Source organism: Priestia sp. YIM B13552, from assembly GCF_042787775.1.
In the GTDB taxonomy this organism is placed as follows: Bacteria; Bacillota; Bacilli; order Bacillales; family Bacillaceae_H; genus Priestia; species Priestia megaterium_E.
Genome location: NZ_JBHZOU010000001.1, coordinates 1,095,487 through 1,153,157, shown reverse-complemented (window position 1 = coordinate 1,153,157; position 57,671 = coordinate 1,095,487). Strand labels below are relative to the sequence as shown.

Genomic DNA, 57,671 nt, shown 5'->3' with positions numbered 1-57,671 from the left:
TGGCTATTAAAGAAGTATTTGGTGACCACGCTCAAAAAGTAGCAATTAGTTCAACAAAGTCAATGACTGGCCACTTGTTAGGAGCTGCTGGCGGAGTAGAAGCTATTTTTAGTGTGAAGGCAATTCAAGACGGTATTCTTCCTCCAACAATTAACTATCAAACACCTGATGAAGAGTGCGATTTAGACTACATTCCAAACAAAGCGCGTAAGCAAGAAGTAAAAGCGGTGCTAAGCAACTCACTTGGATTTGGCGGTCACAATGCAACAATCATCTTTAAAAAATACGAAGCATAATGAAAAATTCTAGGCTGATGCCTAGAATTTTTTTTATTTTTAATAACCAAAAGAGCAGCTGTGAACATATCATGAAACAAAAGGATGAAGAAAGTGAGGGGAAAACATGCCGATTGTTTCAACTTCTACTTGGACGGAGCCGAAAGAAATAAGCCGTTATCTTGCGCGCTATTTTAAGAAATTAAAAGAAAAAGAATATATGGAATTACTTTTTAACTATGGAATGTGTCCGCCTTCTTTAATGTTTATAAAAGAATTAGAAGAAATGAAGAAAAGACAGGTTTGGAAGAAAGTTAAAGCACATTATGAGAAGCTTAAAAAAGCATGGAATGGGCCCGATGTAGCAGTACTAGTGCTTCCAAGCAATCCTAGAAATCGAAAAATGCAGCGTGAATTTAATGGAAGAGCAGGTGTCGCTTTTACCGATAAATTATTTGTGTTTATGACAAGTCATACATCTGATGAAGAAATGTTAGCGGTACTTACCCATGAATACCATCACGTTTGCAGGCTAAAAGCCATTAATAAATCTGATGAAACGATTACTTTGTTAGACGCTATGATGATGGAAGGGTTAGCTGAAAGAGCTGTAGAGGAGTATTGCGGTAAAAAATATTTAGCTCCGTGGACAAATTATTATACCATTGAAGAAGCTAAAAAAATGTGGGAAAAGCATGTTAAACCTTATTACAATCTGCGCGCTGATGAAAAGAAATATGATCAACTGTTATTCGGCCAAAATTGGTATCCAGAAATGATGGGCTACAATATTGGTTATCATCTTGTTACTTCATGTATGAAGCCTCACACTTTAACTACTACACAGCTGCTTCCTCTTAGCACCAATACTATCTTAAAAAAATCTGCGTTCCAACTGTAAAAAAACAAGTTCTATATACCTAAAATTAAAAATAGTAAATTTTATCCTATTTCCAACAAAAAATTAGGAGGTTTATGCGTTAAAGTGCCGAAGGGATATTCAGAAATCATTATTTTAAAAATAAAAAATATAATTAATTTTCAAAATATATTGATTTTGTAATGAAATTGTAATAATATCTTATTCAAATATAACAATTTTCAGAAAAATGAGGTGTGCACTATAAATGGATAAAAAGCCCGTCGAATCAACACCTTTACTAGAAGTGAAAAATTTACAAACTGCTTTTTCCATTAATGATTCCTGGCATAATGCTGTGGACGACGTGTCGTTTCAAGTCGGACGAAAGCGAATTATAGGGGTTGTAGGAGAATCTGGCTGTGGAAAAAGCGTATTGTCTTTATCCGTTATTGGGCTATTACCTAAAGTAAATAGTCAAATTAGAAGCGGAAGCGTTTTATTTAACGGAAAGAATCTTACGCACTTATCAGAAGATGAGATGAATGATGTTCGGGGGAAAGACATCTCAATGATTTTCCAAGAACCGATGACATCCCTTAATCCTGTGTTAACCATTGGGTATCAGCTGCAGGAAGTATTGTTTAACCATATGAATATATCGAAAGCGGAAGCGCGTGAAAAAAGCATTGCGCTTTTAAAAAGCGTTGGTATTTCGAGATCCGAAAAGCTCATCGATGAATATCCGCATCAGCTGTCAGGAGGAATGAGGCAGCGTGTCATGATTGCCATGGCGGTAGCTTGTCAGCCTAAACTTTTAATTGCTGATGAGCCGACAACGGCACTAGATGTTACGGTTCAAGCTCAAATTTTAGAATTGCTAAAAGAAATTCAAGAAAGCAATGATATGTCTATTATTATGATTACACATGATTTGGGAGTAGTTGCTGAGATGTGTGATGAAGTGATTGTCATGTATGGCGGAAAAATTGTGGAGCATACAGATGTTGATACGTTATTTTATGCCCCAAAACATCCGTACACGAAAGCGCTTCTTCACTCAATTCCACGCATGGAAGATGATGTAGAAGTATTAAATACGATCAAAGGAATTGTGCCTTCTCTTGTAAACATGCCGCGGACAGGCTGTCGTTTCGTTAACCGATGTCCTCATGCAATGGAAGACTGCAGTTCCGTTACGCCTGTTCTTCGCCAGGATTCACAGGGGCATGATGTCGCATGTCTGCTGTATAAAAATAGCTATCCGTCAAAAGGAGTGAAGACAAGCTAATGACTAAAGCGGTGAAAGATGTATTGCTAGAAGTTCAGCATTTAAAAACCTACTATCCTATTCACGGCGGATTTTTCCGAAAGAAAATTGGTGATGTAAAAGCAGTTGACGGTATTTCTTTTGCTATTCGAAAAGGAGAAACGCTCGGTCTAGTAGGAGAATCTGGCTGTGGAAAATCCACGGCAGGAAGAACGATTTTAAGACTGTTGGAACCAACTAGCGGAAAAATTATTTTCGATGGTAAAGATATCACAGAAGCAAAAGGAACTTCTCTCCGTAAAATTAGACAAGATTTTCAAATGGTTTTTCAAGATCCCTATGCTTCCCTCAATCCAATGCAAATGGTTGGAGATGTGATTTCTGAACCAATTCGGAATTTTACAGGAAAATCAACCAATCAATTAAAATCAGAAGTTATGAATCTACTTACAAAAGTAGGGTTACCGGAAGATGCATACTATAAATATCCTCACGAATTTTCCGGTGGACAGCGTCAGCGGATTGGAATTGCACGTGCACTTGCACTTCGTCCAAAACTTATTATTGCTGATGAACCGGTATCGGCACTCGACGTTTCTGTCCAATCACAAGTTTTAAACCTTCTAAAAGAACTTCAACAAGAATTCGACCTAACCTTTTTATTTATTGCCCATGATTTGAGTGTTGTTAAACATATGAGTGACCGTATCGGTGTTATGTACCTAGGTGGTTTAGTGGAAATTGCTGATAAGAAAAGTCTGTACGCAGAGCCATTGCACCCTTATACGCAAGCGCTTGTATCGGCTATACCTGAACCAGATCCGCGAAAGAAAAAACAGCGTATTATTTTACAGGGAGATGTGCCAAGTCCAATTGATCCGCCAAAAGGCTGTGCGTTTCATCCTCGCTGTATACATGCAATGGCGGAGTGCAGCCAAACGAAACCTGCCTTAAAGGAGGTGAGACCTGGCCATCAAGTAGCTTGCCATTTATATAACTCGTAAAAGCTACATACGAACAGATTATTAGTTAAATAGGGGGAACGTCATGATGAAAAAGAAATCGTTTTTATCACTTGTTTCCATTTTGCTTGTGCTGTCGCTTTTTCTAGCGGCATGCAGCGGTGGAAGCAGTTCTTCATCTTCTAGTAATAAAGAAGGCGGAGAAACAAAAACTGAAAGTGCAAAAACAGACAAGCCAAAAGATGGCGGGACGATTACGTATGGGATTGACGGAGCGCCGGAAGGAGTATTCGATTTTAGTTTCTATCAAGGTGAATACGACGCTAACGTTCTGCAGTTTATTAATGAAGGTCTTTATGATTACGATAAAGAGATAAAAATTCAGCCCAACTTAGCTACTTGGAAAATTAGTGATGATAAATTAACATATACCTTCAAATTAAAAGAAGGTGTTAAATGGCACAATGGCGATGAGCTAACAGCTGATGACTTTAAGTATACGTATGAGACAATAGCAAATAAAGATTACACAGGACCGCGTTATGCCAATGTAGAAATTATTAAAGGTGCTCAAGAATACCACGATGGCAAAGCAGACTCTATTTCTGGAGTAGAAGTTGTTGATCCTCATACGTTTAAAGTAACGTTTAAAGATGTTCGAGTGAATAACCTAGACACGTTATGGGCATATCCAATGCCGAAGAAATATTATGAAGGTATTGCTGTGAAGGATCTTCAAGAATCGAAAAAAGTTCGTCAGGAGCCAATTGGTGTAGGTCCTTTTAAAGTAAAGAAAGTAGTATCAGGAGAGTACGTGGAATTAGAGCGTAATGATGACTATTGGCAAGGGAAGCCTCACTTGGATAAAGTTGTCGTAAAGGTTATTGATCCATCTGTTGCGGCCGGAGCTTTAAAGAAAAATGAAATCGATGTATTAAGTGTACGCCCAGCAGATTTAGGACAAATCAATAAATTGGACAACATTGAACTTCTCGAAGGAAAAGCATCTATCTATTCTTATATAGGCCTTCGTTTTGGTCATAGAGATAAGGACAAAGGTATCAGTGTAGACGATTATGATAAGTTTAAAGATAAAAAAGTGCGTCAAGCGCTAATGTATGCATTAAATCGACCAGCTATGATTAAAGCGTTCATGAATGATAAAGCAACGGTTTCAAATACGGTTATTCCGTCTGTTTTCTGGTTAGCAGCAGATCCAAAAGATTTAAACCAGTATAAATATAACCCAGAAAAAGCTAAAAAATTATTAGCAGAAGCAGGTTATAAAGATGTAAATGGCGATGGATTTGTTGAAGATCCAGACGGTAAGCCATATAAGATCTCGTTTGGACATTACGCTGGCCCAGCAAACTTTGAGGGGCGTGCAAAAGCCATTATTCAAGCATGGAACGATATTGGTGTGAAAACTGAATTAGCATCGGGTTCATTAATTGAATTTAACTTATACAATGAAATGAAAGAAAACGATGATAAATCGTTAGATGCATTTTTTGGCTCATGGGGAACAGGATATGACCCAGACCCAAGTATTACGTGGGGATCAAATGCAGAGTGGAACCATGGTCGTTGGATTAATAAAGAATCTGATCAGCTGATTAAAGATTCGTTAAGTGAAAAAGCATTTGATGATAAATATCGTAAAGATGTTTCTGTGAAGTGGCAGAAGTTATTCAACGAAGAGCTTCCAGCCCTTCCTTTATGGGAAAATGTTAACATCTATGCAGTTAATAAACGTCTTAAAAATGTAACGATGGATCCAGATACAATCATCCTAGATTCACATAAGTGGTCAGTGACAGAATAATTAAAAGAAGGAGAATCAACGATGCTACAATACTCATTAAGACGTATTTTAGGAATGATTCCTATGTTGATTCTAATCTCCTTTGTCGTTTTTTCCCTGGCAAAAATGATGCCAGGGGACCCTTTTGGGGGCATGATTGACCCAAGTAAGACAGATCCAAAATATATCGAAGAGATGCGTGATAAGCTTGGATATAATGATCCTATCTATGTACAGTATTGGACTTGGATTAAAGGGGTGCTTCAAGGAGATCTTGGAAAATCAACAACACATAAGTTGCCGACACTTGAAATTATAAAAGAACGTATGCCTAATACTATATTTTTAGCGCTGACTTCATTATTTATTACTTATGTATTTGCTTTTATACTGGGGATGTATGCAGGTAAAAAACCGTATACTTTAGGAGATAATCTAATTGCAGGGTATAACTATTTTGCATTAGCGGTTCCATCGTTCATTGCTGGAATTGTAGGAATTTATTTCTTTTCTTTTCAGCTAGATTGGTTTCCATTTAGCGGTTCAGTAGAAGTTGGATTAGAAAAAGGAACGTGGGCATATATACAAAGTAGAATACATCATGTTATTCTCCCAGCTTTAATATTAGGACTGATGTCAACTGCTCAATATACGCAGTTTTTACGTAATGATATTATTGAAAACAGTCGCAAAGATTTTGTGCGCACAGCCAGAGCAAAAGGGACAAAAGAATCTAAAATTTATAATGTTCATATCTTACGCAATTCAATGATTCCTCTTATCACCTTCTTAGGTTTTGACCTTGTAACAGTAATTGGAGGAGCTATTATTACAGAAACAATTTTTACATACCCAGGTATTGGAATGTTATTTGTAGAATCTGTGTCGACCCGGGATTATTCTGTAATGATGTCACTAACGATGCTATTTTCAGTACTTACACTACTTGGAAATTTACTTGCAGATGTGTTATACGGCGTAGCAGATCCGCGTATTCGTTTGGATTAGGAGGAGAAAGTATGGAAATTGTAACGAAAAAAGATGTACAGCCAGAAGTGAATATGAAAGCTCCTAAAAACCTTTCTCCATGGGCGATTGCGCGAAAGAAGTTTGTTAAAAATAAACTGGCCATGATAAGTTTAGCTTTTATGATTGTGATTACGCTTCTTGCCATTTTTGCACCGCTGCTTACAAAAGCAGATATTACACGTATCGACTATATGGCGATGAATGCAGCGCCTTCTAGTGAGCATTGGTTTGGAACGGATACAAATGGGCGAGACGTATTTGCACGTACATTGTATGGAGGAAGAACTTCGTTACTGATTGGAGTTGCTTGTACAACGCTCGTTATTTTAATCGGAACTTTTATTGGTTCGATTGCGGGTTATTACGGGGGCAAGGTGGATCAATTCTTAATGCGTTTTACAGACTTTGTATTAAACTTTCCGCTAATTGTTTTCGTTGTAGTGTTAAATACAATCCTAATTGGAAAGATCTCAGGCGTTTGGACGCTCATCCTAGTTGTTAGTTTCCTAAGCTGGGGAAGTACGGCCCGGCTGGTTCGAAGCAAAGTCTTGGCTGAAAAAGAAAATGAATATGTGCTTTCAGCTGTTTCCATTGGGTGCAGCCCGTTTAAAATCATCTTTAAACATTTGCTGCCAAATGTGTTTTCAACGATTGTGGTTCAAGCCAGTTTGCAGATGGCGATCCTTATTGTGTTTGAGTCAGCGATTAGCTTTATCGGTTTTGGCGTGCCGGCTGATACGCCAAGCTGGGGGAATATGCTGACAGAAGCAAGGGAATCAGATGTGCTGCAGAATAAGCCTTGGATGTGGGTTCCGCCAGGTTTAGCTATTACATTTACGATCCTAGCTATCAACTTCATTGGTGAAGGATTAAAAGATGCTTTGAATCCCAAATCTCTTCGTTAAAAATCTATCACAAAAGTGTGATAGATTTTTTTAGGTTTGTCAGACCTCCTGACAAACCTATTACTATAGAAGAAACTCGGATTTTTTTCTGCTTATAGGGGTCGATATAGCTCATAAAGCCTTTAGCAATCATTAGCACTGGCGTTATATCTGTGCTTCGAAATAAGTGCATTTGAACAATAGCCAACAACGAAGGTATTTTACAATTAATTTTTAGAAAAATAACATCATTTGGAATAAAAATTCCTTTATCTGCCTATACTGATGGATAACAAACAGATAGTAAGTGAGGGGTAAATTATGCTATATCTTCATGATGTATGGGTTAATTGGTTTGAAGGCGAAGAAAACGGTTATAATGTGTGTCATTTCCATGAGTGGAGAAAAGACGATTGTGTAGAACTGCTCGATCAAGCACCGTTATTAAAAGTAAATCCGCTTTTATTTCATTACATTGAAAATGATCTTTCCGAGCTACCTCAACAACTACTACAAGATGTCTATCAGAAAGCATACATTCGGAAAAATCATGAACGCACGCAGGTTGAATATTGTTTTATCGTTACAGATGGAACGAATATTTTAGCAATTGATACGATGGGATATCATATTCCAATTCGAAAAAGCCGCTTAATTCCAAGACAAGAACAGTTAGTCTATGAGATGATTGCGGATCAAGAAGAGCTAGAATATAAGTTCAGTGAAGACGAGCTGAATAAAAAAGAGCATCATATTCTTTCACCGTCTCCTGAAACGATGAGAGGACTAACACGTAAAGAACGTCAGCTAAAACAGCTGTTATTTATGGCACTTGATCAGCTACATACAACAAAAAATACAGCTCAAATCCGCTACTGGTACACGGAGTGGAATCCAACGAAGTACGAAGACATTCAAGAGATGCCGTTTCAAGACGTGTGGAATCAGCTATACGATGAAACGAAGTCAGGGTGGTCACCGAAGCATAAATTATTATGCGAGCGCTTAGTAAAAGGACAACCTTTCTTTGAAAAACTTTGGGAAATTGAACAAGAGCCAAAAGTTAATTAAAAAAAACGACTGCATAGCAGTCGTTTTTTTAACGTTTACGGCCAATTCCCATTGCGTTTCGCATTTTGCGAAGCATTTTATTAGCCGTTGCATTTGCTTTATCGGCACCTTGATCTAAAATATCATCTAGCTCGCTAGAATCAACTAATTCATAATATCTTTTTTGAATTGGAGCAAGTGCTTCAGCTACCACTTTGGCTGTGTCAGCTTTAAAGTCACCATAACCTTTGCCTTCGTACATCGCTTCAATGTCTTCGATCGATTTATTGGCTAGGATTGAATAAATACTTAATAAGTTTGAAATACCTGGCTTATTTTCTTTATCGTAGCGAACAATACCTTCTGAATCCGTTACGGCACTTTTGATTTTCTTTTCAATTGTTTTAGCGTCATCCAAGAGCGTAATGAAAGCTTTTTGGTTTGGATCGGACTTGCTCATTTTTTTCGTAGGATCTTGAAGAGACATGACGCGTGCGCCCACTTTTGGAATACGTACTTCAGGGATAGTGAAGATATCATTGTATTTTTTGTTAAAGCGCTCAGCTAAGTCACGCGTTAATTCTAAATGCTGCTTTTGATCTTCACCAACTGGAACCAAATCGGTGTTGTATAAAAGAATATCCGCTGCCATTAATGGAGGGTAAGTTAGTAATCCTGCTGATACTGCTTCTTTTCCAGCGGACTTATCTTTAAACTGAGTCATACGTTCAAGTTCACCGATATACGCTACGCACTGTAACATCCATCCCGCTTCTGTGTGGGCAGGCACTTCCGATTGAATAAATAAAGTCGATTTTGCTGGATCAATTCCTACCGCTACATACAGAGCAGCAAGGCTGCGAATGTTTTTACGAAGTGCTAAACGATCTTGAGGCGTTGTAATTGCATGCTGATCTACAATACAAAAATGACAGTTATAGTCATGTTGAAGTTCAACAAATTGCTTCATCGCTCCAATGTAGTTACCTAAAGTGATTGTACCGCTTGGTTGAATACCTGAAAAAATTGTTTTCATCAAATCTTCCTTTCATCTGCACATATATGATGCTAATTTACGGATACAACATAAAAAGGCCCATCCACTCCTAGCATAAGCTAGGGGCGAATGGACCGCGTTGCCACCCTAATTAGCACACATAATTGTGAACTATCTTTATTCATGTAACGTTGAGGTCAACGTTCAAGCTTTGCACTTGAAAGCTCCAAAGTCCATTCTGCAGGTTTCAATGTTTGTTCTCACCAGCCACAAACTCTCTAAAAATGAAAATTCTGCATACTACTCTTTTTCACAGCTTTAATTATATAGTTATTCGTTATTATAACGCGAAAAAGCAGGAATTTAAACATCTTATCGCTAAAAAGTTTTATAAGACAATTTACTGGAATTTTTCAGCGGCAAAAAAAGACAAGAACCTTTTAATTAAAGCATTTCTTGATGAAAATTTGGTGGAGGATTTGGTAAAAATCTTTTATTTAGTATTTCTAATAACTTTGTAATACTCTTGTAATACCTATACTACAAAAAAGATTTTAGAAGTCTGACAAGTAGGCACAATCCTTATAAGATAAGGTTTTTTCCCTCATGACAAAAAAATACCATTAAATAATAGTATTGCAATAAATTTTTAAAATATTTATAATAGGCGTAACAAACATATTTTTTACAAAGGTATTACAATTTCTTAATTTTTCAGAAAACACAAAATAGACAATGTTTTGTTTCAATTAGCGAATTTTGTAATGAATGAGTCTTCTACATATTAAGCGCATACATTGGATTTACAGCATGTAAACAATTGATGACAGTTTCATAGAGTAGAAGAATAATTTTGCAGTGAGGTCTTTAATGCTCTACTACGTGAAAAAATAACTGATTATTTTGTATTGAAAGAGGATTAAGAAATTAGTGCATATCAAAAAAATATGGTTGCCACACAAACAAAATTTAATAGGGGGTAACACGCAATGAAGAAAAGGTTGTCGATTCTTTTCAGTTTGCTGCTTGTAATGAGCTTGTTTTTAGCTGCATGTGGATTTAACAAAGAATCTGGTGGCAGTGAAAATGCTAGCAGTGATGGCGGCGACAAGAAAAAAGAGCAAGAGCTTCGCGTAAACATTAAAACTGAGCCTTTTTCACTAAACCCAGGCTTAGCTAATGATTCAACGTCATCAAACGTATTATTACAAACATTTGAAGGTTTAACTCGTATCGGTAAAGATGGAAAACCTGAAAATGCAATGGCGAAAGATGTGAAGGTCAGCGATGATCAAACTAAATATACGTTTACGATTCGCGACGATGCAAAATGGTCAAATGGTGACCCTGTAACAGCAAAAGATTTCGAATATGCATGGAAATGGGCGTTAGATCCTAAAAACGAATCTCAATATGCATATCAATTATACTATGTTAAAAATGCACAAGCTGCTAATGAAGGAAAAGGTTCATTAGATGATGTTGCGGTTAAAGCAACAGATGATAAAACGCTTGAAGTAACATTAGAAAATCCAACGCCATATTTCTTAGAATTAACAGCTTTCTATACGTACTTCCCAGTGAATACGAAAATTGCTGAATCAAATGAAAAATGGTACACAAATGCAGGCGAAAACTATACGTCAAACGGTCCTTTCAAGCTTAAAACTTGGAAACATAATGACAAAATCGAGTTAGTTCCTAATGAAAACTATTGGGATAAAGATGCTGTAAAACTTAAAAAAGTTGAAATGTACATGATCAATGATAACAACACTGAACTTTCAATGTTCAAAAACGGTGAATTAGACTGGGCGGGTATGCCTACTGGTCAATTACCAGCTGATGCACTTCCTGAATTAAAGAAAGACGGTTCATTAAACATTCAAGAGATTGCAGGTACTTACTGGTACAAGTTTAATACAGAACAAAAACCTTTAGATAACGTGAACATTCGTAAAGCATTAGCTTATGCAATTGATCGTAAAGGTATTACAGAACAAATTACAAAAGACGGTTCAGTTCCAGCGATGGCGGCTGTACCACCAACAATGTTTGAAGACAACAAAAAAGGTTACTTCAAAGACAATGATGTGAAAAAAGCAAAAGAATATTTAGAAAAAGGCTTGAAAGAAATGGGCCTTAAAGACGCTTCAGAACTACCAGCAATTAAGGTTTCATACAACACGGATGAAAAACATGCAAAAATTGCACAAGCTGTTCAAGATATGTGGAAGAAAAACCTTGGTATTAAAGTACAGTTAGACAACTCTGAGTGGGCTGTTTACATTGAAAAATTACACCAAGGAGATTATCAAGTTGGACGTATGGGCTGGTTAGGAGATTTTAACGATCCAATCAACTTCTTAGAATTGTTCCGTGATAAAAAAGGCGGAAACAATGATACAAACTGGGAAAACCCAGAATATAAAAAGTTATTAATTGACTCTCAAAAAGAAACAGATCCTAAAAAACGTCTGGAAATGTTGAAAAAAGCAGAAGGTATCTTCATGGATGAAATGCCAGTGGCACCAATCTACTTCTATACAAACGCTTGGGTACAAGATAAGCAGCTGAAAGATGTTGTGATGTCTGGACTTGGAGACATTCAGATTAAATGGGCTCATTTTGAGTAAGTAACATCAATTATGACAAAGGGTATATGGGGCCTGGTGCTCCATATACTTTTCTTTCTTGTGCGCGAATTTTGTAAAAATATGGAGGTGTGTCAGGGTGTTCAAATATATAGGAAAACGACTTATTTATATGTTTCTATCATTATGGCTGATCGTAACAGCGACCTTTTTCTTAATGCGTGCTGTTCCAGGAGGTCCATTCACATCAGAAAAGCAGCTTCCCCCTGAAATTCAAAAAAATCTAAATCAGTATTACGGTCTAGACCAGCCTTGGTACCATCAGTACTTTGATTATTTAACATCAATTTTAAAGTGGGATTTTGGTCCATCTTTCAAATATAAAGGCCAAACGGTAAATGATTTGATTAACGGCGGATTCCCTGTTTCATTCATGCTAGGGATGGAAGCTATTTTAATAGCGATTGCTATTGGTGTAGTACTTGGTGTTATTGCTGCTTTAAAACATAATAAGTGGCAAGATTACACGGCGATGGTTATTGCAGTTCTAGGAATCTCAGTTCCGAGTTTTATCATGGCAGCGGTATTACAATACGTTTTGGCTATGAAACTACAAATTTTTCCGGTTGCACGCTGGGAATCTTGGGCACACACGGTGTTACCAGCTCTTGCACTTGCTTCAACCCCTATGGCGTTTATCGCACGATTAACTCGTTCGAGTATGCTTGAAGTATTAAGCAATGATTATATTCGTACAGCGAAAGCAAAAGGTTTAAGCAGAGGCGTTATTACAGTTAAACACGCCATGAGAAATGCGATGCTTCCAGTTGTATCCTATATGGGACCTTTAGTAGCAGGGATTTTAACGGGTAGCTTTGTTATTGAAAAGATATTTGGTATCCCGGGATTAGGTTCACACTTTGTACTCAGTATCTCAAACCGAGATTATACAACGATTATGGGCGTAACGGTATTCTACAGTATTTTACTACTTTTTTGTATCTTGCTTGTAGATATTGCATACGGCTTCATTGATCCTCGAATTAAACTTACAGGTGCTAAGAAAGGAGAGTAACTATGCAGCAACTTCCGAAAATTCCTAAAGAAATGTTTGAAACAGCAGGGATTGACCGCGCTCAGGCAGAAAAGATTGAAAAACCGAGTCTTTCATTCTGGCAAGATGTTTTTATTCGTTTTCGCAAAAATAAGCTTGCTATGTTTGGTGTAGTACTAATGGTTCTCCTTGTTTTTATGGCTATATTTGGTCCATTGATGGTGAAATATGATTATGCAACCAATGATTTACTGAATGCTAATCAGGCTCCATCTTCTGAGCACTGGTTCGGTACAGATGAATTAGGGCGTGATGTTTTTGCTCGTACGTGGGAAGGCGCTCGTATTTCATTATTTATCGGATTAGCAGCAGCTTTAATTGATTTATTCATCGGCGTAGTTTGGGGGAGCATCTCTGGATACCGCGGCGGCCGTACGGATGAAACAATGATGCGTGTTGCGGATATCTTATATGGTGTTCCTTACCTTTTACTGGTTATTATTTTAATGGTTATGCTTGGCCAAGGGTTAGGCACGATGATTTTGGCGATGACCATTACCGGCTGGATAAACATGGCCCGTATTGTACGTGGACAAGTATTGCAGTTGAAAAATCAAGAGTACGTAATGGCTTCACAAACATTAGGAGCAACAACAAAACGTATTTTATTTAAACATCTTATTCCTAACGCAACAGGTCCAATTTTAGTAACAATGACACTAACGATTCCTTCAGCAATCTTTACAGAAGCATTTTTAAGCTACTTGGGACTAGGCGTTCCGGCACCGCTTGCAAGCTGGGGAACAATGGCTTCAGAAGGCTTACCTGCTTTGGAATACTATCCTTGGCGCTTATTTTTCCCAGGTTTGTTTATCTGTTTAACAATCTTAGCGTTCAACGTAATTGGTGATGGATTACGAGATGCGTTAGATCCAAAACTACGTAAGTAAGGAAGTGGACTCATATGTCACGTTTATTAGAAGTAAAAAATTTAGCTGTATCATTTAAAACATATGGCGGAGAAGTTCAAGCTGTTCGCGGCGTTAACTTCCACTTAAATAAAGGTGAAACTTTAGCAATTGTTGGTGAGTCAGGATCTGGTAAAAGTGTAACTTCACAAACGATCATGCGCCTTATTCCGATGCCTCCTGGCCGAATCAAAAGCGGTGAAATGCTGTTTGACGGTATTGATTTAGCTAAGAAAACGGATAAAGAAATGGAAGCTATTCGCGGTAAAGATATCGGTATGATCTTCCAAGATCCGATGACTTCCTTGAATCCAACGATGAAAGTTGGGGCTCAAATTGGTGAAGTCGTAATCAAGCATTCCAAAGTATCTAAAGCAGAAGCAAAAAAACGGGCAGTCGAGTTATTAACGCTTGTAGGAATTCCTTTTCCAGAACAGCGTGTGAATCAATATCCGCATGAATTCAGCGGCGGGATGAGACAGCGTGTTGTTATTGCAATGGCTCTTGCTTCTAATCCGAAACTCTTGATCGCTGATGAACCAACAACAGCGCTTGATGTAACAATTCAAGCTCAAATTTTAGAGTTGATGAAAGACATTCAGAAAAAAACGGATACATCTATTATCTTTATTACCCATGATCTTGGTGTAGTAGCAAATGTAGCAGATCGAGTAGCCGTTATGTACGCTGGTCAAATTGTTGAAACCGGCACAGTGGATGAAGTGTTTTACGATCCAAAACATCCGTATACGTGGGGACTGCTAGCTTCTATGCCAAGCTTAGATAACGAGGCAGAAGAAGAGCTTGCTGCTATTCCTGGAACGCCGCCAGATTTAACGAATCCTCCAAAGGGAGATGCATTTGCAGCGCGAAATCCATACGCAATGAAAATTGACTTTGAGCAAGAACCTCCAATGTTCAAAATATCTGATACGCACTATGCGAAAACATGGCTGTTGCATCCCGATGCACCAAAAGTAGAGCCGCCTGCTTCAGTTCAGCGCCGCATGCGTAAAGTTGATAATGTATACAGCACCCCTGTACTCGTAGCGAAGGATGGTGAATAATATGACAGATAAATTATTAGAGATTAAAGGCTTAAAGCAACATTTTTTCACAAGTAAAGGAACAATTAAAGCAGTTGATGGTCTGACGTTTGACATCTTCCGCGGAGAAACATTAGGGCTTGTAGGTGAATCCGGTTGCGGAAAGTCAACGACAGGCAGAACGATTATTCGTTTATACGACGCTACTAGCGGTGAGGTGCTATTTAATGGCGAAAATGTACATGGTCGCAAATCCCGCTCAGAGCTTAAAAAATTCAATCGTAAAATGCAAATGATTTTCCAAGATCCATATGCGTCGCTTAACCCTCGTATGACCGTAGCAGATATCATAGCAGAAGGCATTGACATTCACGGTTTAGCTAAGACTAAAAAAGAGCGTATGGCAAAGGTTCACGAGCTTCTTGAAACAGTCGGGCTTAACAAAGAACATGCGAATCGCTATCCACATGAGTTTAGTGGCGGTCAGCGTCAGCGTATCGGTATCGCAAGAGCACTGGCAGTAGAACCAGATTTTATCATCGCAGATGAACCAATCTCAGCTTTGGACGTATCTATACAAGCTCAAGTTGTTAACTTAATGAAGAAGTTACAGCGTGAACGTGGACTAACATATTTATTTATCGCCCATGATTTGTCAATGGTAAAATACATCAGTGACCGCATCGGCGTTATGTACAGAGGTAAGATTGTAGAGCTTGCACCAAGTGATGAACTTTATCGAAACCCTGTTCATCCATATACAAAAGCGTTGCTTTCAGCTATTCCGCTTCCCGATCCTGACAGTGAAAAAACACGTCAGCGCAAAATTTATGATCCAAGTATCCATGACTATAACGGTGAAGAACCGGAGCTTAGAGAAGTATCTCCAGGTCACTACGTGTCTTGTTCTCAAGCAGAGTTTGCCACATATACAACATAACAAAAACGATCTCACAACGAGGTCGTTTTTTATTTAGTTATCAAAGAACACTAAGCTTCAAGTTGCAAAAAACATGTAAGAACAAGTAACATTAGCGCTTTACAGGTATTATACAGTAAAGGATTGAGAAATACTATTAAAAATTTTCAGAATTTTATATTTAAGACAAAATATCTATGTATAAACCTTATAACTAAAGGAATATAAGTGGTTAATAATGTTCTGTGTTGAATAATAATTCAAAAAATATAAAAAGAAGGTAGACATGCGTCTACCTTCTTTTTATAAATCTGCTAAGATATCGCCGTCTTTACGATTCTTATCAATTTTTAGCACTTGATCTGCTGGCTGATAGGACGCACCGTATATTTCTTTGTCTTTGTACGTATGAATTAACTCGTACGTTTTTTTCATTTTATTTAAAATGCTTTCCTCTGTTTCAGAGGTAGGAGACCAATATAGAATTTCCATTTGGTTAATTTCATTTGTAGCTAATGACCGACGATTATAGCCAATTGTTTGAGCATGCTTAAAGTCTGCACGTTTATAAAAGTGCAGTCGTTTTGCTGAGTCTGAATCTTTATAGTCTACAGGCTCTACTTCTAAGATAATTGGTTTGTTGTGCTGTTTTAACTCATCAATTAATTTACCGCCAAGCCCTTGACCTCGAGCGTCTTTTGAAACAAAGAGGTAATCGATAAAGATAAATTGGTTTGTTTCCACGTACATTAATACGTGATGAGGTCCTTCATTTTTATGATAAATATCGCTGCGTTCTTGTAAAAGCGTTTCGATATGCTTCTTTGATTTCATTTCTTCAATGGGAAAATATTGACTTAATTTTTCATACCAATTCATAGCACCCTCCTACTGATCTTTTCACGATGATGTTCATAATAGTGTTTAAACAGTTATCTTATCTTTACCCTTTTTAGGGAAAAGTAAGCATCTATAATTGAAAATATAGAAGAATAATCGATTGATTATTCTTAATAGTTAGATAATTATAGTGGAATAAGAACATATAATGTAAAAAATGGTTTTTATTATATTTCTATCGTAAGTTTATTTGTGAAAATCACAAAAAACTATCGCATTTTTTGTGATTTTTGATAAAATGAACAAAGTGAAGTTTTTTTAATATTGTATTTTATAGATGTGATAGCGATAAAAGTGCAGGTGTGAAACTTGTAATATTAGATTTTTAATACATACACCGTCTGAAATTATTTAGCTGAAAAATAAGTTAATACTATACACGTAGCCGCTATCGCTATTAAATGAAATGGATATGTTAGGAGAGAGAATTATGCAAGGGAACACGCAAGAAAAAGAATTAAGCCGTGGACTTGAGGAAAGACATATTAGCTTAATGTCTTTAGGTGCAGCTATCGGAGTTGGATTGTTTTTAGGTTCTGCATCCGCTATTCGGTTAGCGGGTCCTGGTATTCTTATCATGTATGGAATCAGTGGTCTTGTTATGTTTTTTATTATGAGAGCGCTAGGTGAAATGGCAGTGCAAAATCCAGTAGCCGGTTCTTTTAGTAAGTATGCTAACGATTATTTAGGGCCACTTGCTGGTTATTTAACAGGCTGGAACTACTGGTTTATGTGGATTATTACATGTATGGCTGAAATTACAGCTGTTGGAGTATATATGGAGTTTTGGTTCCCGGGTGTACCTCAGTGGATATGGGCACTTGCAGCACTCATTATCATGACAGGGGTTAACTTTTTAGCTGTAAAAGCATATGGCGAACTAGAGTTTTGGTTTTCTCTTATTAAAGTAGTAACGATTATCCTTATGATTGTGCTGGGACTAGGCATGATTATCTTTGGAATTGGAAATGGCGGCATTGCAACAGGAATCAGTAATTTATGGAGTCACGGGGGCTTTTTCCCGAATGGTATGAAAGGTGTTCTTTTATCACTTCAAATGGTTATGTTTGCTTACCTTGGTATTGAAATGATTGGGGTAACAGCAGGAGAAGTGAAAAATCCGGAAAAGACATTAACAAAAGCAATTGATAATGTACTGTGGAGAATTTTGATTTTTTACATCGGAGCTTTGTTTGTTATTATGTCTATTTATCCTTGGCCAGAGATCGGAACGCAAGGGAGTCCATTTGTTTTAACATTTGATAAAGCTGGAATTCCCGCTGCAGCAGGGATTATAAACTTTGTAGTGTTAACAGCGGCTTTATCTTCTTGTAACAGTGGAATTTTTAGTACAGGCCGTATGTTATTTAATTTAGCTCAGCATGGGGAAGCTCCAAAACGCTATGCCAACTTAACAAAAGGCGGCGTGCCTGGTGCAGCAGTTATTGCTTCAGCTGTTGTACTGCTAATCGGAGTTGGCTTAAACTATGTTGTTCCTGATAAGGTGTTCACCTGGGTGACGAGTATTGCCACTATTGGAGCAATTTGGACATGGGGAATTATTTTACTTTCTCAAATTCGCTTCCGCAAGGGATTAAGCGATCACCAAGTAAGTGATTTAAAATATAAGCTTCCGTTTTTCCCGTATACGTCATATCTCTCTCTTGCTTTCTTAGCGGGAGTAGTAGTGGTGATGGGTTTTTCCTCTGATACAAGAATAGCCCTTATTGTAGGTCCGGTATGGTTTGTTTTATTGATTGTTGTCTACTATTCAAAAGGTTTTCATAAAAGATAAAAAATAAAGCGCGGACAAAAGTAATTTCGTTGAAGTAAGATCCGAACGAGTTGAATTCTTGATTAAGAATCCAACTCGTTCGGATTTTTTTATGGTGATGGTGAACGTAGGTTTACTGTATGTAGGGCTTCAATCTGTTAATTGGAGGGCAAGGTGAAGACTCCTCCCGGGAAAAGCGAGACCCTGCAGGAGCGGAAGCAACGATGAGGCTCGCCGGCCGCTCGCGGAAAGCAAAGTCTTGTACGGAAATCCACAGCGGTGTAACAAGCGTGATTCATACGAACTCATATACCCCATTTGTTCATCTTTAGATTGATGTAGTTGTGTTCCAGCCGCATTTTTTTCCAAAAGAAAATGAAGGATTTATTATTTCACTTTTTGCTTTAGTGTGCTAATATATTATATTGTTAAACAAATGAAGAGATGAATGAAGAAACAAATAATTATTACGTGTTAATAGATGAGCATCGAGCTTTCTATCTCAAAAGTTTAAGCGTTTAGAAAGCAAAAGGAGACACAGCAAATGAAAGATAAAAAATGGGGACTTTGGTTTTTAACAGCCTTTGTAGTTGGTAATATGGTAGGCGGCGGAGTATTTATGCTTCCTTCTAATTTAGCAAACGTATCAAGTCCAGTCGGTTCAACACTTGCTTGGATTGCAACAGGTCTTGGCGTATTCATGATTGCTCTTGTATTCGGGAACTTAGTCATGAGAAAGCCCGAATTAAAAGGAGGGCCTCAAAGTTATGCAGCGAATCTTTTTTCGTCGCCTAAAGCAGGTAAAGTAGCAGGGTATAGCATGGCTTGGGGCTACTGGGCAGCCAACTGGGCTGCAACAGCATCTGTCATCATATCGTTTGCGGGATATTTAACAACGTTCTTTCCAGTAATGGAGAGTAAGGATATTTTATTTTCAGTTGGAGATTTTCAATTAGAAGCTGGAAAATTCATTACGTTTTTAGTATGTTCTATTGTCCTATGGGGAATTCAAGCTATTTTGCAGCGAGATATCAATAGCGCCGGTAATATTAACTTTATCACAACGGCAGCTAAAATTATTGGATTCGGTTTATTTATTGTCGTGGCGCTATCGCTATTTAGCGCATCCAACCTGGTCAGTACAGAATTTGTTAATTCAAAGGGTATAAATGTAGGATTGGGAAGTCAGGTCAATGGGGCAGCCATTGCTACGCTGTGGGCGTTTATCGGAATTGAATCGGCTGTACTGTTATCTAACCGTGCAAAATCACAAAAAGTAGTGAAGAAAGCAACACTGCTTGGATTATTGATCTCAATGGTTATCTATGTGGGGATTACGCTTCTAGCTATGGGGATTCTTTCAACAGCTCAGCTTCAGCAGTCTCAAAAACCTTTGGTAGATACGTTAGAAATGGTGATTGGACATAAAGGTGCTTACGTAATGGCCATTTTAGCACTTATTTCTTTATTAGGTTCTACGGTTGGATGGATTGTTGTTAGTGCAGAAGTTCCTTATCAAGCAGCAAAATCAGGGTTGTTTCCACAGTGGTTTGCTAAAACAAATCAGAACAATAGTCCAGCCCGCTCACTAACATTAACAAATGGCTTAACACAGTTGTTTTTGTTTGCGACTATTTCAGGTACAGTTTCGCAAGCCTATAATTTCGCTATTGTTGTAGCTACTCTCGCTTATTTAGTTCCTTATTTCGTGACGACAGTTTATCAATTAAAGCTTATTGTGACGGGTGAGACGTACGACACGATTAAAGGATCGCGAGTAAAAGACGGAATCATTGCCTCGTTAGCACTTATTTATTCACTTTGGGTGATTAAGACAGGTACAGCTGATTTAAAAACATTTTTCTTAGGTATTGGCTTATTTGTAATCGGGCTGTTACTGTATCCTATCTTAATGAGACGAGGAAAAAGAAGCACATCAGCTATTAAATAAATAAGAGGTTATCTCAAAAGCTTTGCAGAAAAGTCAGTTCTTCTGCAAGGCTTTTTTAGTGACTGAAAAATTTGAGGAATTTGTAAAAGAAAAAAATAATAAAAAAATGAAACTAATCTACAGGTTTATTCGTAATAGTAGTGTGGTAAATAAATAATGAAGAAAATCGGCAATGAAAATAATGACAGTGAAGGAACGAACTAATGCACTAGTCCACTTCAAAAAGTATATCATTCCGATGAAGTTTATAGTATAATGCAAATAGATATTATTTTTTAAAAGTAATTATAAAGTAGTATCGATTTTCATTATCAGTCATTAAATATTTACACTCGTTGAAGTTTGTATAAAACAACATGATTTACAGTTCATGTTTTAAATGTTATGACCGATTATGATAGAAGGAGTGAAGGAGTAAATGGTTACATTATATACATCACCAAGTTGTACATCTTGTCGTAAAGCGAAAGCTTGGTTAGAGGAAAATGATATTGGATATACAGAGCGTAATATCTTTTCAGAGCCGTTATCAATCGACGAGATTAAAGAAATTTTACGTATGACAGAAGATGGAACAGATGAAATCATTTCAACACGTTCGAAAACTTTCCAAAAACTAGACGTTCAGGTAGACGCTATGCCTTTGCAAGATTTGTATGAATTAATTCAGCAAAATCCTGGCTTATTGCGCCGTCCGATTATCATTGATGAAAAACGTCTACAAGTTGGTTACAATGAAGACGAGATCCGTCGTTTCTTACCACGTAAAGTGCGTACTTTCCAACTTCGCGAAGCTCAAAGACTTGTGAATGGTTAATTTTTATATTTGTCTGTTTAAGATTTAAATAAGAAACCAACCAAGTAACGTTTGCTTGAAGTTGGTATATAAAAAAATAAGCAGCAGGGAGCCACTGGCTCCCTGCTGCTTATTTTTTGTCGAAATAGCAGGGAAAATGAAGTATGTATGTAATTAATAAAGAAAGAGAGTAACTAAACACATAAAAGTGGTGGTGAACGGATTGGAGCTTTTACAGCTAAAATATTTCCAAGTAGTTGCTAGACTAGAACATATCAGTAAAGCGGCCGAAGAGCTATACGTATCTCAGCCTGCGCTCAGCAAAACGATTTCACAGTTAGAAAAAGAGCTAGGCATTCGTTTGTTTGATCGAAACGGTAAATACATTAAATTAAATCGGTATGGTAAAGCATTCTGTGCCAAAGTAGAACTTGCTTTAAAAACATTAGAAGACGCAAAGCACGAGCTAAAGGATATGTCGAACGATCCATGTGAAGAAATTCGCCTTGTTGTATTAGCTAGTTCACATTTACTTCCAGAGCTATTAAGCAGATTTCGTGAGCAATATCCTCAGGTGCGTTTTCGACTGATGCAGCATTTGACTAATTCTAATTCACAGCCTGATTTTGATTTATGTATTTCAGCTTTTCCATTAACAACCCGTCAGATCGAACATACTCCTTTGCTCCGTGAATCGATTTTGCTTGCAGTGCCTCTTGATCATCCTTTAGCCAAGCAATCACGCGTAAAGTTAAAGGAACTTAAAAATGAGAAATTCATTGTGCTAAAGAAAGGAAAAGAGCTAAGGAAAATAACGGATGTAATTTGTAAGGAACAGAATTTTGTACCTCAAATTACGTTTGAAAGCGATGACCCAGCAACAGTGAGAGGTTTGATTAGAGCGAAGCAAGGAATAGGTTTTATTCCTGAAGTAACTTGGGGAGGTTCTACAGGGAAAGATGTAAAACTGCTGAATATTGAAGAGGAAATATTTGAACGTACAATCTTTTTAGCTTGGAACAACGGAGGCTACGTGACGGATTTACAACAAATCTTTAGGCAGTTTGTGATTGATTATTTTAAACATTTACCCTCCGGTATACCTCATGAATACATATAAGAATCATGACTAAATGTCATGATTTTTATTTCTTTTTCGAATAAATTTAAAGTGAACAGTAGAGAAAAACTGTATTATGTCATTTTTGATATAAGTATATAACTAAAAATGCATAGGTTATTCAACTTTTTTCCTTTACACTATTTTTAAACCATAAAGTAAACGCTTTCAATAATGGGTTGGGGAGGAAGTAATATGATAATCTTCGGTGTAGCGCTGCTGTCTATTTGCATGTTGATAGGGGTAATTGTAGGGGACGCATTAGGAGGGCTGATAGGAGTAGAAGCCAACGTTGGAGGAGTAGGGGTATCCATGCTTCTTCTTGTACTAGCGGTGGATTATTTAAAGAAGAAAAATAAGCTCCAAGTAAAATCCGAAGAAGGCATTGCTTTTTGGGGAGGTATTTATATTCCTATCGTGGTAGCAATGTCTGCACAGCAAAATGTTGTAGCTGCTCTTGATGGAGGAGGCATGGCGCTTCTTGCAGGGGTGGTAGTAGTCGTAGTAGGCTTTTTATCCATACCATTTATCAGCAGAATAGGAGAGAAAGCGAAGGTGAAAGAACAAGAAATAGAGCTTTCTATTTTACCTAAGGAGCAGGTCAAATGATGAATATGATCAAAGAAGGATTAGAAAATAACGGGCTGATTACGGCATTTGCTATTATTGGGATTGTCATGTATATTGCTTATTTTTTATCAGATAAATTAACAAAAGGAAGAGTTCACGGATCTGCTATTGCTATTATGTTTGGATTGATCCTTGCTTATATTGGTGGAGTGAATACAGGAGGAGAGAAAGGGATTTCTGATATACAGTTATTTTCAGGAATTGGTTTAATGGGCGGAGGAATGCTGCGAGATTTTGCCATTATTGCTACTGCATTCGGCGCCAATTTTAGCGAAGTCAAAAAAACGGGAATCAGCGGGATTACGGCCTTGTTTTTTGGGGTTTTCTATTCCTTTGTAATAGGTGTAATTATTGCTCTTTGTTTTGGATATAGAGATCCCGTTGCCTTGACCACAATCGGAGGAGGGGCCGTGACCTATATTGTGGGGCCGGTTTCTGGAACTGCGATTGGAGCCTCTTCTGATATTATCGCGTTAAGTATAGCTGTAGGATTAATTAAATCCATTTCAGTTATGATTTTAACACCGGTATTTGCTAAGAAAATCAAATTAAACAACCCTCGTACAGCAATGATCTATGGAGGAGTTATGGGGACGACGAGCGGTGTAGCAGCTGGTTTAGCCGCGACAGATGTAAAACTTGTACCTTACGGAGCCATGACAGCTACATTTTATACAGGTCTTGGTTGCTTACTCGTACCATCTATTCTTTTTTTACTGACAGAGATTATTTTTTAAGTGTACAAAGTGTTTTATGAATAAAAGACTGCTGTGCTCATTAAACTAAAGAAAAGGCCATACTAAATAAAAATGTTTAGTATGGCCTTTTCTTTATCATTTAGTTGAACGAAAGCTATTAACAACCATGCCGCTTATCAGCACGACAGCAATTGTTATAAACGGAATAAATGTTCCTAGAGATGTATGGTCTGCAAAGAATGAATGTAAGTTCTTTTCATGCCCAATCATATTTCCAGCAGTATAAGCTAAAATAGCTGCCCCACCATAAACGAGCAGGGGAAATCGCTCCATCAAATACAAAATGAGCTTGCTTCCCCAAACAATAATGGGGACGGATACGAGTAATCCGGTAACAACCAACATAATATTTCCATGAGCTGCGCCTGCTACAGCTATTACATTATCTAGTCCCATTACAATATCAGCAAATACAATCGTTCTTACAGCGGCGCCTAATGTCACACCTGCACGGATTGAAGATGCATCATCACCTTCTGATACAAGAAGCTTAAAGGCAATAATCACTAATAAAAAACCGCCGATGAGCTGCAAGTAAGGAATAGTTAGTAAATAAACAGCTAAAATAGTAAGTACAATGCGAACGATCACAGCTAAGCCAGTCCCTAAAAAAATAGCTTTATTTCGCTGATATTCAGGTAAGTTGCGGCTTGCTAAGGCAATAACAATAGCGTTGTCTCCACCTAATACAATATCGATACCGATAATAAGAAGAATGGAGGTTATTAATTCTAAATCCAATAGTCTTCCCTCCCAATATGTAAGGATAAGTAGCTCATATTGCTTTATCTGTGTTCATTTTTAACAAAAAGCGTTCATAGGGTAAAGAGATTATGTATATAACAAAGTAAGGTGTAAGGTGGCTATGAGTTGTCAGAGTATTTTTTATTTCCTTTCTTTCGCGTTTTGTCATAAAATAGATATACAAGGTTCACTCAAATAGTGTATGCTTGTATATCCCAAGTTAGAATGCTTTACAAAGTGAGAAAGTACATGTAATATTGCTTTAACACGGGGGTAAAATAGTCCCTTCATCGTTTAGGGGTAATGTTCGAAATGGCCGGATTACCTTCACTGATTTTTCCGAAGGGAGAGATGATAATGGAAATCGAACGCATTAATGAAAACACAGTAAAATTCTTTGTCACTTACGTAGATATTGAAGAACGTGGATTTGATCGCAATGAAATTTGGTTTAGCCGAGAGCGCAGTGAAGAGCTATTCTGGGAGATGATGGACGAAATTCATCAAGAAGAAGAGTTTGTAGCAGAAGGTCCTCTTTGGATTCAAGTACATGCGCTTGAGAAGGGGCTAGAGGTTATTGTAACAAGAGCACAAGTTTCAAAAGACGGTCAAAAGTTCGAAGTACCTGTTGGTGAAAATGATAAAATCGATATCCCTGTAGATGGAAAAATTGAAGCGTTGCTTGATCATCAAGCGAATCAAAATAAAAAAGCTGATTTTGAAGAAGAAATTATAGAAGACGAAGGGCTACAGTTCGTCGCACGCTTTCAAGACTTAGAACATTTAATTTCCTTAAGTCACCATTTAGAGTTAGATGATATCATCAACAGCATGTACGTGTTTGAAGGGAAATATTATTTATACGTTGAGTTTACAGATGATGAAGATTTTGTAGCTGAAATTGATAACATTTTAAGTATCATTTTAGAATATGCAAATGAATCAAATGTAACAGTTCATCGTTTAATGGAATATGGAAAAGAATTAATCAGTGAAAATGCACTTGAACAAGTAAAACAGTATTTTCCTTTACGATAATAGCAGCCGATTTCATGTATATGAAATCGGTCTTTGTTTTGTCTTGATTTTGGGAAAAGCTCTCTGCTTGTATGAAACGAACATAAGTGGAGAAAGAAGGAAACTCGTTTCTGAACGAGAAAAGTGTAGGGTTAAAATCCCTAGTTTGAGGATAATAACGGTACATGGATCCGGTGTTAATGACGAAAGATTGGTTTTAGGATAGGTGAAAACAAGTTGAAAAATAGATTACAGCTTTTAATTTTTGTTATTGGTATTATTGCTTTGCTTTATTTTACAAAAGGGTATTGGGACGGTAAATTTATTGGCGTGCTAAGTATCTTAATTACGATTAGTGTTGTTTTCATCGGTCTTGTTATTTCATTAGAAAACCGTCATCCAACTCAAACGCTAACGTGGCTCGTAGTATTAGGCGGTTTCCCGGTAATAGGGTTCTTTTTTTATTTGTTATTTGGACGCAATACGCGAAAACGGCGTTTATTTGCTAAAAAAGCAAAGCTGGATGAACAGGTGCTTTTAAAGATGGAAAGAGATTCCGATATATTAGAAAATCACTTTGAACAGTTGGGCACCAGTAGAAAGCAAATGCTGAAGCTAGCCGTCAGGCTTGGCAAGAGTCCAATTTCTTTTTCATCAGATACACGCGCATTGACGAATGGAAAAGAGACGTTTCACGAAATTATGGAATCATTAAAGCATGCAAGGCATCATATCCACTTAGAGTATTACATCGTACGACATGATCACTTAGGAGAACAAATTAAAGATATTTTAATTCAGAAAGTACAAGAAGGAGTTTATGTACGTTTCTTGTATGATGCCGTGGGCAGTTTTCAGCTTTCACCGCATTATATTCACGAGTTAAGAAGCGCTGGCGTAGAAATGATTCCATTTTTGCCGGTGAGACTTCCATTTCTCAATAATAAAATCAACTTCCGTAATCATCGTAAAATTGTAGTCATTGATGGAACAATTGGATTTGTAGGAGGTTTGAACATTGGTGATGAATATCTCGGGAAAAGTCGGCATTTTGGCTTTTGGAGAGATACCCATTTGATGGTGAGGGGTGAGGCAGTCCGTTCATTGCAGCTTATTTTCTTGCAAGATTGGTATTATATGACAGGTCAGACGATGCTTACTCAAACGTATCTATCGCCGGATTTAATTGACATTGATATGGAAAAGTGCGGCGGTGTTCAAATGATTGCCGGCGGACCAGACCGTGAGTGGGAAATTATTAAACACTTATTTTTTTCGATGATTACGTCTGCGAAAGAGTCCATTTGGATTGCTTCTCCTTACTTCATACCTGATGAAGATATTTTTACTTCTCTCAAAGTAGCTGCTCTAAGCGGTATAGATGTAAGGCTTCTTGTACCTCAGAGGCCCGATAAAAAAATTGTTTTTCATGCATCACGCTCTTATTTTCCTGAGCTGCTAGAAGCAGGTGTGAAAATTTACGAGTATAAAAAAGGATTTATGCACAGCAAAATTGTGATTGTTGATAGAGAAATTGCCTCTATTGGAACAGCTAACATGGATATGAGAAGCTTTCATTTGAATTTTGAAGTAAATGCTTTTTTATATCGCACAGCTAGTACCCAAAAACTCGTATATGAATATATGCAAGATTTAGAAGAAACGAGTGAGCTTCACTTTAAAGACTTTGAAAAGCGGCCATTTATACAGCGGCTATTTGAATCAACGGCTCGTTTGCTTTCACCGCTATTATAATCGCTGTAAACCACATTGCGTATGTTGCAATGTGGTTTTTTTCTGAAAGAAAAGGGTTTAGTAGAAAGGTGTCGAATACAAGGATATAGCTCGCTGCTATAGGAAGGAGAAATGTACGATTGTTAGTTGCCCAAACAGAAGAAGGTCTCATTTCACTAGCTCAGCGCTTTTCGCTTGAACAGCTTAAGCTGTGGAAAAAAGAAAAGCAGTTCTACTGTCCCTCTTGTCAATCCCCTGTACAGTTAAAGGTAGGTACAAAAAAAATCCCTCATTTTGCTCACCTGAAAAAAACGTGCGTCGCTCAGCATGAAGGTGAAACAGATTATCATCTCGATGGAAAACGAAAGCTGTTTCACTGGTTTAGTTCTCATGTTGAAGTCGAGTTAGAAAGTTATCTTCCTGACATTATGCAGCGTCCAGATCTTCTTGTAAATACGCCCTCGCAAAAATATGCAATCGAATTTCAATGTGCTTCCTTATCTTCCTCAGTGCTAACCAAACGTTCTATTCATTATGAGAAAGGAAATTATATGCCCCTTTGGATTATGGGAGCAAAAAGAATGAAGCGCTTATCCACTTACATGTATCAACTTTCTTTTCAAGAGTGGCAGTTTCTTACTCTTTCCGATTATACGCCCACACTTCTTTATTTTTCACCTTCTACTAATCAACTGTTGAAACTTGAACATCTTATTCCTTTTTCATCTCAGATTTGTTATGCACAGCTTGTCGTGCTTTCTCCTCACGAGCATACCTTTCATGATCTTTTTTCTACACATACACAACCTCAATTTTTCTCTTCATGGATAAAGAAAAAGAAGGCATGGAGAACGCATTATATCCTCTATCCTAATCAGAAGCTTCAGCCTTTTTTACACGCTCTTTATGAAAAAAATATTCCTCCCTCCCATATTCCAGCAGAAGCAGGCATGCCGCTGCCTTCTTTATACATGGTTGAAACGTCTGCTACTATATGGCAAACGTGGCTGCTTCTTGATTTAATGCAGCAGAAGCAAGTAGGGGATTTAGTTACAGAACAAGAGTTATGCCGGCTATGGCTCTACAGAATTCATAAGAGGTATATTATATTTCGGTCTTTAACCATGGCTCCTGTTGCTATGGAACAGCCCCTGTTTGAGTATATAGAGGTATTATGCCGGCTAGGAATGCTAAAGTATATAACTTCTGGAGTATACAAAATCAGAAGGACCTACACGATTCCAAAGCAAACATCTGATGCTTTTTTAGAAGATGGACAAATGATGAAAAGGTGGTTAAATCAAGCAAAAGAAGTGACATAATCACTGAAAATCAGTACGCTTAAGAAAGAATCCTTTTTTCAAAAGCGTACTGACTTTTGATTAATTCTTTTAAAACAACATACAATAACGAGAGAAATAAAAAGGATTCGCCTTAGAAAAAGCGAACAGTTATAGACAGGTAGAAAAAGATGGAGGGATGACCATGAGTGAACAATCAAAAGTAAAAAAGTTACCAAGTAGAAGCGAGATAAAAGTAGAAGATACGTGGAAACTAGAGGATATTTTTGCTTCAGATGACGCATGGGAAAAAGAATTTGAAGAAGTAAAAGCTCTTATTCCGCAAATGGAAAAATTCAAAGGAAAACTTGGAGAGTCCGCTCAAACTTTATATGACGCTCTTCAAGAGCAAGACGAGCTCACAATGCGCGTTAGTAAACTTTATACATATGCTCATATGCGCTACGATCAAGATACCACTAACTCTTTTTATCAAGGGTTAAATGATCGCATCAAAACACTTTATACCCAAATTGCAAGTGCACTATCGTATGTAACACCAGAAATTTTGTCTATTGAAGAATCAAAAATTAAACAATACATGGCGGAACATAAAGAGCTAAAGTTATATGCTCATGCATTAGATGAAATTACTCGCGAGCGTCCGCATATTTTATCAGAAAGCGAAGAAGCGCTTCTTGCTCAGGCTTCTGAAGTGCTAGGATCTTCAAGCAACACGTTTGGAATGCTAAACAACGCAGATTTAGAATTTCCTTCCATTAAAGACGAAAATGGAGAAGAAGTAGAAATTACGCACGGACGCTATATTCGTTTTCTAGAAAGCAGCGATCGCCGCGTACGAGAAGAAGCGTTTAAAGCAGTGTACGAAACGTACGGTAAATTTAAAAATACGTTTGCAAGTACATTAAGCGGCACGGTGAAGAAAGATAATTTTAGCGCCCGCGTTCGTCACTATAATTCAGCTCGTCACTCAGCTCTTAGCACAAATAACATTCCAGAAGAAGTATACGATAACTTAGTTAAAACAGTGAACGATAATTTGCATTTATTGCATCGATATATTGATTTACGTAAGAAAGTATTGGGAATTGAAGAGCTTCATATGTATGATCTCTATACGCCTTTAGTAAAAGACGTAAAAATGGAAGTAACCTATGAAGAAGCAAAAGACTATATTTTAAAAGGTCTGAAACCACTAGGTGAAGACTACCTTAATGTGTTAAAAGAAGGATTTGAAAATCGTTGGGTAGACGTCCATGAGAACAAAGGCAAGCGAAGCGGTGCGTATTCTTCAGGAACGTACGGCACCAATCCTTATATCTTAATGAACTGGCAGGATAATGTAAATAACTTGTTTACACTAGCTCATGAATTTGGCCATTCTGTACACAGTTATTACACAAGAAAGACGCAGCCATATCCTTACGGAGATTATTCAATCTTCGTGGCAGAAGTAGCTTCAACGTGTAATGAAGCGCTTCTAAATGATTATTTACTAAAAACAATTGATGATGAAAAGCAGCGCTTGTACTTACTTAACCATTATTTAGAAGGGTTCCGCGGTACGGTATTCCGTCAAACGATGTTTGCTGAATTTGAGCACGATGTGCATGTACGTGCTCAAAACGGAGAGCCGCTTACACCTGAATTGTTAACAAAATTGTATTATGACTTAAATAAAAAGTATTTTGGAGACAACTTAGTAATTGACGAAGAGATTGGATTAGAATGGGCTCGTATCCCTCATTTTTATTACAATTACTACGTTTATCAATATGCTACAGGATTCAGTGCAGCAGCAGCATTAAGCAAGCAAATCCTTGAAGAAGGAGATGCAGCTGTTGAGCGCTATGTAGGTTTCTTAAAGTCAGGAAGCTCTGATTATCCAATTGAAGTGTTGAAAAAGGCAGGAGTGGACATGACAACATCTCAGCCAATTGAAGAAGCGCTAGCCGTATTTGAAGAGAAATTAACGGAAATGGAACGTTTATTAAATCAATAAAATTAAAATGAAGCAGGAGCTGTATCCTGCTTCATTTTTTAAATCCTCGAAACTTGTTGTGATTGTTAAGCAATGTAAAAATAATAAGAATAGCTAAAAATAAGAGAGGGCCTGCGATAAGGAGAGGAACAAGCTGCATAAGAGATAAAATATAGAATAAAAAAGAAAACAAAAGAATAACAACCCCTAGAGTAATTCCAGCAATTTTCATAGTTAACACCTCTATTAAAAGCATAATTGGTTGTACTATATGAGTGAATCTGGCTGTTTATGAAGTTTTTTTATAAAAAAGTGAATAAAATTGAAAAAAGGGGTTGCCAAAAGTCGACATAATTTGCTATAGTATTAATCGTGAAGTTTATCACAAAACAAACATATACCCCTTTGTTTGACCGTGAAAAATTTCTCCCATCCCCTTGTTGTCTTAAGACAAACGAAAAGACTTGGCGAAAGCCAAGTCTTTTTTGTTTAGTTGATGCTTAGGATAAGCATCAACATGTAATGATTAACAGCTCTTTTCAGTACTTCTCCAAAAGGTTCCGTATTTAACAGGAACTCTCTCAACAACTTGCTGAAGCTGAAGTTTTTTCAATTCTTTTTCAGCCTCTTCTAATGATAAACCATACACAACTGCAACTTCTTTTGAAGCAACAAATTGAAAGTAGCTTAAAAATGAACGAAGAGGCGGAAGACAAGCTGGATCTGGGTCAATTTCTAACATCTCTTTGATGATGTGTACATATGTTTCGTACGAATAGTATCCTGATATCTTAATGCCTTCTTCTTCAACTTTTTCGTTGAAGAACACAAGAGTTGGAATCTCATCGACATCCATTTCCGACGTGATTTTTAAATCACATTGAAAGGCTTTCGCAGCGTAATCTGAATGCAAATCTTTTACAAATTCATTAACATCTAGCCCCACATGTTTTGCACATTGTATTAAGACAGATTCTTCTGTAACATTTTGTTTTTCTAAAAATACTACTTCTTGAAGTCTTCTCAAAAAGCGAATGCCCTGTTTCTTTCCTTGCAGACCGGCTGCTTTAATCGCAATTGATGCAGCGTAAGGAGTATCGATTGGGTTTTCAAGCCACAGATTGCCGTCACATGACATACCGGAACGGCTTCCAGTTTTCTCCCACGATTTTGCAATATGTTCAAATTTCTGCTGTGCTCCAATATTTAATTGCTGTAAGTTTCCTCCAAGCACATGCTTGAGGGATAACAGCTGACCATATTCTATTTGTAACTTCTTTAGAATAGGCTCGAGTGCCCAGCATTCCGGGCAAAGAGGGTCAACAAATACATAGATTTCAAGCGGTTTTTTATTTGAACCTTGACAAAGCTGATGCAAGGATGGGTATTGGCTATTTAGATTACTCAATGTGAAAATCCTTTCTCATCTGTCTGTTCCGGTAAATTAATCATGTGTTGGGCAGTTAAAATAAGACGATGATAAAGTTCATCTCTCTCAGGGCCTTCTAAATTAATTTCGTCCATTGCTTCATGCATACACGTCAGCCAAGCTTTGGCTCTTGACGGTGTAATTTCAAAAGGAAGATGCCTAGCTCTCAGCATAGGGTGACCGTGCTCTTCAGTGTATAACGAAGGCCCTCCTAAATATTGTGTCAGAAATTGCTTTTGCTTTCGTGCTGTTTCTGTTAAATCATCAGGAAAAATTGGCGCGAGCTCAGGATGTTGTCCAACGCGTGTATAAAAAGCATCAACAAGTTTTGAAATCGTATGTTCACCGCCTAATAATTCGTAAGGGGAGTGGATTTTTTCTCTCATGTTGATAACTCCTTTGTTATAAGAAATATACGTCTTAACTCTTTGGTGTTTTTTACTTTCCTTAATTTTAGCAGTGTCATTTGGTTAACTCAAACTATCCGCTTACTTCTTCTACTGGAAAAGAGATAAAGTGGAATTTTACATAAGAAAAGTCTATGATGCTGTGGCGAATCACTAATTATGAGAAACAAAGGAATACTTTCACAAACGTTTCCTTCTATTTATATAGTGTAACCTCGGCAAACTATAGCCATTCCATGTTCAAGTGGCGAATGATTTGGCTCTTTTACACAAGATAAGAAGACATAATTTTATTTACATATTTTTGCGTTTCTTGAAAAGGAGGTACTCCGCCGTATTTATCGACATTACCTGGTCCAGCATTATAGGCCGCCAATGCTAATTTCACGTTTCCATTGTATTTATCTAACATTTGTCGAAGATATTTGGCTCCTCCAAATACATTTTGCTTGGAGTCGTACGGATCTTCTACACCAAGAGCTTTAGCGGTTGCTGGCATTAGCTGCATAAGCCCAGCCGCTCCTACAGAACTTTTGGCAGATGGATTAAAGTTTGATTCTTGTTTAATAACAGAACGAATAAGTTTAGGATCCAGCTGGTAGCGTGCAGCTGCTTCTGTAATGATCGTTTGTACATCCTGAGAACTGGCCTTTGCCGCTTCGTTTTTTTGTGCAGGTAAGGCAGCATTTGAAGCCGCTGCCTTACTTGAAGAAAAAACAGATGGCTCGGACTGCATTTGAACTGGCGTAGATGGAAACAACTGCGCTGCTTTCAAGTAAAGATTGGTACTCATTTGAGGCTCTTGATTGACGTAGTCTTGAAAAAGCTGAGCAAATACAGAGAGTAAAGTTGTACCAAGCATCACGTTAGCTGTTGGCAGCTGGTTGTTAACTGAAAATGGCTGCGTCCCAGGAAATTGAACGGAAGACATGTAATTGTTAATATTCATGCTCATAAACTTATTCTCCATCCATTAACGTATACTTTCGCTTGTAAAACCGTCGAATTTTGTTTTCCGTTGGTTTCTTTTTAATATCAAGCTCCGTAAGCAATTGCTCAAAATGTTTTGCTCCTTCATTGGCATCGGTTACTTCGTATTCAAGTTCATAATCCTCAGCACCTAGATAAAAGCTATGATCGAGTACAAGTAACCCATTTTTATATGGAATTTCTGCTCGACTTGTACGCAAAGTGCCAAAATAAGTTAGCGCATGGCTATCAACTTGTAAATCAGTAATAAGCTGTTGAATTGTTGACGGAATCTTGGCACTGCCATCTAGCAATTCTTTAGCTTGTTCATTTGTTAATGCTTCATGTGTTTCTAAAAGACCCTCTTGATGAGGCTGTTTGAGCGTGAGAACGAACTTACCTTTTTTGCTTCGAATTCGTAGGGCAGCCCCGCAGTCTTTTAATGAGAAAGCAGGTGTATCAAAATAGTGGTTTTCTTGAGAAACAAACTGATTTTCAGTTAATTGAAAGTGTGAGCGGAGACGATCAAACTCTTCTTTCGTTACTATATTTTTAAATTCAATTTCAATTTCTTGTTTCAATGAAATCATCCTTTTAATTTAGGTCTTTTAGTAAGGCACTTTACATCTTAATTTATCACACTTTTTGAGACAGTAAAACTACATTTCCTAACAGGAATATCCAGATGGGGAACTTGGAAAATGAAGAAATACGGATTGTTTAGGTTTTACCTTTATTAAACGTTCCTGGAATGTGTTAAAATAGTAACGAATTGTATAGTTGGAAGGAGTTTATTTATGCACAATCGAATTGACATCACTACCTGTGTGATGAAATCAAATGAATTACATTTAAAAGCAGACCCTATTGAGACGAAAATTGAACAATTGGAAGATACAAAACAAATGCTTGTTGACTCAGATAACATGTCATTTGTATATGTTGTAGATATTAATGATCAATTTATGTATGTTGGCCTTAGTGACAATATTTGGGCGAATTTAAAGCACGTCTTACATAAAGATATGAAAGTATTTTTAGAAATTAACAAGGAAGTAATTGAGCTATCAGCCGTTAAAGAAGAGCTATCTTATCTCATCAGTAACATCGAAGGAAATGTGAATTATGGAGACGAGATGGTAGCAAGAGTAGAGGAAGTTTTTTTAGATAAAGAAAATAAGTAATAGAGAGAAAAGAGGGGGGTGTTATTAATGATCAGGCATTGGGATTTATTTTTAGCACCGTATAAACAAGCCGTTGAAGAACTTAAGGTGAAGTTGAAAGGAATTCGTTCACAGTATGATATGAAGTCTACGCATTCACCTATTGAGTTCGTGACGGGACGAGTAAAGCCTGTCGCCAGTATTTTGGATAAAGCGACTCGAAAAGGAATTTCTCTCGATCGCTTAGAGGAAGAGATGCAGGACATTGCGGGACTCCGTATGATGTGTCAATTTACGGACGATATTAAAGCGGTCGTAGAGCTCCTGCGTCAGCGAACAGACTTTGAATTGATTGAAGAAAGAGATTATATTCTTCATAAAAAAGAAAGCGGCTATCGTTCATATCATGTGGTCGTATGTTATCCTGTTCAAACAATTAAAGGTGAAAAGAAAATTTTAGTGGAAATTCAAATTCGTACACTGGCTATGAATTTTTGGGCTACAATTGAGCATTCTTTAAATTATAAGTACAGCGGGAAATTTCCTGAGAATATCAAAAAGCGACTTCAGCGTGCTTCTGAAGCGGCTACTCAGCTCGATGAAGAAATGTCTCAAATACGAGGTGAGATTCAAGAAGCTCAGGCTATTTTCTCACGAAAAAAAGAATCGGCGGAAGAATCTTAGTTATGACTCAGCAACAGCTTTGTACATTGGATGGATAGGGGGAGAGAATTAGGTGGAGAAAATAAAATTTGCTATTACATCAAAAGGCAACCAAATATCAAATACGCTTATGCAAAAAATGAAAACGTATTTATTAGATTTTCATTTAGAATATGATGAAAACCAGCCTGATATTGTAGTGTCAGTAGGAGGGGATGGAACGCTTCTCTATGCGTTTCACCGCTATCGAAACCGACTTGACAAGACGGCTTTTATTGGGGTTCATACCGGCCATTTAGGTTTTTACGCAGATTGGACACCTGATGAGATTGAGAAGCTGGTGATTGCTATTGCAAAGACACCCTATCAGACTGTAGAGTATCCACTGCTCGAAGTGATTATTCGCTACACAAACGGTGGACGCGAAGCTCGATACTTAGCTCTGAATGAATGTACGGTAAAAAGTGTAGAAGGTTCTTTAGTAATGGATGTGGAAATTAAAGGGCAGCGATTTGAGACATTCCGAGGAGACGGCCTTTGCGTATCCACTCCCTCGGGAAGTACAGCTTACAACAAATCCCTGGGAGGCGCGATTTTACATCCTTCCCTTCAAGCTATTCAAATTGCTGAAATGGCTTCTATTAACAATCGAGTGTTCCGTACGATAGGTTCTCCATTGGTTCTTCCTGGACATCATACAGCGCTGTTAAAGCCTGTCAACGACGCAGACTTCCAAATTACCATTGATCATTTAACTCTTTTACATAAAGATGTAAAGTCGATTCAATTTCGGGTAGCAAGCGAAAAAATTCGATTTGCTCGCTTTCGTGCGTTTCCTTTCTGGCAGCGTGTCAGAGACTCTTTTGTATGTGATGATTAAAGGCAGGGAAGAGAATGAAACAAGTTTTTACGTTGAGTTGGACCGTAGATCATTCTTTCGAGGGTGTAGCGGTTCGTGAATTTTTAAAAGAACATGATATTTCCAAAGCTTCTCTGACGGACATTAAGTTCAGAGGAGGAGCAATTGAAGTAAATGGAAAGCATGCAACGGTTCGATATATTCTGCAAAAAGGTGACGAAATCAAGGTGGCGTTTCCACCAGAAAAAGCAAGTGAAAGTCTTCTTCCTAAAGCTATACCTTTGGATATTGTATACGAAGATGAGTATATATTAGTTTTGAATAAGCAGCCAAACATGCCAAGTATACCTTCTCGAGAACATCTAACGTGGTCACTAAGTAATGCTGTGCTCTATTATTATGAGAAAAATAACATTAACTCGACTGTTCATCTTGTAAATAGGTTGGACCGAGACACATCTGGGCTGCTTATTGTTGCTAAACATAGGCATGTTCATTACTTATTCTCTAAAGCACAAAAAGAACATGAAATTAAACGCGTGTACCGAGCTTTTGTTCATGGTAAGCTTGTTGGCAAAGAAACGATAGAGGCACCGATTGGCCGAAAAGAGTCAAGTATCATCGAACGGGAAGTAAGAGAAGATGGGCAATTTGCTATTACACACTATACGGCGCTTCGTCAGTATTCTTCTTTTACAGAAGTTGCTCTTTCGCTTGAGACGGGGAGAACTCACCAAATTCGTGTTCATATGGCTTATAAAGGATATCCACTGCTTGGAGATACTTTATATGGCGGAACGAATCATCTTATTTCTCGTCAAGCTCTTCACAGCTATGAACTCACTTTTTTTCATCCTTTTTTACAAAAAACTTTGTCTTTTACAGCACCTTTGCCGCCAGATATGCAGAAACTTCAAATCGTAAAAGAAAGTCGCTTTTTTTAATGAAAAGCGACTTTCTTTTTACACGAAGTGATTAAATTTTTCCTCTACATAAGGCATAGATGAAGGCACTGATATAATATTCCTCTCAGGATACTGAAACGCCGTTAAAGCCCCTCCAAAAACTGCGCCTGTATCAATATTAATGGTGTTATGAATTTTTCTAGCTTTTACTACGGGTGTATGCCCATACACGATAAACGGTTTTCCGTTATAATGTTGGGCCCAATCCCGTCGGACAGGCATGCCGTTTAGATGCTTTTCACCCGTAATGTCTCCGTATAGCACAAAGGTTTTTACTTTTTTATCCGTTCTGCCGATGTATTCAGCTTTAAGACCGGCGTGAGCAATAATTAATTGGTTTTGATCAAGCTGCACATATAGAGGTGATTGTTCATAAAGCTCAATGAACTTTTTCTTAATGAATTTCTGTTCTCTTGAAGGTAAAGCTTCGTACTCAGCAACGGTCGTTTCTAACCCATGAGTAATTTGCACTTTGTTACCGCAAAAGAAGCGATATAGCTTATTGCAGTGATTGCCTGGACAGTAGTAAGCTTGCTGATGCTTTATTACGAGGGACCATACGAGCTCAATCACTTTTAGTGAATGAGGTCCTCGGTCTGTTAAATCACCTACGAATCCAAGGCGCCGTCCGTCAGAATGGACAGGAATCCCGTCTTGCCACTCATACCCAAGTTTTTCTGTTAACGCTTTTAATTCATCATAGCACCCATGGATATCCCCTATTATATCTACTTTCATCTTTTATCCACATCCTTAAAAGGTTTTTCCTTTGACGATATAAAATTACCCTTATATGGAGCAAACTATGTGTAGAACTTATATATTATTGGGAAAAGAGTAAAGAGCTGTGAGTTGAAAAAAAACAAAATTCATCATAAAGTTAAATGAGTTTTGTACGACAGGGAGGTTGAAGACATGACAGATTCAATTGAAAAAGAAGAAAAGGCATGGTTCGCCGAACATTTATTATCACTTTTAGAAAAAAATGAAATCGATGCATTTCGTGAAGAATTTTTACATATGCATACGTATGACCAAGCTCAATTTTTTGAAGAATTAGATGAGCCTTCTAGATTTGCGCTGTACGAGATGTTATCTCCGGAAGAAATGGCGGATATCTTTGAAAATGTAGAGATACGAGAAGAAGATTATCAAGAAATTCTCTCAGAGATGCATCCCAATTTTGCAGCAGACATGCTGTCAGAAATGTCGGCGGATGATGCCGTTGACGTATTAAATGAATTGGATAAAGAACAAGTGGCGAGCTATTTAACGATTATGGATGAAGAAGCAGCCGATGAAATTAAAGAGTTGCTTCATTACGAGGAATATACCGCTGGAAGTATTATGACGACTGAATTTGTGGCCATTCGTGAAAATCAAACCGTACATTCAGCCATGCACATTCTACGCAGGGAAGCTCCGGAAGCGGAAACGATTTATTATGTATTTGTTATTGATGAACAAAAGCATCTAGCAGGTGTTATTTCTCTTCGTGATTTAATTATAGCAGATGAAGATACGATGATAAGCGAAGTGATGAATGAACGAGTCGTATCCGTGTCAGTAGCAGAAGACCAAGAAGAAGTTGCCCGTATTATGCGCGACTACAACTTTCTTGCGCTTCCAGTTGTTGATTTTCAGCAGCATCTTCTCGGGATTATTACGGTTGATGATGTGATGGATGTTCTGGATGAAGAGGCATCGGATGACTATTCTAAATTAGCCGGTATTAGCGATGTAGATGATACGATCGACCACAATCCTTTAGTAGCGGCCAAAAAGAGGCTGCCTTGGCTTATCATTTTGCTGTTTTTAGGAATGATGACAGCGAGTTTAATTGGACGTTTTGAAGATACGTTGAATCAAGTAGCTATTTTAGCTGTATTTATCCCTTTGATTGGCGGTATGGCTGGTAATACAGGAACACAGGCACTAGCCGTTGCGGTTCGTGGACTGGCGACGGGAGAAATCGAAGAAGAAAGCAAATTTAAGCTGTTAATCCGAGAAGCAGCTACGGGAATGATTACGGGCGCATCATGTGGACTTTTAGTTGTATTAATTGTTTATATTTGGCAAGGTGATCTTATTTTAGGCGCTTTGGTAGGCGTCTCTGTATTTTCAACATTGATTGTGGCTACACTAGCAGGAGCGTTTATCCCGCTTCTCATGCACAGGTTCAAAATTGACCCTGCAGTCGCATCAGGACCATTTATTACAACGATCAATGATCTTATCAGTATTTTAATTTACTTCGGTCTAGCGACAACATTTATGAGTTATTTAAAATAATGAAGAGACTTTAGAATTCGACATGAGTAATCATGTCGGATTTTCATTATCAGTTCATATAGTTGACAGAGAACCTTCAAGCTTTTATGATTAACCTTTAATTTTGAATACTAACGTCTTCGTTTTATAAATAACGAAGGTAAAAGGAGGGGAATCTAATGGAACAGCACGCGTCCTTTACATCACTTGTTATCGTCATTAGTTTGGCCTTTTTAACGCCTATACTGTTGCATCGGTTTAAACTCAACATTATACCTGTAGTCGTAGCTGAAATTATTATGGGATTAATTATAGGGAAAAGTGGTTTTGACCTTGTGGAGCAGGATATGTGGCTTGAAACACTTTCCACTCTAGGCTTTATCTTTTTGATGTTTTTAAGTGGTTTAGAAATTGATTTTTCTGCTTTTGCTGGAGGAAATTCAAAAGACAAAAAGGCATCAGGAGCTAAGGTGCCAAATGCTTTTTCCATTTCTATACTAGTGTTTGCAGCTATCTTTGCGGTTTCACTATTTTTGTCCTATGTTTTTGTATGGACCGGTTTTATCGATAATGCCTTTTTGATGACGCTTATTATTTCTACCATTTCACTAGGAGTAGTAGTGCCGACCTTAAAAGATGCACAGATTATGAAAAAGCCGATTGGACAGACCATTTTATTGATTGCGGTTATTGCGGACTTAGTCACGATGATTTTACTAGCCGTATTTGCTTCCGTCTATGATAAATCAGGAAATAGCAATACATGGTTGATTTTAATTTTATTTGGAGTAGGAGTGATTTTATACTTCATAGGGAAGCAGTTTAAAAACCGATCGTTTCTTGAGACAATGTCTAAAGGTACAATTCAAATCGACACGCGTGCGGTATTTGCACTCATTATTATTCTAGTGGGCCTTTCGGAGTCAATTGGTGTTGAAAACATTTTAGGCGCTTTTTTAGCGGGATCACTCGTTTCTCTTCTTGCGCCTAACAAAAATTTAGTTCATAAATTAGATTCGTTTGGCTACGGATTTTTAATTCCTATCTTTTTTGTGATGGTAGGAGTGAAGCTTGATGTTTGGTCATTGTTCAGTGATAAAAAAGTGCTGATTTTAATGCCTTTATTATTCATTGCATTGTTGATATCCAAGCTAGTCCCAGCGTTAATCTTAAGAAAATGGTATGATATGAAAACCGTTTTGGCATCGGGTTTTCTTTTAACATCGACTTTATCACTCGTTATTGCAGCAGCAACGGTTGGTGAAAATATTGGTGTTATTGATTCACAAATGTCCGGTGCGCTGATTTTGGTGGCGATTATTACATGTATTATTACACCTATTATCTTTAGAAAGCTGTTTCCAAAGCCAGAAATCAGTGACAGAAAGCTGAAGATTAATATGCTCGGTGCAAATCAATTTACACTCCCGGTTATTCGAGAAATGGATCTTGATTTATATGATGTTACCATTTATCATCCTACGCAGGACAAAATTGAAAACCGTACGTCGGATTCCATTTTTAATATCGTCGACATCGATGGATATAGTAAGGAAACTTTAATGCGTATGGGGATTTTAGATGCGGATGTATTAGTTGTAACAACCGGGGAAGAAGAGAGAAATAGCGACATTGCTCTATTTGCAAAACAATATGGTACAGAACGGGTTATTGCCCGTGTAGAAAGTCCTGTATTAGATGAAAAGATGAAAGAAAATAACATTGAAGTTTTTTCTGTGCTGTTATCTACGACTGCATTGCTAAAAGCTTTAATCGAATCGCCAAATATTTTAAATATCTTAACGAATCAAGAAACAGCACTTTATCAAATTAATATGCGTAACCCTAAATACGAGGGGGTAGAGCTTCGCAAGTTCCCATTTACAGGAGATGTGATCTTTGTTCGAATCTTTAGAGGCAAAGATTCCATTGTACCTCATGGCGATACAGAGCTTGAATTTGATGATCGTTTGATTGTAACGGGGTCTCGTTCGTATGTGAATGAATTGCGTATGCTTCTTGAGTATAAAATTAGATAAAGGTATCTAGGTAGGTTTAGTTTTCTATATTATTGAATGAGAGAAAGAGGCTGGGACAAAATTATTTTAGCTGAAGTGAAAAACGAACCATTGATCAAAATTTTTGATTAGTGGTTCGTTTTTTTTGTTGTTTTGAAAATAAGTTTCATCTGTTTAGCTCTTTCTAGCAGTTGATTCGAGGACAAGACGAAGACTCCTGCGGGAAAAGCGGAACAGATGAGACCCGGCAGGAGCGCAAGTGACGAGGAGGCTCATCGGCCGCCCGCGGAAAGCGAAGTCTTGCACGGAAATCAACTGCGGTGTGACAAGCGGTTCAGCTCATGTGGCCCATTTGTGCGTCTTTAGATTGAATTAATTTTGTTATGTCTCAACCTCTTTTATTGTGTTTTCTCAAATGCTGGAAATAAAAGTACAGCCCTGCTTTTGGTGTTAAAAAGGCTACCGTAAAAAAATAAACAAGTTTTTCCGTGTTCAAGCATACATTTTTAAAAGAACGATAACAAGCAATTGGAGGTATGCTTCATGACTAACTCAAAATCTAAGTCAGAAGAAAACGAGCCGCTAATGTACATTGTCCAGCCAAACGCTACGCAAAATCAGCGTTCTATGCAATATTATTTTAGTTCAAAACAGCAAGACAATAAAGGAATAGAGAAAGAGCACGTGTTAAAAGAAGAGCCCAGCTTTTCTTCCATTCAAGAAGTCAAAGAGCCTGACGTAGAAAAAGTGGAAGAGATTAAGCAAGAAAAAGAGGAAGAGCGTTCAATTGTTCCCGTAGATATACCGCAATCAGAGACTAAAAAGCCAAATAAAATGTTTCAGTTTATGACGATTAAAGAAAAAGTTGAATTTCTATGCAGTTTCCCGCCTCATATGTCTCAGCCAATTTGTGAAATTACGTGTCAAAACCAAAAATATATAGGAACAATTTTAGAATTAAAAGAAGGAAGTTTATACGTGAGCGTTCCCCCTAATAAAGAGAAAACAGTATTGACATTTCATGATATTCAGACCATATCTATCATTAAAATTTAAGCAACTCTAAAAGCTAACAGTGAAGAAGCACGTTAGCTTTTATTTTCATAAGTTTGTGAATGCACGGAGGAATGAAGATGACATGGATTTATCTAACATTATTTGTCTTTGCGACGTTTCGACTTACTCGTCTAATTGTTTTTGATAAAATTACAGCGTTTATTCGTAAACCGTTTCATAAAATCGTAGAAAATCAAGATGAACAAGGAAATACGGTAACTTATTTAGAGATAAAAGGGAAGGGACTGCAAAAGTGGATTGGAGAGCTGCTCAGCTGTTATTGGTGTACGGGCATATGGTGTGCGGTAGGGATTTATTTTAGTTATGTAGCGGTCCCGCATATTGCTATACCTGTCATTACAATCTTAGCTATTGCAGGATGTGCAGGAATTATAGAATCGTTTATGAAATAAATGGACGAGTTAAAAGACATATTGAACATCAATATGTCTTTTAATAATTAAGGGAAATTTAGCACTACTTTATTAAAAAAAGGAATGCCTTCTTGCCACTCTTCGCTGTAAAAAAAGCCTTCTAGAATAAATGAAGTCGTATCAGAGGACAGCGGAATGACTACTTGAAAAGAGTCAAATAGTAATTTGTCTTTTGGCTTTAATACGGCTTGCTTAATAGGTTTAATCCAATATTCACCGTCATTCTGAATTTTTTCGTTCCATTTTGGATGAGCATAGCGCCATTCTAAAGAAGAAGAGGGGATACTGGAAACCTCAATGTCTTTTTCATCAATGATCTTCCCGCTTAATATAGCCGAAGCAGTGGGTTTCATTTTTAAGCAAAGCACCGGAGAGCGTAAAGTACTGCTCGTTTGATTTTGAATAATTACGTTGCCGAATATCGTCAGCTCGCTTTCATCTTGTTCTGGCAGCAGTATAGAATGTTGAAAGAAACAGAGGATATCACTCTTTTCGAACCTTTCCACAGGTTTTTCCACAATTTTTTCGATTACTTTTTCCACAATTTTTTCTTCAATAACGGGCTGTTTTCTCGAGGCTTTTTCCCGAAATGCTTCTGCAATAATTTTTTGTTCAGAAAGCTCGTTTCGTAGTAAATCCAGCTCTTTTTCTAATCCTTCAATTTCTACTTCTTTTTCAGATGTAGAAAGCGTCTCAGCGTGTTTTTTCTTCCAAAACAATGTATTTTCTTTTTCTCGTTCTAAAGCTCGTTCATAGCTTTTTAATTGGTTTTGCACGTGCCGAATTTCCGATTTATAGTGAATGAGCTTTTGTTTTAATTGAGTTAAATCATCTTTAGGGGAAGGGGAGTTACGACTCATCTAGTAGTCTCCTTTCCTGCTGAGCTATGAATTAAGTTTGTAAACCTGAGCTGCCCACAGCAGTTTTATTTATATGTATGCGCAAAGCTTGTAAACGATGAAAAAAGAGGAGAAATATTCTCCTCTGGCTTTTTATCTCGTTAATCAAAGTCGTGAAGGTCGAAGTCTGACTCTACGTCGTCTCCATCAAAATCATCGTGATGTGGCTTTCCAGGGAAAATAGCATCACATTGAGGTGGATATTCAATAGGTGAGCAGCTGCTTGCGGAAATGATTTCAGGGCGAGGATAGCAGAAGCTTCCCTCTACTTCAACTTTTACATCTTTTTCAATTTGGACACTTAGGCACAATACAAGATCAAAGCTTAGTTGCTGTAAGTGACAATCTGATAATCTGAGAGAACCATCAGTTCCTTCAAAAGATTCCAGGTGTACAACAGGCTCTGTTCCTTCCGGAGCGCATAAATAGAATGTCTGATGTATTTTCCAAGGAATAACGCTAGATTCAACCTCATCGTGTTTGTGATGTCCACTCAATTCAATTAACTTAACTCGGTAAAAGCCGCTAATTGATAATTTTACCTCATGAAGAACAACAACTTCTCCATCTGGTAACACAATTTTTTTAGGTCTGCGACCACCGTGTGGCACAAGCTCAATCACGTTATCAAGTGCGTCTTCATCTGAAGGATCTACAGGGTGACCTTCACTATCTGTTAAAACAATTTCTACTTCTACGTCATGGCCCAAATCTTTAAGTGCTTCTTCTTTAAATAATGAAGTGTCATTCGTAAAGATTTGTGGTAAAACAACTTGACGTCTAACCCAGTCGTACACTTTAGGCACGCGGATACATAATGATTCAAAAAGTTCTGCCATTTTTAAACCTCCTAATTTTAATTGTCCTTCCTTTACGCTTTTCGTTACTAGGTATCGGACTACTATAGTGTATGAATGACCTGCTTTTATGTTCCTTAGTAAAAGCGGAATTTATCGGAATAAATTCTAGTTGGAGCGAGCATAAAAAATGAAGGAAATAATAAACTCAATTACAGCATATTCATGTTAATAAAAAGTGTTATTCATCTTTAACTGATTTTTTAGAAGCTGTGGGTTATTTATAATGGAGGAGTGAAGGGCATGAGCGAGGAAAAAACGAAAAAATATATTGCTTCATTGAAGTCGGAGTTGGCTTTTTATAAAGAAGAATATCAAAAATTCAAGCACCAAGAATTTGAATATGAAGATATTAAGGAAGAGCTAGCGGAATTACAGCAAAAGCATGAAGAAGAAAAAAAGAAGCTAGAGGAAAAAATAGATTGGCTGAAAGCATGCGTTAATGAACAAAAATCAAAAACCGAACAGTCCATTGTACAGTACAATCATCAAGCTCAAGGGACCATTCAAGAACTGCAAAATCGGCTGCGTGAAGTGACAGAACAAAAGGGAGGAGAAAGGCCAAGAGTAAGGAAACCAAAAAACAGCACGGACTTATTTTTGTCCCTGCAGCGCAAAATGGACAAATAAGATAGAACGTCTTTCTTTAGTCCTGAATATAATGTTATAGATAGGATGCTGTGAAAAGGAGGGAAAACATGATGTATTATCATTATAATTATAATCCTAATCAATACCCTCAGCCCCTGCCTTATCATCCACAACCAATGACAAAACAATCGGTAAAGAAAGGGCAGTCTATTCCTAAGCCAGTCCAGTACCCTTCTCCAAAACAAGGTGGTTGCGGCTGTGGTTCAAAGTTACCAAAGCGATAAGCAATAGAAGCATTGTCACTCGGACAGTGCTTTTTTACATAGAGTGGAGAGAGGTGTAAAGATGCCGGATTTTTTCGATGAATTTGAACGTTTTTTTGAACAGCATATGATGGGAGAACATCGAAAGAGAATGAACGAAGTAGAAAAAGCAGAAAAGCAGATGGAACAGCAGGAGAGGAAACTGCAGCAAAATGTAAAAAGACTTAATGAGCAAGATGCGGAAGATCCGTTTGGACAATGAAATTTAATGTACACAGTTGAAAAGCCCATACGAAATCATTTGAGTGAACATACAGTATAGAGAGTAAAACAGAGGGGGTGTAATATTATGGGCTGCGGATTTGGCTACGGTGGTTGTGGTTACGGTGGTGGCTACGGCGGTGGTTTTGCGTTAATCGTTGTATTATTCATTCTATTAATTATTGTTGGTTGTGTTTGTTTTTACAATTAATCCCTTCTATGAATAAGGCACCGAAAAGTGCGGGTGAAGTTTCACTCGCACTTTATTTTTTTATTAAATGTAAAGGGCACCATCTAGGCACATGGTGCATACGATGAAGTATAAATAAAGGAGGTCATGCAAAATGGATAATAATATGTTTAAAAATATAGAAAAGAAAACAGGCGTTAATATGAAGGATATCTTTGAACTTGCGAATTCTGTACAAAATGCTAATTTTAAAGATGAGCAAACGGTGCGTAATATTGTGAAGCGAGTAGCACAAATTGCGAATAAGCCAATTTCAAAACAAAAAGAAGAACAAATTGTTAAGGCGATTGCAAACAATAATCAATCCATTGATTTTGCGACCATCGCTAAAATGCTAAATGAGAAAAAATAATTTAATGTTTTATATAAAGCCCTGACACGTCAGGGCTTTTTTCCATTTATGCAATTTCATTTGTTTGAAATGCGTTAGAATCAAGATCAAACAGTTCCGGATGCTGTGCTAAGTAATTAATTTCTTTAATACGATGGGCGATAGGGGGGTGAGTTGAAGTAGCTTGATTCAACCACATAAAAAAACCTTTTTCCTGTGAGTGCGTATGAACAAATTCCTCCTGATTTACTTTTTTATTTAGACAATGACCAACCGCAAGTATAGTGAGTGCTTGAGTGGCAGCTTTTGCATCACCAATCGCAACGGAAGCTATGCGATCACACGTATATTCACAGGCCCTAGAGTAAGCTTTTCCTAAAAAAGGAACCCAAAGAGCAGGTAGAATAAGTGAGTGGTAGAGTGTATGCTTACGTTTGATATGAACTAATTCGTGGGCAATAATAAAAGAAAGTTCTTTTTCTTGATTATCTTCAATCATTTCAACAATGTCGGAGTATAAAACGACAAAGTGACGTCCAAAAAAACGTGTAGCAAACGCGTTTAACAAGCCGCCTGATTGAACAATATAAATATCGGGCAGCTCTAAATCCAGCTCTAAAGATAACTGTTTTGCCTGATGATAAGTGTGCGGGAACTGCTTCTCTGTCAATCTAACCCCATTATTGCGAATTTGAGCAATGGAGAAACCGTGGAGTATAAATGTAATTAAAAAACCGATTACAAGGTAGATAATACCAATGAGTGAAATAATTAAAAAGAAATAAGTTAATAAGCTGATAACCATACACAAAATGAAAAAAATCTTTTCATTTTCATGAATAAGCTTTGTGTTCAATAATGGAGCCCCCTAATATATAGTAGTACAGTACATAACGTAGTGTAACGTATCCACGTATGAATATCTACCTCTTAGTGGAATATTTGGTTAATAATAGATGATGAGGATATTAGTTATGGACGCTAGCTTGAAGTAAGATAAAGAGGTTGAAACATAACTACAGGAATCCAATTTAAAGACGAACAATCTGGATACATGATCCGGCTTGCTCGACCGCTGTTGCTTTCTGCGGGGTCTCATCTGTCCCCGCAGGAGTCTTCGCCTTGCCCTTCAACCAACCGCTAGAAGCACCTGCGTTCACCATGATTATAAAAAAACGAACTATTTATCCGTTTTTGATAGATAGTTCGTTTTTCATTTTAATGAAACTACTTTTGTCCCAGCTTCTTCCTTTAACTCAAATATTTTTGTCCCAGCCTGTTTTTCTTTTACACTTTTTTTATAAACGACTTCAGGAATCTTGAAGGATAAGCGGTTTTACCCCTTCTAGTTTGCGGAACAGATAAATAAAGTGAATTCTGTGCACGCGTCATTGCTACATATAAAAGACGGCGTTCTTCTTGAAGCGGCACATCATCTCCGCCTCGATAAGCTTCGAGTGCATAATCATGAGGCAAACCGCCATCTACGCTGCTCAGTACGTATACATGCTTATATTCAAGACCCTTTGCTCGGTGAATTGTGGTTAGCTGAATACTTTCATTAAATTGCTTGCTTAAAGCTTTCATCTCTGTGTTCATGGCAATCATATGATCCACATGCTCTAAGAGTTCAGGTACGGTTTTGAATTTACGTGCTACAACTTTTAAATCCCGCACGTCATCCGAACCTTTTTCCATCATATTTCCTTCATTTCCGCGTTTTTTGACAAAATCATCGAATCCCATATCTTTAGAAATCGTCTCAAGTGCCAAAGAAGGAGACATTGATTTTAGCGACTTGAATAAAGGAATTACTTTCTTGAGTTTTTTTTGCTGAAACGGTTTTAAATCTTGAAGATATTCAAGTGCATCAATAAATGTACCATCATGAAGAATACTTGCTGCTTTTAAGTCATTGACTGCTGTTTTCTTTAAAAAGAGTGCGTTTACTAAATCTTGTAGCGAACTTGCGTCATTTGGATTCACGCTCAAGCGTAGAAATGAAAGTAAACTTCGAACCATGCGTCTTTTATAAAACGAATCCGCATCTTGTTCGATTGAAAATGGCAGGTTTGACTGTGATAAACGTTCAAAGATGGCGCGTGAAGAAGCGTGAGTTCGATACAAGACCGCAAATTCAGTTGGAGAAGCCCCTTGCTTAATCTTTTCTTTCATATCCGTTACAATCATTGTTGCTTCTTCTTCTTCGTCGTATGGAAAGAAGAATGTAGGTCGCAACTCATTATCAAACTGGGCAGCCATTTCTTTTTGTCGGCGCGCTGTATTTCGTGCAATGACTTTATTAGCAGAAGAAACGATGGCGTGAGCTGAACGATAATTTTGGTTTAACGTAATAACAGTTGTATTAGCAAAATCTTTTTCAAAGTTTAAAATGAATGAAGGATCGCTTCCGCGGAAAGCGTAAATTGATTGATCATCATCTCCTACGACACACAAGTTTTTAGAGTCTTCACTTAGCATTTTCATAATTTTATATTGAACTTTATTAATATCTTGAAATTCGTCAATTAAAAAATAGCGAAACCTTTTTTGGTAACGAGTGAGTAAATCGGGATTTTGTTTTAGCATTTCATAACATCCATACAGCATGTCATCAAAATCGAATAGCTGTTTTTGCTTTTTGACTTCTTCATAGCGACGATATAAAAAGTGCACATCTTGTTCCCATTTGTCCTTTGGGCGCACATCTTGCACGCCAACAAGCGTGTTTTTCCAATAGCCGATTTGCTGAAGTGCCTGATCAAACGGAAAATCTTTTTCATCCACGTGGAGCTCTCTTGCTGCTTCTTTCACGATCTGTTCTTTTTGCCAATCCCATTTTAGCAGGCGGTCCATTTGCCACGCTTGAGGATTATGATGAACAATCATACGTAAGAAAATGCTGTGAAAAGTTCCAACTAGCATTTGACGAAGATGTAAGCCGGACATCTTTGGATATGTAGCCAATCGTTCTTTCATTTCTTTAGCTGATTTAGCCGTGAAAGTCACCAGCATAATGGATTTCGGATCAATTTTTTTTTCTTGTATCATATATGCGGTGCGAGCTGTTAATACACGCGTTTTTCCGCTTCCCGCACCAGCTAGAATAAGGAGCGGCCCTTCTGAATGTGTAACAGCTTTCCACTGGTTCGAATCTAATTCAATACCGCTCTCTTTAAATTCATTTAAATAAGGAGAGTCAGAGTGTTTAGGAACAGCTGGTTTTAAGCGAAAAGCAGGAACACTTGAAAAAGGTGCGGAAGACCTCCATGTTGCTTTCTCTTTTACAGTTGAACTTTTCTCGCCAATAGCTCGTCCTTTAGGAATACGAAATCCATTGGTTTCTCTGTATTCAGGCGGATTTTCTTTTATTTGTTGCACCGCTGTTGTTTCTGATAGTGTGTCTAAACACTCTTCTCTTTCATGGGGAACTTGAGCATGATAAAAGTAAGGAGAATGCTCAATCCCCAGATATAATTTAACTGGTTCTCCGCAGTGAGCACACGTTATTTCTCCGCGGAGACTAGCTTCATATAAATATTGAAATCGGTCTCTAGCCGTTATAGCAAGATTAAGTATTTGGTTTTGATAAAGTGCACGTTGCAAAAAACATGGCCTCCTTTTTAAAACATGAATAATCAATAGTAAATAAGAGGGAGTTAAAGCAAGAAGCCGCTCTCGTTCTACATCGATATAGATGTGTGTATACGCACAGTCTTTGTTTTATAGTCAAAGTCTATCATATCAAAATCATCTTTTTTTAAAAAGAGCACGGATATTTTTGGAGGGATAGGATGTAAAAAAGGGTATATATTGAATAAGACATCACATATGTTCAAAACAGGCGGTATAGATACAAGGTGTCATCTGTTTTGAACAAGTCTAAAGTAGAGGATTAAAGTGAGCGGTTTCAATGTCGATACTTCTTGAGAAAAATACTGAGTTCTGCGAGTAAAAGGTATCTTGAAAAAGAGGAGGGTTCATATGGGATATATACTGCCCGTCACGCCTTATCAATCTATTCAATATGCAAATCGTCTTCAAAAAAATAATGCTTCTTTTTCAAATCGTATTTGGCCTATTGAGAAAAAAAGCTTTGACGAAGAGTTTGAATCGCGTTCTCACTCACTGGAATTGACGCCAAGTTCAGTACAAAAGCGAAAAAAACTTCAAGTAGCAGAGCGTGTATACAGCAAGCTAACAAATAAGGGCCTAGTGATTAATACACGTGTCTAATAGAAAAAATCGTGAACGCCGCAGAATGAATGCGCTCACGATTTTTTAACAAAGTAATGAACAAGTAAAAAACATCTTAGTAAGATTCAATAAAAAGAGTACTGCCCTGCTGCCATTCAGCATAAAGCACCTGTTTATAATCGGTAAATCCTTGTTTTTTTAACTGTGTCTTTAGCCAGTCTTCATCAAAGCCTGACTGAATCAAGTTTTTCAAAAGCAAACGTCCATCACTGACGAAGGCGATAGATAAAACGGGTTCAGAAGGAGGCAGCTGTAGATCGCTTCTTGTTGGCTTAGCATAATCAGATTTTGGCAATACGCTTAGTGATCCATCTGTTTCTAAAATCGCATATTCAACTTCACGAATGGAAAATATGTCTTTTGAACGAAGCATATGAAGAAGCTGATCGATATCCAATCGATTTTTGCTAAGTTCTTTGTAGGAAATTTTCCCTTTTCGAATAATAATAGATGGCCGTCCTTCTAAAAACAAACGCAGGCGAATATTTTTTTGAGTAATAACTTCGGTGACATAAATAAGCGCTCCCCAAAAGATAACAGCAAATAAAATTTTGCCTATTCCTACTTCTGAGTCATATAGCGCATTTCCTACTAACTCTCCTAATACAAGAGCAGAGATAAAATCAAAAGTGGTAAGCTGAGTGATCGTCGCTCTGCCTAAAAATTTAGTTAAAATAAACAAGCAGATAAATCCGATAAAGAGTTCTAATGCAATTCCGATAAGTTCATCCATATTTTCACCTAATTCACATGATTAGGTATTAGTATAAGCAAAGCAAAGGTTCTTATCCTTTAAAAAAGCAAAAACACCAGGTTCAATTCCTAGTGTTTTTTACTTAGTTTCTTTACCATCTCTACATGTGGAATTCCAGCATCCATAAATTCACCTGAAACCGTTACGTAGCCTAGCTTTTTATAAAATTCTTCCGCATGCGTTTGAGCATGCAGCTTAATTTTTTCAATCTCGTGCTCTGCTGCGAGCTCTTCTAACTTATCCATCAAAAGCTTTCCTACACCGTCTTTTCGATAAGAAGAAAGAACGCAGATTCGTTCGGCTTTTCCATAGTCCTCTACCATACGGAAGCGTCCTGCCCCAATTGGTGCAGTTCCTTTGTATACAACTAAATGCAGGGCTTCGGAATCGTATTCATCGATTTCTTGCTCTACATCAACCTGCTGTTCTTCTACAAATACTTTTTGACGTACGAAGTAAGCGTCAGAATGATCTTGTTTGTTCGTTAGTACTTTGATGTTCACGTATCTTATCCCTTTCCAAGACGAAATGTTTCAAACACAGTCCATGTTTCATTTTCAAGCTGGTACATTAAATGAAAGCGATCCACTGTTTCTTCATGAGCGACATCTACAAGCTTCAACTGGCTATACACATCTAAGTGCTCATCATCTGAAAGACGTTGACCAATTGTAATATGTGGAATAAATGAATACTCAGTTGGCTGTTCGAGATTGCCTTCATGAAGTTTATTGTAAAGTGACGTCAGTTCTGGCTTTTGTTCCACTTTTAAGTAAATGACGTTATTGGCTGGTGAAAATGAGCTTACTTTCGTTACATTTAATGTAAATGGATTTGTTTCTTCGGCAATTTTACGCAAGTTAGCCGCAATTTCATCAATTTGGTCTTCTGTAGCTTCAAAGACTTCTTTTAATGTAAGATGAGGCGGAATTAATGAATAGTGAGAATCATAGCGCTTTCGATAAGAATTCGCTACATCTTGCAATTTTTTAGATGGAAAAAGTACAACGCCAAATTTCATAAAAAATCCCTCCAAAGTAAGATCATAAAATATGTATAAAGCGAGCTTATTATAACAAATTTTCAAAAAATATGATATCTTTCTACTTCAACATATATTGAAGCGACCGCTTTACGTCTTTTTGCCAGTATTTCCACGTATGATTTCCATTAAATTCTTCGTAGAAAACAGAATATCCACGCTGCTTCATTTGTTCGTGCAACAGGCGGTTAGGCTCAATAAAATTCAATATACCGTCTTGTGTTGTTTTGACATCTGTTTCTTCAGTTCCAATAACATGATACAAATCCAGCAGTGAAGGAGAAGCAAATGAGTTGACCGTTTGTAATACAGCATCGTTCACGAAAGGAGAATGCATAATTACTTTCCCGAACGTGTGAGGATACGCAATGGCCGTCAGCAGTGAAACTGTAGCAGCAAGCGAATCACCAATTAGAACACGTGATTTTCCCATTTGATATGTAGGATATGTTTTATCCAAAAATGGCACAAGTTCATGTGCTAAAAAGCGAATGTAGGCATCTACTTGATTTCCTTCTGGATGATACTTATCGCGTCTGTCTTCTACGCTTTTATATGGAATTCCAACAAAAATAGTACGATCGATTTCCGACTCGTTCATTAAATCATCAATTAAACGAGGTGTTCGTCCGTACATAACATAATCTTTTCCGTCTTGGGCAATAAGTAAGGAATACTTATAGAGCGTAGAATAGTTTGACGGCAAATAGACTAGTAACGTGACATCTTCTTGCAGTGCGTCACTATAAAAAGAAATTTCTTCTAACTTCCGCTTACTTTCTGACATGAATAATCGACTCCTATGCATTTGAATGAAAGCGTTACCTTTATTGTAACACATTTTCTAATAACCGTTCTTTATTTTATTGTAACGAATTTTTAAGCGAATGACGAGAAAGAGGCATGCGTCATTAAAAAAGCGCTTCAGAATCGACTGAAGCGCTTTTGGTTACTCTAATTTTTTCATTTTTTTAAACATAGCTTTTTCTGCTTGGCTGGCTTTTTCTAGAGGCTTCTTCGTATATTCTTCTTCTTTTTCATCAATCGAAACCAATTCTGTGTCATTTTTTACATAACTTCGGATATTGCGAGCACCGAAATAGCCGTTTACATCTTCTAAAATAGGCTTGTTTTCTTTTTGATCATAAAGAGTATATGAATTCTCTTCCTTAACGATAGCGTAGTGATTCCCTGCTAAAAGAGCCACGGCTTCTTTTTCGCTTTTTCCAAACGTAGACATGAGAAACAGAACGATTAAGACGATAAAGAAAAGGGCTGTTGCGCCAATGAAAAATAATAATAAGCCTCTGCTAAATTTACTTTGTTTTTCTTCCACAGTAGACAAACCTCCTGATTAGATAATTTCATTATAGCAAGTAAATGTAATGAGCGCGTAAAGAGATATGTGACGAGTTTATGAATTCAGGTAGATGAAACAAAAAAGGTTTTTAGCGCCTCTCATCGAATTTAATATAAAGAGAGACAACAACTTGAAAAGGAGAGAGAGACATGACAGCGAAAAAAATCCCAACGAGCAAAGAAGTAGCAAAGGCAACATTTGATTTGCTAGAAGAGCGTGGCGTAACAGTTTTGGATATTGCTGAAATTGTGTATGATTTACAGCTTCCTTATCATCCAGCTCTAACCATTCAGGAATGTGCTGAGAGCGTAGAAAGAGTACTGCAAAAGAGAGAAATTCAGCATGCGCTTCTAGTTGGAATCGAACTTGATAAGTTAGCTGAGCAAAATAAATTATCAGAACCTCTTCAAAGTATTGTAGAACAAGACGAAGGGTTGTTTGGTGTTGATGAAACGATTGCTTTAGGTGCCGTTTTAACCTATGGCAGTATCGCTGTTACGACCTTTGGCTATTTAGATAAAGTAAAAGTAGGCATTATTGAAAAGCTGGACTGTAAAAAAGAAAAAGGAGTTAATACCTTTTTAGATGATTTAGTAGCGAGCGTAGCTTCTAGTGCGGCAAGTCGTTTAGCTCATCGTCAGCGTGATGAACAAGAACAGCTGCAAGAAGGCAATCCGGCTACGTAATAAACTTCTTTTAGTATGTATATAAGCTGTGTAAATTAACACGTCGAAATGATTTAGTCTTTTATTTGAATAACGGAGACTAGGCACGTATCACCTACGTGTCTAGTCTCCGTTATTGGAACGATTTATGGCTGTAGTGAAGTAGTCATAAGGTAGCTTAAGTTTTTCAGCCCAAGACTTTCATAGAAAGCACGTGCTTTCTCGTTAAATGCCCATACGGTAAGCTGGAGGTCATTTGCTCCTTTTTGTACAGCCCACTGTTTCGTAGCAGAAAAAAGACTTTTTCCTACGCCATAATTTTGAAAGCCTTTCTTAACGCCAAAATATTGGATGTACGCTGTGTAGGAAAGAGGAGCTAATGTAGTGGGAGGGTTATATTTTAATTCAACAACAGACGCCCCAATAATTTGATTTCGATATTGAGCTACAAGAATATCAATGGTTGCATAATAAAGAGTAGCTTGATATTGTTCGGGAGATAAAACAGCCATTTGATTATCAAACATAGAAGGAAGCGCATTTGCGTGGAGTTCTAGTGATTCCCCTAATATTTTATTTACTTCTGTATAATCATCGAGTTTTGCAGTGCGATAGATAATCTCCATACACACTTCACCTACTTTTTAAAAGTTGTGCTTTATCATATGTAGCAACTTAGAAAATGTTAAATGAGAATTAAAACTCGAAAATTTTAAGCGAAGAACTGCACTAAACAGAGCATATATTCTATGCTCTGTTTGATGTTATAGTTGAAGAATATATAAGAGCGAAACGTTAAATTCTAGTTTCAGCAATGGCATCGCGTACTTTTTCAAGCGAGTGTTTAGAGGCATCTTTATTCGCAATCATTACATTAACGTACAAAGCATCAATGAGGCTTAGCTGTCCAATTCTCGAGGCAAGAGCTTCAGATCGATATTCTGTTTCTTCTGAACTCGTATAAAGAGAAACATCGACATTTTGGCTTAATGGAGATTTTGGAAAACCCGTAATACCGATCGTTTTGGCACCGTTCGCTTTTGCTGTATTTAAAATGTTCATCGTGTCTTTATTTGTTCCAGAATGAGAAATCACGACCGCTACATCCTGTTTTGTTAATTGAGAAGCGGACATAAGCTGGAAGTGGGAATCAATAAATGCAAACGTTTTAATTCCTGTTCGAACAAATTTATGAAAAGCATCCATAGCCACTACTGAAGAACCACCCGTGCCATAAAACTGAACTTTATCCGCCTTCATAAGAAGTTTGACGGCTTTTTCAATAGCGTTGCTTTCTAGTATTTGTAATGTATTTTCAAGCGTTCGCACATTGGAGCGAAAGATTTTTTCAGCAATCGTTTTTTCATTATCCGTTTCAGCAATTTCCTCGTGAATCTGCTGAATAGGCGTCATAATTTCAGCAGCCAGCGCTATTTTCATCGCTTGATAGCCCTTGAAGCCAATTCGTTTACAAAAGCGAAAGACTGTTGCATCAGCTACATTTAAATCGTCTGCCACTTCGTTAATGGTACTGTGAATAATTTGTTCCGGCTGTTCTAAAATATAATTTGCTATTTTTTTCTCTTTTTCACTGAATCTAGCATAGTGAGAACGAATTTTTCCTAAGCAATTTTGCGTCATAACTGATGTTCCTTTCCACGAATTTAGTAGTAAAAAGAGTATAGCACAAAAATATGAGTGAAAAAAATTTTCTTGTAAACGATTGCAAAATGAAAAATAATTCGTATAATGGAGGTAATGTGAAATTTTTTTTCAAAGGGAGTTTGTAAAATGAAAATTGGATTAATCGGTTTAGGAAAAATGGGATATAATTTATCATTAAATTTAATGGACAACCATCATGAAGTAGTAGCTTATGATGTAAATAAAGAAGCGGTAGAAAAACTTGCAAATGAAGGAGCAACTGGCGCCTTTACTGTTGAAGAGTTAGTTAATGAACTTGCTCCTTCACCTAAAGTTGTATGGATTATGGTTCCGGCTGGAGAAGTAACGGAAAATGTTATTACAGAACTAAAAGAACTTCTGTCAGAAGGAGATATTATAATAGATGGAGGAAACTCTAATTATAAAGAATCTGTTCGACGTGCTCAGGATCTTCAGGAAAAAGGTATTTACTTCTTTGATGTAGGGACAAGCGGCGGAATGGAAGGTGCAAGAAACGGAGCGTGTACAATGATCGGTGGAGATGCGGAAGTATTCCGTACAATTGAACCGGTTTTTAATGATATTTGCGTAGAAAATGGATTTATGTACGCAGGTAAAAGCGGAAGCGGTCACTTTTTAAAAATGGTTCACAATGGTGTAGAATATGGAATGATGCAATCCATTGCTGAAGGATTTGAAGTTCTGGAAAAAAGTCAGTTTGATTTCGACTATGAAGCCGTAGCACGCGTTTGGAATAACGGATCTGTTGTTCGTTCTTGGTTAATGGAACTAACGGAAAATGCGTTTTCAAAAGATCCTAAACTAGACAGTATTAAAGGAGTTATGCAGTCTTCTGGCGAAGGGAAATGGACCGTAGAGACTGCTCTTGATCTTCAAACGGCAACTCCTGTTATTGCTTTATCGTTAATGATGCGCTATCGTTCATTAGAGGAAGATACATTTACAGGAAAAGTTGTAGCAGCACTTCGAAATGAATTCGGCGGCCACGGTGTTGTAAATAAGTAAAGTAGTAAAGTAGGGGGACAGCAGCATGAGCAAAAAATATGCAATAGGTGTAGATATCGGAACAACGAGTACAAAGTCTGTATTGTTTTCAGTAGACGGTACAGTCATTGCAAATCATGGGATTGAGTATCCACTATACTCGCCGACGCCCGCGATGGCTGAGCAAGATCCTGAAGAAATTTTTCAAGCAGTTGTACGTACAATTCAAACGGTTGTAAAAACGAGCGATGTAAAACCTGATGATATTTTATGCGTTTCATTCAGCTCAGCTATGCACAGTGTTATTGCCGTTGATCAGCAGGGAAAACCGCTGACAAAATGTATCACGTGGGCGGATAATCGAAGTGCAGAATGGACGGAAAAAATTAAAAATGAATACAATGGTCATGAGATTTATTTGCGTACCGGTACGCCTATTCATCCGATGTCGCCGCTTTCTAAGCTAACATGGCTTTCTAATGAACAGCCTGAATTAGTGAAGGGAACACATAAGTTTATTTCGATTAAAGAATATGTATTCTTTAAGTTGTTTAACGAATATGTTATCGACTATTCGATTGCATCAGCAACGGGTTTGTTTAATCTGAAAAATCTTGCGTGGGATGAAGAAGCACTTAAAGTAGCAGGTGTTACAACCGATCAGTTATCCACTCCTGTTTCAACAATGCATCAGTTAAAAGGGTTAAACCCAGCGCTTGCAGTTGACATGCATTTACTTCCAGATACGCCCTTTATTGTAGGTGCAAGTGACGGTGTATTATCAAATTTAGGCGTAAATGCAATTGAACCAGGCGTTGTT

General features: G+C 37.5%; 59 protein-coding genes and 1 other annotated feature (2 of these 60 only partly in view). Of the genes, 40 read left to right on the top strand and 19 right to left on the bottom strand.

The genetic code is table 11. The features are described 5' to 3' along the window. From fabF to ACFX40_RS05580, 8 genes are all read left to right on the top strand, one after another. Window positions 1–296, top strand: the 3' end of a protein-coding gene (fabF, locus tag ACFX40_RS05615) for a beta-ketoacyl-ACP synthase II (protein ID WP_013055405.1). Its footprint begins 946 nt before the window's first position; 296 of the gene's 1,242 nt are visible here — the last part of the coding sequence; its start codon lies off the left edge, out of view; it ends in the stop codon at window positions 294–296. Between the two features lie 106 nt (window positions 297–402). Next, complete coding sequence (locus ACFX40_RS05610; protein WP_016763040.1) at window positions 403–1,176, top strand: DUF2268 domain-containing putative Zn-dependent protease; 774 nt, start codon at window positions 403–405, stop codon at window positions 1,174–1,176. Between the two features lie 226 nt (window positions 1,177–1,402). Further along, window positions 1,403–2,425 carry an ABC transporter ATP-binding protein gene (locus tag ACFX40_RS05605; RefSeq protein WP_028407466.1) on the top strand — a complete coding sequence of 341 codons (1,023 nt, stop codon included), beginning with the start codon at window positions 1,403–1,405 and terminating at the stop codon, window positions 2,423–2,425. Further along, window positions 2,425–3,408, top strand: coding sequence for an ABC transporter ATP-binding protein (locus ACFX40_RS05600; RefSeq protein WP_016763042.1), 984 nt, complete (start codon window positions 2,425–2,427; stop codon window positions 3,406–3,408). Before ACFX40_RS05605 ends, ACFX40_RS05600 begins: the two co-directional genes overlap by 1 nt. Before the next feature lie 43 nt (window positions 3,409–3,451). Then, window positions 3,452–5,191, top strand: coding sequence for an oligopeptide ABC transporter substrate-binding protein (gene opp4A / locus ACFX40_RS05595; RefSeq protein ID WP_377237325.1), 1,740 nt, complete (start codon window positions 3,452–3,454; stop codon window positions 5,189–5,191). A gap of 21 nt (window positions 5,192–5,212) precedes the next feature. Further along, window positions 5,213–6,178, top strand: a complete 966-nt coding sequence (gene opp4B / locus ACFX40_RS05590; RefSeq protein WP_016763044.1) for an oligopeptide ABC transporter permease — start codon at window positions 5,213–5,215, stop codon at window positions 6,176–6,178. Window positions 6,179–6,189: 11 nt separating this feature from the next. Further along, the gene (opp4C, locus tag ACFX40_RS05585; protein WP_028407468.1) at window positions 6,190–7,104 is read left to right on the top strand and encodes an oligopeptide ABC transporter permease; all 915 of its coding nucleotides are present in this window, start codon (window positions 6,190–6,192) and stop codon (window positions 7,102–7,104) included. A 300-nt stretch (window positions 7,105–7,404) separates the two neighbouring features. Next, window positions 7,405–8,154 (top strand): YjbA family protein, encoded by a 750-nt coding sequence (locus tag ACFX40_RS05580; RefSeq protein WP_014461589.1) that lies wholly within the window; start codon window positions 7,405–7,407, stop codon window positions 8,152–8,154. A 28-nt stretch (window positions 8,155–8,182) separates the two neighbouring features. Here the strand turns inward: ACFX40_RS05580 and trpS are convergent, their stop codons facing one another. After that, window positions 8,183–9,172, bottom strand: a complete 990-nt coding sequence (gene trpS, locus ACFX40_RS05575; protein WP_026106503.1) for a tryptophan--tRNA ligase — start codon at window positions 9,170–9,172, stop codon at window positions 8,183–8,185. A gap of 76 nt (window positions 9,173–9,248) precedes the next feature. After that, window positions 9,249–9,453: a binding site (T-box leader), on the bottom strand. A 666-nt stretch (window positions 9,454–10,119) separates the two neighbouring features. Here trpS and ACFX40_RS05570 point away from each other — a divergent pair. The 5 genes from ACFX40_RS05570 to ACFX40_RS05550 all read left to right on the top strand — a co-directional run bounded on the left by ACFX40_RS05570 (window position 10,120) and on the right by ACFX40_RS05550 (window position 15,732). Next, window positions 10,120–11,766, top strand: coding sequence for a peptide ABC transporter substrate-binding protein (locus ACFX40_RS05570; RefSeq protein ID WP_013055414.1), 1,647 nt, complete (start codon window positions 10,120–10,122; stop codon window positions 11,764–11,766). Window positions 11,767–11,863: 97 nt separating this feature from the next. Beyond that, window positions 11,864–12,799: an ABC transporter permease gene (locus tag ACFX40_RS05565; protein WP_013055415.1), complete on the top strand. Its 936-nt coding sequence runs from the start codon at window positions 11,864–11,866 to the stop codon at window positions 12,797–12,799. A gap of 2 nt (window positions 12,800–12,801) precedes the next feature. Next, window positions 12,802–13,728, top strand: coding sequence for an ABC transporter permease (locus tag ACFX40_RS05560; protein ID WP_013055416.1), 927 nt, complete (start codon window positions 12,802–12,804; stop codon window positions 13,726–13,728). 14 nt (window positions 13,729–13,742) lie between these two features. Beyond that, window positions 13,743–14,813, top strand: a complete 1,071-nt coding sequence (locus ACFX40_RS05555; protein ID WP_028407470.1) for an ABC transporter ATP-binding protein — start codon at window positions 13,743–13,745, stop codon at window positions 14,811–14,813. A 1-nt stretch (window position 14,814) separates the two neighbouring features. Further along, window positions 14,815–15,732 carry an ABC transporter ATP-binding protein gene (locus tag ACFX40_RS05550; protein WP_028407471.1) on the top strand — a complete coding sequence of 306 codons (918 nt, stop codon included), beginning with the start codon at window positions 14,815–14,817 and terminating at the stop codon, window positions 15,730–15,732. 282 nt (window positions 15,733–16,014) lie between these two features. Here ACFX40_RS05550 and ACFX40_RS05545 read toward each other — a convergent pair whose 3' ends face one another. Continuing rightward, window positions 16,015–16,590, bottom strand: a complete 576-nt coding sequence (locus tag ACFX40_RS05545; protein ID WP_028407472.1) for a GNAT family N-acetyltransferase — start codon at window positions 16,588–16,590, stop codon at window positions 16,015–16,017. Between the two features lie 451 nt (window positions 16,591–17,041). Between ACFX40_RS05545 and ACFX40_RS05540 the strand changes: the two genes are divergently transcribed. The 6 genes from ACFX40_RS05540 (at window position 17,042) to madM (ending at window position 23,619) form a co-directional block, all read left to right on the top strand. Then, window positions 17,042–18,406 (top strand): amino acid permease, encoded by a 1,365-nt coding sequence (locus tag ACFX40_RS05540; RefSeq protein WP_263034584.1) that lies wholly within the window; start codon window positions 17,042–17,044, stop codon window positions 18,404–18,406. Between the two features lie 523 nt (window positions 18,407–18,929). Next, window positions 18,930–20,336 (top strand): amino acid permease, encoded by a 1,407-nt coding sequence (locus tag ACFX40_RS05535; RefSeq protein WP_028407474.1) that lies wholly within the window; start codon window positions 18,930–18,932, stop codon window positions 20,334–20,336. Between the two features lie 418 nt (window positions 20,337–20,754). Continuing rightward, a complete protein-coding gene (spxA, locus tag ACFX40_RS05530; RefSeq protein ID WP_013055422.1) occupies window positions 20,755–21,153 on the top strand; it encodes a transcriptional regulator SpxA in 399 nt (132 codons plus the stop codon). A gap of 202 nt (window positions 21,154–21,355) precedes the next feature. Beyond that, on the top strand, window positions 21,356–22,252 hold the full coding sequence (locus ACFX40_RS05525) for a LysR family transcriptional regulator (protein WP_098333849.1): 897 nt from the start codon (window positions 21,356–21,358) through the stop codon (window positions 22,250–22,252). Between the two features lie 195 nt (window positions 22,253–22,447). Continuing rightward, window positions 22,448–22,861, top strand: coding sequence for a malonate transporter subunit MadL (gene madL / locus ACFX40_RS05520; protein WP_377254398.1), 414 nt, complete (start codon window positions 22,448–22,450; stop codon window positions 22,859–22,861). Continuing rightward, complete coding sequence (gene madM, locus ACFX40_RS05515) at window positions 22,858–23,619, top strand: malonate transporter subunit MadM (protein WP_028407477.1); 762 nt, start codon at window positions 22,858–22,860, stop codon at window positions 23,617–23,619. Before madL ends, madM begins: the two co-directional genes overlap by 4 nt. A gap of 96 nt (window positions 23,620–23,715) precedes the next feature. Here madM and ACFX40_RS05510 read toward each other — a convergent pair whose 3' ends face one another. Further along, window positions 23,716–24,381, bottom strand: a complete 666-nt coding sequence (locus ACFX40_RS05510) for a TerC family protein (RefSeq protein ID WP_028407478.1) — start codon at window positions 24,379–24,381, stop codon at window positions 23,716–23,718. A 360-nt stretch (window positions 24,382–24,741) separates the two neighbouring features. On the opposite strand from ACFX40_RS05510, the gene mecA reads away from it, so the two are divergent. From mecA to pepF, 4 genes are all read left to right on the top strand, one after another. Further along, window positions 24,742–25,422 (top strand): adaptor protein MecA, encoded by a 681-nt coding sequence (gene mecA, locus ACFX40_RS05505; RefSeq protein WP_013055427.1) that lies wholly within the window; start codon window positions 24,742–24,744, stop codon window positions 25,420–25,422. A gap of 216 nt (window positions 25,423–25,638) precedes the next feature. Next, a complete protein-coding gene (cls, locus tag ACFX40_RS05500) occupies window positions 25,639–27,156 on the top strand; it encodes a cardiolipin synthase (protein ID WP_377254395.1) in 1,518 nt (505 codons plus the stop codon). Between the two features lie 119 nt (window positions 27,157–27,275). Then, window positions 27,276–28,457 (top strand): competence protein CoiA, encoded by a 1,182-nt coding sequence (locus tag ACFX40_RS05495; RefSeq protein ID WP_377254392.1) that lies wholly within the window; start codon window positions 27,276–27,278, stop codon window positions 28,455–28,457. A gap of 163 nt (window positions 28,458–28,620) precedes the next feature. Further along, window positions 28,621–30,438 carry an oligoendopeptidase F gene (pepF, locus tag ACFX40_RS05490; protein WP_028407481.1) on the top strand — a complete coding sequence of 606 codons (1,818 nt, stop codon included), beginning with the start codon at window positions 28,621–28,623 and terminating at the stop codon, window positions 30,436–30,438. A gap of 505 nt (window positions 30,439–30,943) precedes the next feature. Here the strand turns inward: pepF and ACFX40_RS05485 are convergent. The 4 genes from ACFX40_RS05485 to ACFX40_RS05470 all read right to left on the bottom strand — a co-directional run bounded on the left by ACFX40_RS05485 (window position 30,944) and on the right by ACFX40_RS05470 (window position 33,803). Next, window positions 30,944–31,795 carry a ClpXP adapter SpxH family protein gene (locus ACFX40_RS05485; RefSeq protein WP_013055432.1) on the bottom strand — a complete coding sequence of 284 codons (852 nt, stop codon included), beginning with the start codon at window positions 31,793–31,795 and terminating at the stop codon, window positions 30,944–30,946. A gap of 26 nt (window positions 31,796–31,821) precedes the next feature. Next, window positions 31,822–32,232 (bottom strand): globin domain-containing protein, encoded by a 411-nt coding sequence (locus ACFX40_RS05480; protein WP_377254389.1) that lies wholly within the window; start codon window positions 32,230–32,232, stop codon window positions 31,822–31,824. Window positions 32,233–32,518: 286 nt separating this feature from the next. After that, window positions 32,519–33,208 carry a lytic transglycosylase domain-containing protein gene (locus ACFX40_RS05475; RefSeq protein ID WP_377254386.1) on the bottom strand — a complete coding sequence of 230 codons (690 nt, stop codon included), beginning with the start codon at window positions 33,206–33,208 and terminating at the stop codon, window positions 32,519–32,521. A gap of 4 nt (window positions 33,209–33,212) precedes the next feature. Beyond that, window positions 33,213–33,803: a CYTH domain-containing protein gene (locus ACFX40_RS05470; RefSeq protein WP_377254383.1), complete on the bottom strand. Its 591-nt coding sequence runs from the start codon at window positions 33,801–33,803 to the stop codon at window positions 33,213–33,215. Between the two features lie 216 nt (window positions 33,804–34,019). Between ACFX40_RS05470 and ACFX40_RS05465 the strand changes: the two genes are divergently transcribed. From ACFX40_RS05465 to ACFX40_RS05450, 4 genes are all read left to right on the top strand, one after another. Further along, on the top strand, window positions 34,020–34,406 hold the full coding sequence (locus ACFX40_RS05465) for a UPF0738 family protein (RefSeq protein WP_028407485.1): 387 nt from the start codon (window positions 34,020–34,022) through the stop codon (window positions 34,404–34,406). A 27-nt stretch (window positions 34,407–34,433) separates the two neighbouring features. Beyond that, window positions 34,434–35,069 carry a GTP diphosphokinase gene (yjbM, locus tag ACFX40_RS05460; RefSeq protein WP_028407486.1) on the top strand — a complete coding sequence of 212 codons (636 nt, stop codon included), beginning with the start codon at window positions 34,434–34,436 and terminating at the stop codon, window positions 35,067–35,069. A gap of 61 nt (window positions 35,070–35,130) precedes the next feature. Continuing rightward, complete coding sequence (locus tag ACFX40_RS05455) at window positions 35,131–35,928, top strand: NAD kinase (RefSeq protein WP_025749877.1); 798 nt, start codon at window positions 35,131–35,133, stop codon at window positions 35,926–35,928. A gap of 14 nt (window positions 35,929–35,942) precedes the next feature. Continuing rightward, entirely contained in the window at window positions 35,943–36,851 is a 909-nt protein-coding gene (locus tag ACFX40_RS05450; RefSeq protein WP_013081773.1) for an RluA family pseudouridine synthase, read from the top strand. 18 nt (window positions 36,852–36,869) lie between these two features. Here the strand turns inward: ACFX40_RS05450 and prpE are convergent, their stop codons facing one another. After that, on the bottom strand, window positions 36,870–37,610 hold the full coding sequence (gene prpE / locus ACFX40_RS05445) for a bis(5'-nucleosyl)-tetraphosphatase PrpE (RefSeq protein WP_025749875.1): 741 nt from the start codon (window positions 37,608–37,610) through the stop codon (window positions 36,870–36,872). 177 nt (window positions 37,611–37,787) lie between these two features. Between prpE and mgtE the strand changes: the two genes are divergently transcribed. The 4 genes from mgtE to ACFX40_RS05425 all read left to right on the top strand — a co-directional run bounded on the left by mgtE (window position 37,788) and on the right by ACFX40_RS05425 (window position 42,630). Continuing rightward, window positions 37,788–39,164 carry a magnesium transporter gene (mgtE, locus tag ACFX40_RS05440; RefSeq protein ID WP_014461563.1) on the top strand — a complete coding sequence of 459 codons (1,377 nt, stop codon included), beginning with the start codon at window positions 37,788–37,790 and terminating at the stop codon, window positions 39,162–39,164. A gap of 158 nt (window positions 39,165–39,322) precedes the next feature. Continuing rightward, on the top strand, window positions 39,323–41,182 hold the full coding sequence (locus tag ACFX40_RS05435; protein ID WP_028407487.1) for a monovalent cation:proton antiporter family protein: 1,860 nt from the start codon (window positions 39,323–39,325) through the stop codon (window positions 41,180–41,182). Window positions 41,183–41,704: 522 nt separating this feature from the next. After that, window positions 41,705–42,217, top strand: a complete 513-nt coding sequence (locus ACFX40_RS05430) for a CotO family spore coat protein (RefSeq protein ID WP_377254380.1) — start codon at window positions 41,705–41,707, stop codon at window positions 42,215–42,217. A 77-nt stretch (window positions 42,218–42,294) separates the two neighbouring features. Then, entirely contained in the window at window positions 42,295–42,630 is a 336-nt protein-coding gene (locus tag ACFX40_RS05425) for a DUF1360 domain-containing protein (protein WP_377254377.1), read from the top strand. A gap of 47 nt (window positions 42,631–42,677) precedes the next feature. Here the strand turns inward: ACFX40_RS05425 and ACFX40_RS05420 are convergent, their stop codons facing one another. Both ACFX40_RS05420 and ACFX40_RS05415 read right to left on the bottom strand, forming a co-directional pair. Then, a complete protein-coding gene (locus ACFX40_RS05420; RefSeq protein WP_377254374.1) occupies window positions 42,678–43,511 on the bottom strand; it encodes an OmpH family outer membrane protein in 834 nt (277 codons plus the stop codon). A gap of 140 nt (window positions 43,512–43,651) precedes the next feature. Further along, window positions 43,652–44,389 carry a BMQ_0737 family morphogenetic spore coat protein gene (locus tag ACFX40_RS05415; protein ID WP_377254371.1) on the bottom strand — a complete coding sequence of 246 codons (738 nt, stop codon included), beginning with the start codon at window positions 44,387–44,389 and terminating at the stop codon, window positions 43,652–43,654. Window positions 44,390–44,650: 261 nt separating this feature from the next. Here ACFX40_RS05415 and ACFX40_RS05410 point away from each other — a divergent pair, with 261 nt between their 5' ends. The 5 genes from ACFX40_RS05410 (at window position 44,651) to spoVIF (ending at window position 46,124) form a co-directional block, all read left to right on the top strand. Beyond that, window positions 44,651–45,037, top strand: coding sequence for a hypothetical protein (locus ACFX40_RS05410; protein WP_060746414.1), 387 nt, complete (start codon window positions 44,651–44,653; stop codon window positions 45,035–45,037). 68 nt (window positions 45,038–45,105) lie between these two features. Continuing rightward, a complete protein-coding gene (locus ACFX40_RS05405; protein ID WP_164797097.1) occupies window positions 45,106–45,282 on the top strand; it encodes a hypothetical protein in 177 nt (58 codons plus the stop codon). A gap of 61 nt (window positions 45,283–45,343) precedes the next feature. Beyond that, entirely contained in the window at window positions 45,344–45,523 is a 180-nt protein-coding gene (locus tag ACFX40_RS05400; protein ID WP_377254368.1) for a hypothetical protein, read from the top strand. Between the two features lie 87 nt (window positions 45,524–45,610). Next, entirely contained in the window at window positions 45,611–45,733 is a 123-nt protein-coding gene (locus ACFX40_RS05395) for a YjcZ family sporulation protein (RefSeq protein WP_013055448.1), read from the top strand. Window positions 45,734–45,866: 133 nt separating this feature from the next. Beyond that, window positions 45,867–46,124 (top strand): sporulation-specific transcription regulator SpoVIF, encoded by a 258-nt coding sequence (gene spoVIF, locus ACFX40_RS05390; protein WP_013055449.1) that lies wholly within the window; start codon window positions 45,867–45,869, stop codon window positions 46,122–46,124. 46 nt (window positions 46,125–46,170) lie between these two features. Here spoVIF and ACFX40_RS05385 read toward each other — a convergent pair whose 3' ends face one another. Together ACFX40_RS05385 and ACFX40_RS05380 are read right to left on the bottom strand one after the other, a co-directional pair. Continuing rightward, entirely contained in the window at window positions 46,171–46,959 is a 789-nt protein-coding gene (locus ACFX40_RS05385) for a M48 family metallopeptidase (protein ID WP_028407492.1), read from the bottom strand. Window positions 46,960–47,390: 431 nt separating this feature from the next. Continuing rightward, complete coding sequence (locus ACFX40_RS05380) at window positions 47,391–49,709, bottom strand: ATP-dependent helicase (RefSeq protein ID WP_098248678.1); 2,319 nt, start codon at window positions 49,707–49,709, stop codon at window positions 47,391–47,393. Window positions 49,710–50,087: 378 nt separating this feature from the next. Between ACFX40_RS05380 and ACFX40_RS05375 the strand changes: the two genes are divergently transcribed. Next, window positions 50,088–50,339: a hypothetical protein gene (locus ACFX40_RS05375; RefSeq protein ID WP_377254365.1), complete on the top strand. Its 252-nt coding sequence runs from the start codon at window positions 50,088–50,090 to the stop codon at window positions 50,337–50,339. 76 nt (window positions 50,340–50,415) lie between these two features. Here the strand turns inward: ACFX40_RS05375 and ACFX40_RS05370 are convergent, their stop codons facing one another. The 5 genes from ACFX40_RS05370 to ACFX40_RS05350 all read right to left on the bottom strand — a co-directional run bounded on the left by ACFX40_RS05370 (window position 50,416) and on the right by ACFX40_RS05350 (window position 53,492). Next, window positions 50,416–51,093, bottom strand: a complete 678-nt coding sequence (locus ACFX40_RS05370) for a DUF421 domain-containing protein (RefSeq protein ID WP_013081784.1) — start codon at window positions 51,091–51,093, stop codon at window positions 50,416–50,418. An 89-nt stretch (window positions 51,094–51,182) separates the two neighbouring features. After that, the gene (locus ACFX40_RS05365; protein ID WP_028407495.1) at window positions 51,183–51,617 is read right to left on the bottom strand and encodes a GNAT family N-acetyltransferase; all 435 of its coding nucleotides are present in this window, start codon (window positions 51,615–51,617) and stop codon (window positions 51,183–51,185) included. 5 nt (window positions 51,618–51,622) lie between these two features. Continuing rightward, window positions 51,623–52,135, bottom strand: a complete 513-nt coding sequence (locus ACFX40_RS05360) for a YjcG family protein (protein ID WP_013055455.1) — start codon at window positions 52,133–52,135, stop codon at window positions 51,623–51,625. Window positions 52,136–52,217: 82 nt separating this feature from the next. Beyond that, window positions 52,218–52,943: an alpha/beta hydrolase gene (locus ACFX40_RS05355; protein ID WP_028407496.1), complete on the bottom strand. Its 726-nt coding sequence runs from the start codon at window positions 52,941–52,943 to the stop codon at window positions 52,218–52,220. A 162-nt stretch (window positions 52,944–53,105) separates the two neighbouring features. Then, a complete protein-coding gene (locus ACFX40_RS05350; protein WP_028407497.1) occupies window positions 53,106–53,492 on the bottom strand; it encodes a hypothetical protein in 387 nt (128 codons plus the stop codon). Window positions 53,493–53,665: 173 nt separating this feature from the next. Between ACFX40_RS05350 and ACFX40_RS05345 the strand changes: the two genes are divergently transcribed. Continuing rightward, the gene (locus ACFX40_RS05345) at window positions 53,666–54,202 is read left to right on the top strand and encodes a phosphatidylglycerophosphatase A family protein (RefSeq protein ID WP_013055458.1); all 537 of its coding nucleotides are present in this window, start codon (window positions 53,666–53,668) and stop codon (window positions 54,200–54,202) included. 125 nt (window positions 54,203–54,327) lie between these two features. Here ACFX40_RS05345 and ACFX40_RS05340 read toward each other — a convergent pair whose 3' ends face one another. Together ACFX40_RS05340 and ACFX40_RS05335 are read right to left on the bottom strand one after the other, a co-directional pair. Next, complete coding sequence (locus tag ACFX40_RS05340; protein WP_025749861.1) at window positions 54,328–54,807, bottom strand: GNAT family N-acetyltransferase; 480 nt, start codon at window positions 54,805–54,807, stop codon at window positions 54,328–54,330. Window positions 54,808–54,976: 169 nt separating this feature from the next. Further along, window positions 54,977–55,822 (bottom strand): MurR/RpiR family transcriptional regulator, encoded by an 846-nt coding sequence (locus ACFX40_RS05335; protein ID WP_013055460.1) that lies wholly within the window; start codon window positions 55,820–55,822, stop codon window positions 54,977–54,979. A 150-nt stretch (window positions 55,823–55,972) separates the two neighbouring features. Between ACFX40_RS05335 and gnd the strand changes: the two genes are divergently transcribed. Together gnd and gntK are read left to right on the top strand one after the other, a co-directional pair. Next, entirely contained in the window at window positions 55,973–56,872 is a 900-nt protein-coding gene (gene gnd / locus ACFX40_RS05330) for a phosphogluconate dehydrogenase (NAD(+)-dependent, decarboxylating) (RefSeq protein ID WP_028407498.1), read from the top strand. Window positions 56,873–56,897: 25 nt separating this feature from the next. Beyond that, window positions 56,898–57,671: the 5' portion of a gluconokinase gene (gntK, locus tag ACFX40_RS05325; protein WP_028407499.1), read on the top strand. 768 nt of this gene lie beyond the right edge of the window; the window shows 774 of its 1,542 coding nt (coding positions 1–774); the start codon lies at window positions 56,898–56,900; its stop codon lies beyond the right edge, outside the window.

Excerpts from the sequence above, each read along its gene's own strand:
- ACFX40_RS05610 (WP_016763040.1), top strand. The coding sequence starts at position 403 with ATGCCGATTGTTTCAACTTCTACTTGGACGGAGCCGAAAGAAATAAGC.
- ACFX40_RS05605 (WP_028407466.1), top strand. The coding sequence starts at position 1,403 with ATGGATAAAAAGCCCGTCGAATCAACACCTTTACTAGAAGTGAAAAAT.
- ACFX40_RS05600 (WP_016763042.1), top strand. The coding sequence starts at position 2,425 with ATGACTAAAGCGGTGAAAGATGTATTGCTAGAAGTTCAGCATTTAAAA.
- opp4A (WP_377237325.1), top strand. The coding sequence starts at position 3,452 with ATGATGAAAAAGAAATCGTTTTTATCACTTGTTTCCATTTTGCTTGTG.
- opp4B (WP_016763044.1), top strand. The coding sequence starts at position 5,213 with ATGCTACAATACTCATTAAGACGTATTTTAGGAATGATTCCTATGTTG.
- opp4C (WP_028407468.1), top strand. The coding sequence starts at position 6,190 with ATGGAAATTGTAACGAAAAAAGATGTACAGCCAGAAGTGAATATGAAA.
- ACFX40_RS05580 (WP_014461589.1), top strand. The coding sequence starts at position 7,405 with ATGCTATATCTTCATGATGTATGGGTTAATTGGTTTGAAGGCGAAGAA.
- ACFX40_RS05570 (WP_013055414.1), top strand. The coding sequence starts at position 10,120 with ATGAAGAAAAGGTTGTCGATTCTTTTCAGTTTGCTGCTTGTAATGAGC.
- ACFX40_RS05560 (WP_013055416.1), top strand. The coding sequence starts at position 12,802 with ATGCAGCAACTTCCGAAAATTCCTAAAGAAATGTTTGAAACAGCAGGG.
- ACFX40_RS05555 (WP_028407470.1), top strand. The coding sequence starts at position 13,743 with ATGTCACGTTTATTAGAAGTAAAAAATTTAGCTGTATCATTTAAAACA.
- ACFX40_RS05550 (WP_028407471.1), top strand. The coding sequence starts at position 14,815 with ATGACAGATAAATTATTAGAGATTAAAGGCTTAAAGCAACATTTTTTC.
- ACFX40_RS05545 (WP_028407472.1), bottom strand. The coding sequence starts at position 16,590 with ATGAATTGGTATGAAAAATTAAGTCAATATTTTCCCATTGAAGAAATG.
- ACFX40_RS05540 (WP_263034584.1), top strand. The coding sequence starts at position 17,042 with ATGCAAGGGAACACGCAAGAAAAAGAATTAAGCCGTGGACTTGAGGAA.
- ACFX40_RS05535 (WP_028407474.1), top strand. The coding sequence starts at position 18,930 with ATGAAAGATAAAAAATGGGGACTTTGGTTTTTAACAGCCTTTGTAGTT.
- spxA (WP_013055422.1), top strand. The coding sequence starts at position 20,755 with ATGGTTACATTATATACATCACCAAGTTGTACATCTTGTCGTAAAGCG.
- madL (WP_377254398.1), top strand. The coding sequence starts at position 22,448 with ATGATAATCTTCGGTGTAGCGCTGCTGTCTATTTGCATGTTGATAGGG.
- madM (WP_028407477.1), top strand. The coding sequence starts at position 22,858 with ATGATGAATATGATCAAAGAAGGATTAGAAAATAACGGGCTGATTACG.
- mecA (WP_013055427.1), top strand. The coding sequence starts at position 24,742 with ATGGAAATCGAACGCATTAATGAAAACACAGTAAAATTCTTTGTCACT.
- pepF (WP_028407481.1), top strand. The coding sequence starts at position 28,621 with ATGAGTGAACAATCAAAAGTAAAAAAGTTACCAAGTAGAAGCGAGATA.
- ACFX40_RS05480 (WP_377254389.1), bottom strand. The coding sequence starts at position 32,232 with ATGAGAGAAAAAATCCACTCCCCTTACGAATTATTAGGCGGTGAACAT.
- ACFX40_RS05475 (WP_377254386.1), bottom strand. The coding sequence starts at position 33,208 with ATGAGCATGAATATTAACAATTACATGTCTTCCGTTCAATTTCCTGGG.
- ACFX40_RS05465 (WP_028407485.1), top strand. The coding sequence starts at position 34,020 with ATGCACAATCGAATTGACATCACTACCTGTGTGATGAAATCAAATGAA.
- yjbM (WP_028407486.1), top strand. The coding sequence starts at position 34,434 with ATGATCAGGCATTGGGATTTATTTTTAGCACCGTATAAACAAGCCGTT.
- ACFX40_RS05450 (WP_013081773.1), top strand. The coding sequence starts at position 35,943 with ATGAAACAAGTTTTTACGTTGAGTTGGACCGTAGATCATTCTTTCGAG.
- prpE (WP_025749875.1), bottom strand. The coding sequence starts at position 37,610 with ATGAAAGTAGATATAATAGGGGATATCCATGGGTGCTATGATGAATTA.
- mgtE (WP_014461563.1), top strand. The coding sequence starts at position 37,788 with ATGACAGATTCAATTGAAAAAGAAGAAAAGGCATGGTTCGCCGAACAT.
- ACFX40_RS05435 (WP_028407487.1), top strand. The coding sequence starts at position 39,323 with ATGGAACAGCACGCGTCCTTTACATCACTTGTTATCGTCATTAGTTTG.
- ACFX40_RS05430 (WP_377254380.1), top strand. The coding sequence starts at position 41,705 with ATGACTAACTCAAAATCTAAGTCAGAAGAAAACGAGCCGCTAATGTAC.
- ACFX40_RS05425 (WP_377254377.1), top strand. The coding sequence starts at position 42,295 with ATGACATGGATTTATCTAACATTATTTGTCTTTGCGACGTTTCGACTT.
- ACFX40_RS05420 (WP_377254374.1), bottom strand. The coding sequence starts at position 43,511 with ATGAGTCGTAACTCCCCTTCCCCTAAAGATGATTTAACTCAATTAAAA.
- ACFX40_RS05415 (WP_377254371.1), bottom strand. The coding sequence starts at position 44,389 with ATGGCAGAACTTTTTGAATCATTATGTATCCGCGTGCCTAAAGTGTAC.
- ACFX40_RS05410 (WP_060746414.1), top strand. The coding sequence starts at position 44,651 with ATGAGCGAGGAAAAAACGAAAAAATATATTGCTTCATTGAAGTCGGAG.
- ACFX40_RS05405 (WP_164797097.1), top strand. The coding sequence starts at position 45,106 with ATGATGTATTATCATTATAATTATAATCCTAATCAATACCCTCAGCCC.
- ACFX40_RS05400 (WP_377254368.1), top strand. The coding sequence starts at position 45,344 with ATGCCGGATTTTTTCGATGAATTTGAACGTTTTTTTGAACAGCATATG.
- ACFX40_RS05395 (WP_013055448.1), top strand. The coding sequence starts at position 45,611 with ATGGGCTGCGGATTTGGCTACGGTGGTTGTGGTTACGGTGGTGGCTAC.
- spoVIF (WP_013055449.1), top strand. The coding sequence starts at position 45,867 with ATGGATAATAATATGTTTAAAAATATAGAAAAGAAAACAGGCGTTAAT.
- ACFX40_RS05375 (WP_377254365.1), top strand. The coding sequence starts at position 50,088 with ATGGGATATATACTGCCCGTCACGCCTTATCAATCTATTCAATATGCA.
- ACFX40_RS05370 (WP_013081784.1), bottom strand. The coding sequence starts at position 51,093 with ATGGATGAACTTATCGGAATTGCATTAGAACTCTTTATCGGATTTATC.
- ACFX40_RS05360 (WP_013055455.1), bottom strand. The coding sequence starts at position 52,135 with ATGAAATTTGGCGTTGTACTTTTTCCATCTAAAAAATTGCAAGATGTA.
- ACFX40_RS05355 (WP_028407496.1), bottom strand. The coding sequence starts at position 52,943 with ATGTCAGAAAGTAAGCGGAAGTTAGAAGAAATTTCTTTTTATAGTGAC.
- ACFX40_RS05345 (WP_013055458.1), top strand. The coding sequence starts at position 53,666 with ATGACAGCGAAAAAAATCCCAACGAGCAAAGAAGTAGCAAAGGCAACA.
- ACFX40_RS05340 (WP_025749861.1), bottom strand. The coding sequence starts at position 54,807 with ATGGAGATTATCTATCGCACTGCAAAACTCGATGATTATACAGAAGTA.
- ACFX40_RS05335 (WP_013055460.1), bottom strand. The coding sequence starts at position 55,822 with ATGACGCAAAATTGCTTAGGAAAAATTCGTTCTCACTATGCTAGATTC.
- gnd (WP_028407498.1), top strand. The coding sequence starts at position 55,973 with ATGAAAATTGGATTAATCGGTTTAGGAAAAATGGGATATAATTTATCA.